Raw genomic sequence first — 57,671 nt, forward strand, 5'->3', positions numbered from 1 at the left:
TCCAGCCGGTCTTTGCCGAAGCCCAGGTCTTCTATAGCGATAGATTTGCCTAAAACTTTGGCGATGTTCACCACTACCTGGGCCAGAACGCCGATGAGGTAAGTACGTCTAAAACTGCGGCTGTAAGCCAGTTCCGGTATCTTGAGGTAAAGGAAACCGTTCGGGTGTACTATCGTCTGAAACTCTCCGGCAAATTTGTGCAAGGCTTTGGGATAAGGAACAGTGAAGCCTTCCGGCCAGGGCTCGGGCTGGCCAAAATAATTAACGTTAGCCAGAGCTACCCCATCTGGGTTGGTGTCTATCCCAAGGTAGCCGCGGTTGGGGTCGGTCGCCAATTCAGGCGCCGTCATGGTGAAGGCGATATGGACCCTGTACCGGCCATCCCGGCCTCTAATTAATTCAACGTTATAGGGTGCGCCGGAAAGAAGCAACCCCCATACCTTGAGCCGGTGTTTTTCCGGCAGCCAGAGCTCTCCTTCCACCCGCGGTGCCCTGGTCATTATGGGCCTTCCTTTGCTGTCAGTACCTTTCTGCTCGGATAGATGGGAAATAGTGACTGCCAGGGTAAATCTCCCCTCCTGGTAAGCTACCTTCATGTTGGGGTTGCCGCCTTTAGTTTCGTCGCCCCGGGCGTATAACCGGTTCTGCCGGGTGTGGCGCCATTCTTCCCGGCTGGCCTTGCCCCGGCAGACCTGCCGCCATAAAGAACGTCCCCCAAAAACTACCTTGGGAATAGTGCCGTCAGCTTCATGCTTCTGGAGTTCGACCAGTTTAGCGGCAAGCTTTTGGACCCGGGCCTTACGGCCGTGGAATGCCCGTTTGGCTTTTTCTATTTTTGCAGGATCATTAACCTTAATCGCTTTGTCCAGATCTTTTTCAGCCCAGCGGAGTTTCTTTTTAGCCCGGGCGAGTTTGGCTTCTGTTTCCTCGATTTCTAACGCCAGGAGTTCCTTTTGCGATTCTATGACAGCCCTCGCTTTCAGTATGGCGTCGTCGCAGTAGCGGGAGTTTAAGCCGCATACCCGCTGGCCTTCTTGTTTGAGTTCTTCCCGGGAACGGCCTTCCATAAGCCGGTTGAAGGCCCAGCGCTCGCAGGCGCAGAAAAGCCGCATCTCAGTATCCAGCGGATCTTCATCTCCCCGGCTCCATTTCTTAGACCGAAAAGCAGGGTAAACTTCCGGAAACCACTCGCCGCAGATGGTATACTTGATGTCGCCATTAAGTTCAATCATTCTCTTTTTGTTCTTTCGCTGTTTCTTCATCCAGCTCCACTCCTGCGATTAGTTCCCGAAACCCTTGCCTCACTTTTTTGCCGCCCCTAGCCCCGTACAGCCGGGCTGAAAATGACGTGACTATAGACAGCAAATCCTTCACCAGTTCGCTTTGCGCGTCTTCCGGCTCTTTTTCCGCGATGGTGATTATTTCTACCCCGCAATACCTTAAGTGACGCTCGATATACCCGTAACCGAAACGGGCCAGTCGGTCGGGGTACTCGATAATAAGTTTCTTATACTCACCCTGCTCGGCTAACTTGAGTACGTTGGCCAGGCCACGGCGCTTCTGGTTCAATCCGCTGGCCACGTCCGCAAATTCCGCCTGATGGTAAACCCGTGTTCTCCAGCATAATGGCGCAGCCGCCCCATCTGCCGTTCCAGGTTGCCGGCGTCGGCCTGCTTTTTGGTGGACACCCGGGCGTACAGCACGACTGCCTCGCGTCCGCCAGTCAATTGGCCGGACTGTAGAAGCTTATTGAGTTCATCCATGGAGTACCGGCGCTGGCCTCCAGGCAAACGGACAGGCTTGATTAAGCCCCGCTTTTCCCAGTTGCGCAGGCTGTTGGGATGGACGCCCAGTTTCTTTGCCGCTTTGCTGATGGTAAATATTTCCATAACTTTATGGTAAGCTTTTTGTTATGTTTTGTCATTATTTATTAATCTGTTGGTAACTGCTACTAACCTCCAATTTTCTTTTAATCGGCAGCATAAACCCCTGTCCGTGCAGCTATTACGGCGATGTGTCAAAGAAAGCGTATGTACTCCCCTCCAGGCGAGCCAGTAACCGTCCGAACGGACAGTACCGATTTTAATGTATATATACCGGAGTTCCTTGCGGGATATTATCATAAATCCATTTGGCATTTTCGGTAGCCAGCCTTACACACCCATGGGAGGCGGGCGTTCCCAGGCGGGCCGCTTCCTCAACAATCACCCTCTTTTCCCTGTCCATGGGCACGCTGTGGAAAAGGTAAACGCCCCAATCTTTAAAGGATACCCACCATCGTCCTCCTTGCTGATACTTTTCGCTAAAAAACCACTCACCGCGGTTTTGTATTTTAAAAACGCCGATAGGAGTGGGCTTGTCCTCCGTTCCGGTAGATACATCCCATTCTTTTATTAAATTTCCATCGTAATATATCCTTGTTTTTTGCTCATCTGTACTAACCTCGATCCAGTAGCCGCGCGCTGGCGGTACAAAAACCTTGGAATTGGTATTATTGGTTTTATTACTTGCGTTGTTATTACCTACCGTTGCTACAGGCGGTACATTGTTTGTGGTGTCTTCTTTCCGTTGTTCTTCTTTTTCTTGGGGTGCAGGAGGTATGTTTTCGTCATTTTGGCTCGTTTTCACCCTGGTTCCCGCATCAGTTTTTTCTCCTCCAACACCGGTAATGAAAAACATGCCTAAAATTATCAAGATCGTCAACCATAAACCCGCTTTCAACTTTCCCACCGGTACTCCTCCAATTTTAACATTTTTCAAGCTTTTATTTTCTTTATTCGCCTACTTTCCCTTTTATCCTGCCTATCTGTTAATAATAATTTAAAGCTCCTCGAGTAATAATAAAAACAAGAAGGAGGAATACAATGTTTAAACACGACAAAAAGCTCCTGGAAATGGTACGTGTAGAACGCCCTAATCCGAACTATGCGGCTCTTTTGCAGGAGCAAATCGGAGGTCCCCACGGCGAATTGAAGGCAGGGCTGCAATACCTGGCCCAAAGCTTTCGTATTCACGACCCGGCTATCAGGGATATTTTCCTCGATATAGCCGCCGAAGAGCTCAGTCACCTGGAAATGGTTTGTACTGCGGTCAACCTCTTGAATGGCCATGAACCCCAGGCCATGAACGCCACCATCGGCAATGTTCAGGCCCATGTAACAACCGGTCTCAATCCCTTTTACAGCAACGCCTCCGGCCAAGTGTGGACCGCGTCATACATCGAAGCTACCGGTGACCTGCCCGCCGACCTGCTTTCCAACATCGCCGCCGAACAGCGGGCCAAGGTTGTGTATGAATACCTGCACCGGCAAATCGCCGACCGCTATGTACGTCAGATGATTGATTTCCTGTTAAACAGGGAAGAGGCCCACAACACCATGTTCCGGGATTGTTTCCAAAAAATTAGGGGCACAGGCTCTACCCGGGACTGGGGGGTGGACAAGGATGCCCGCCTCGCCTTCAACCTGTCCACACCCGGCGATTATGTGGGTTCCTCCCTCCACAACCCGCAGCCGCCGTCCTTTGAACAGCCGCAAATTCCCCACCAATAAAAGAGTTTCTATATTTTAATAAATGCTCCCCAGTATTACCGCGGGAGCATTTTACATTAATGCAATAAATCCCAGACCTGCTTACCTACTAAAAGCAAGGTTATGGCGATAAACATCAAACGGACAAAGGCCGTCCCTTTAGTGATTGCCAACCGGGAACCGAGCAACGCTCCAATAACCATGGTAATCCCCATGGTTATACCATAACTATAATTTACAGCGCCCATTAGTATAAAAGTGGCCAGGGAAGCTATGTTGCTGGCAAAATTTAAGACTTTGGCATTACCTGCGGCAACCACAAAATCAAAACCGAACTGAAGAAAAGCAAAGATTAAAAATGACCCCGTTCCGGGGCCAAAAAAACCATCATAAAAACCTAGCCCAGCCGCCACAGCAGCACCCAGCCAAATATTTTTTTTGTTTCTGCCGGCATAGGTGGAAATAGAACCCCAATCTTTCTTGCGTAAGGTATAAATGCTTACACAAATGAGCAGCACAATTATTAGCGGTTTTAAAATCTGGGAGGGAATATATTTAACCATATGGGCGCCCAAGGTCGCTCCCAGCAGAGAAAAGGGGAAAAGATATTTAATCAGCGAGAAGTTTACCTTATCGGAAGCGGCAAAGGAAATGGTACTGGTTAAGGTAGCCATGGTCCCGGCGAGTTTGTTCGTTCCTAAAACCACACTGGGTGACACACCGCAAAGCAAAAGGGCCGGAATAGAAATCAACCCCCCACCGCCAACGACCGAATCGACAAATCCCGCTAGGAATCCGGCTGCCGATAAAAAAAAGAACACTAAAATTTCTACCACCGGCGTAACCATCACCCTTATTTCACATTTCAACAGTATTTTCTACCGCAATACTTTATCCCTTGTCTCACCGTGCCACTATAGGTTCTACAACCATATAACATTTTCCTCCTTCTCCGACCAGCATCCCTAATCTTTTCGTAACTTGTCTTTACGCGCATCTCCCGCTTTAAGGGATTTTCAAGGAATTCAGATAGGGGGCGATTACACTTGAAAATTATTTTTGCATCAAATAAGACCACTTAAAGTGGTCTTGGTAGTTTAGGGTTGCTGATTAAACTTAATTGATTACAGGGCAGGAAAATAAGGCTATATACCGAAGAAAAAATATTGATTTTTTTGTTATAGATAAACCAATAATGCCTTTGTTAATCTTGGAGAGGATGTACCAATGACTAATATTCATTTATTTTTCCCAGTGAAAGTCAAAGACCTTATCTTACCCAACCGTATAGTCATGCCCCCCATGGCCCTCGGCATCGCTGCTTCCGAGGGCGAGATAACCCCGGAAATGCTTGAACACTACACCCTCCGGGCCAGGGCTTATCATGGTGGCAGCACCTATGACGCTGGACAAAAGTTTGCCGGGGCGAACACCCGCGCCGGTGTAGGCCTCATCATTGTAGAACATGCTTATATTAGCGAGGAAGGCCAGGCCCATCCCAAACAACTAGGTATTTACCATGACCGTCTCTTACCCGGCCTTACTAAGCTGGCAGCTAAGATCCGCTCCGAAGGTGCGATTGCCGGTATTCAAATCAACCATGCGGGTGCGAGAGTCCTGGAAAATGCCGTGGCCCCTTCAGGCATACCTCTCCCATTTCTACCACGCCGTTCCCGGCAATTGTCCCAGAATCAAGAAGATGGGCCTGGAAAAGCTGAAGAATTATATAGCCCCTTTGAAGAACGCCCCCATGAACTAACAGTTAAGGAGATTAAAGAGTTAACTGAAAAATTTGCCCTGGCTGCCACCAGGGCCAAGAAAGCCGGCTTTGACCTGGTAGAAATCCACGGCGCCCATGGCTATCTTTTGAACCAGTTTCTTTCACCCCTCACCAACCGCCGCCGTGATGCTTACGGTGGTTCCCTGGAAAATCGCCTGCGCTTCCCCTTGGAGGTTATCCACGCCGTCCGGGAAGCAACGGGTCCCGAATATCCCGTTTTTTACCGCCTGGGAGCCGACGACCGCCTGGCAGGCGGCCTTAATCTTGACGAAAGCCGCCGGGCTGTCCCCATACTGGAAGCAGCCGGCATTGACGCTCTCGATCTTTCGGGGGGCATCGGGGGTTATATCAAACAAGGACCGGAAGGTTTCTTCCTTTACCTGGCCGATGCTATCAAGCCGGTGGCCAGGGTGCCGGTTATGGTGACGGGAGGTATTAGAACGCCTCAATTTGCCGATATGGTTATCCGGCAAAGGCGGGCGGATCTGGTTGGCATCGGCCGTGCCCTGCTGGCCGACCCCGCCTGGGCGCAAAAGGCATGGTTAACCCTGGGTAAATTATAGGAAAAAATCACAAAGCGAAGGGCCGGATTTACTTTACTTCTCCACCAGCTCGTCGTATATCTGCCGGCGCACCTGCAAAAACCGCGGCTCCGAGCGATTTCGAGGTCTAGGTATGTTTACCTCTACTATTCTTTTAATGGTTCCCGGACGCTGCGAAAGTACGATTATCTTATCCCCTAGATAGACGGCTTCCTCAATGTCGTGGGTAACCAGCAATACGGTGGTTTTTTCTTTTTCCCAGATCCTGAGTATCTCCTGCTGCATCCTTAACCTTGTTAGAGCGTCCAGAGCGCCGAAAGGCTCATCCATAAGCAAAAGTTTGGGCTTGTTGATTAAGGCCCGGGCTATGGCCACGCGCTGGGCCATGCCGCCGGAAAGCTGGGACGGGTAGGCGTCTTCAAAACCGCTTAATCCTACCAGCTGCACATAGCTCCGAATTAGCTCCCGTTTACCGCCATTGTTGCTTTTATGCAAAGCTAACTCCAGATTCTCGGTTACGGTCAGCCAGGGTAACAAACGGTGCTCCTGAAATACCACGCCCCGCTCCAGGCCAGGCCCGCTGATCGGTTCTCCCTCCAGGGTAACCGTTCCTTGATAGTCGGGCTCCAGGCCGGCAATTATTCTTAGCAGGGTAGTCTTACCGCACCCGCTGGGCCCCAAAATACATAGGAACTCCCGGGGGAAAACGCTAAAAGAAAGGTCCTGCAGCGCCATCAACTCTTGCCCGCTATTCCCGTACTTTTTGGACACGTTGCGGAGGATCAGGAGTGGAGTTCCCCTGGAGCCTAGGTGCCGTTGTAAAAGCTCCGCCACCTGATGATCTTCCTTTCCAGCCGCTGCAAGACATAATCCATAGTTTTCCCCACCACGCCGATGGCCAGCATGCCTACCAGAACCCGGTCCGTCTGAGCCAGAGCCCGGGAATCCATAAGCATATAGCCGATACCGCTCATTCCCCCGGACAATTCCGCGGCAACTACGCACATCCAGGCGTAGCCCAAACCGATACGCAATCCGGCCACGATAAAAGGCATGGATCCCGGCACTATCACTTTACGGATGAATTTTGACCGGGGAACTTTAAATACCCGCGCTACCTCCACCACTTTTTCGTTAGTCTGCCTTATGCCCTGCAAGACGTTGAGGAAAATAGGGAAAAACGCCCCCAAGGTGATAATGAAAACTTTTGAACCCTCTTCTATGCCGAACCAGAGGATAGCCAAAGGCAGCCATGCGATAGGTGGAATCGGCCGCAGCAACTGAATGATCCCCTCGGTCATCTGGCTCAATAACGGCGACAGGCCCAACGCCATACCCAGGCCAATGCCTAGAAAAGCTGCCAGGGCAAAACCTTCCAGCACACGAACCAGGCTTGCTCCCAAATGGTGTGCCAGTTCACCGCTATTCAACGTCTCGACCAGCGCCCAAAGAACACTTTCCGGAGAAGGCAGCAAAATAGGTTTGACACGCCCGCCGGTAGTTATCCAATGCCACATCAATAACAGCAGGACAGGGGCAAACCATTTTTTCCCTGCGGTGTTCAGCACTGTCGGGAGCCGGTATTCTTTAAAACTCCGCCTCAACACGGTTTCCATAACGCCTCTCCCTTCCACAAGCCCCATGGTCCTTTTAAATTGCTGCCCACGGCAGGCCGCCGGCGCCTGTCCATGCCTGACTGATCCTCGCACCGTGCGGCCGGGCGCTTATTTGCACAGGAACGTCTCCATATCCACCGGATTTTTGATCAGGCCCGTTTTTCGCAAGAATACCTCTGTGTCCTTCAGTTCAGCGACCAGACTATCGGTAATGGTACCGTCGTAATTGAACTTGCGTACGATTTTCTCAAGTTGGGCCGGGGGTATTTTCAAATCTTCGGTAAGAAGTTGGATAGCCTCCTCGGGATTGTCCCGGATAAACTGCGCTCCCCTGGCGAACGCCGCTTTCAGCGCTTCCACGGCCATCGGGTTCTGGTTGGTAAATTTCGTGGCAGCTACGACGACCGCCGTTCCCTGATAAACACCCGTTCCGTCGGCAATAACGCGTATCTCCCCCGCGTCCTCCATCCGGGTCAGCAAGGGGTCCCACATTACTCCGGCGTCCACATCTCCCCGGACGAGGGCTACAGCCAGATCGTCCATCGTTAGGTTGACAAACTGGATATCATTCATAGTCATGCCGTTCTTATCCAAGAGCAAGGAGAGCAGTTTGGTACCATAAGCGCCGCGCGTTGTACCAACTTTCTTGCCCTTCAGGTCGGTGATACTCCTGATACCGGCATCCTTTCCGACCGCTACGGCCAGGGCTTTGGGCGCCGTGGAGGCAATAGATACAATTTGATAATCCGTACCGGCCGCGCGCCCAATAAAGGCCGGAAAATCCCCCATCACGCCCACATCCAAATGTCCGGCGGCAAAAGCCTCGCTTACCACCGGACCCAAATTTAAGGGCTGCCAGTCCAACTTGTAGCCTGCTTTAAGCAGCTCTTCGTCGATATATCCCTTTTTCTTCGCTATCCATATATGGGCGTAATGCGGCAGCGGCACGATGCCCAGCCGCACGGCCTTTAGAGCGGCATCTTCCGCCGGCTTCGGGGATTGGTTTGTGCATCCGGTACCCAGCAGTGAAAGCAAAACCACCACAAGTAGCAGCGACCAAGCAGTTCTCTTCCCCCGCATCATGCCTGATCATACCACCTTTCTTTGCAGCTTACCGGCTCCCGACTTCCAAATCAGTGAAGGGCCGTCCAAAACCTTCCACCCGGCTTCCCAATAAATCCTTCGCACTTCGGCTACCGTGCGCCCGCGCGTTCTTTCGCAATCCTCGTGAGTGTCCCGCGGGCTGGATCCGGTTTCTGCCCACATGATGTTGACACCCGCCAGAGGGCCCGCTACACTTGGTTCATGCCAGCACATGCCTATCATTTCGTGCTGGGTAGATAAACGAATGGCAGCCAAAATATGCGCCTGCCGGGCTTCATTGATCATCCCGCGTTTCCCCACTTCGGTGTCGGGTACGGCAATCCGGCGCATGCAGCCGCTATATACGGCACCGCATTCCCGGGCGATGATAGTTGCTTCCACCAATTCTCCGGTCGTATGCTCGGGCCCTACCGGTTCCACACACGTACCGAGGGCCAGGCCGGCTTCACGGGCCGCGCGCATGGTGGCCAGCCTTTTTTCTACAGGAATAGAGGATTCAATACCTTCTCTCAAACGAACGGCATGATATACCCCGTTGAGGCCGGCATCCCGGAGGGCGTACGCCTCTTTGAGCGTAAAATCATCGATGTTGCCGATCAGTACCGTATCAGGGCTCAGGTTGCGGCGAACTTCTTGAATTATCTCCAGCAACCGTCCAAAAGGGAAGGTCCCCGTGGCGACGAGATAGATGGCGTTGGCTCCATTTTGTTCCATTTTTCGACATCGTCTCACTATCTCCTCTATGGGCATCACACCAGCTTGGGCAAAGACCTTATTGACAGCAGCAAAGGAACACCATTTACAGTTCCGAACGCAAGGCCCCACGTTAATGCCGACGTGAGCGTGCACTTCCGCCGTATTGCTGCTGACCTTCGAGCTGATTTCTCTCGCGGCATGTTGGATATAAGCAGACTCGGCCGTAAACGGAGCTATATCAAAAAGGGCTGCCATCTCTTCCCTGTCGAGAAACTCCCCCGATTTCGCCTTGTCCACAAGGTAAACAATTTCCCTCCGTATCAAACTAACTCAACCTCCTCTCGTTACACCGCCCGGTCGGTCGGACGGAATAAGTTGTTACCCTTAAAAAGCACTTGCAGCCTACTTGCAGTCTCATTGCAACCACGGTCTTTCCGTCCTCAACACCTTTACCGGGCTATAGACTTCTAGACTATAGACTTCCCCCCTTCGGCACCACCCTACTATAGCTTTAAACGACTATCACCGCTACAATCCCATGCTCAGCCCATCATAACCGGCCCGGACCCCGTCCGTCCCGGCCAGCTCTTTATTTAACCGTTCCACCGTCACCGGGGAGCTGTAGTGCATGGAAAGGTGCGTAAGAATAGTTTGCCCGGCACCCACGCTTTTCCCCAATTCTATAGCCCCGTCTACCGTCATATGCGTATCGGGATACCAGTTATCTCCATAAAAGGTAGCATCGCACACGAGATAATCTACCCCTTTCACCTTGGCCAGCGTCTCATCCGGCAGCCAGGAGGTATCGGGAAAATAAGCCAGCTTCTTACCCGCCACAATAAGAAAACCCGCTGTTTCAATACCATGGTTGGCCCGCAAAGGAGTCAGGCTCGCCCCGTCTAAATCATAAGAGTGTTCATAGTTCCACTCCCTTAGATCCACAAGTTCGGTCAGGCGATGGAAACGGGAGGTGAACTCCCCCAGGTAGCCGGGCGGCAGGTAGATGGGCAAGCGGCGGTCTTTCTCTTTTAATCTCAGGTAGTACTCCAGCTCCCCCAATCCGGCAAAATGGTCGTAGTGCCAATGGGTCAGGAATACACTGTCAATGTCCAGCACACCCTCCCGGCATAGTTGTACCCTGAGATCGGGCGAGGCGTCTATCAAAACCCGCTTGTTCCCTATGGTGAGCAAAGCCGTGCTCCGCGTCCGGGCTGCCGCAACGTCGGCCCTGGCTTCCTGGCAAGCGGCACACTCGCAAAAGAAAGCCGGGACACCCGGTCCGGCGCTCGTACCCAGCAGCTTCATTTCCACTCTTGCCATACCCCCGTAAAACCTCCGGAAACTCGTAATCGGAATAATAACTTTTTCTATACCACAGCGCAAAACTCCTGTCCTATCTTGTAACTTTTGATGTGTTGAAAGGGGCCGTTCCTACGGCACCTGCTGTAAAACCTGGATAACCCCTGCAGGACACTGGCCTACACAGGTGTAGCAGGCAGTACATTGCTCGGGGTTTTTCACAACTGGTACCGGGCGGCCGTCCTGTTCTTCCATGACGAGCACGCCATAGGGGCAAAAGTCGGCACAGAGACCGTCTCCCGAACAATTGGCAGTATCGATGTTGATTTGAACCGCCGGCAAATCCCTGGTATTCTTCTTTGGGACGCCTGCTTTATCCAATATAGGCGGCATATAGATTTTATGCCGCGCTTCAGGTATGCTTTTCTGTGCCAGTTTTTGCAATGAACGGGCCACAATCTCAAGCTGTGCAGCCGGGAGGGACAGATAAAGCTCAAAGTCATCAATGTCACTGGCAGCACGGCTGCCATAACAGCCGAAGGAAATATTCATTTTTCCTGTCTGCATGGGCTGGACGGTAAGATCGGCACAGGTAGAGTTATAACCCGAGGTTTTAAAAATATGACGTTCCCCGCTGTTATACGATTGGGCCATACAAAGCCACATGGCCTGCTCCGGCCACAGTGTAAAGATTACCACGTCGGCTTCAAAGCTGGCTTTACTTAGCGGCGCTACCAGGGTGGCCTCGTAGCTGCCAGCCGGGAAGCAAGGCCGGGCGGCAATCATCTTGCGAGCACATTCCAGGGTAGGTAGCTTTTTAAACAAAAGGTAAAGTTCCCCCGATTGCAGCTTGGGCGGCATAGGTATAAGGCCCATAATGGCCGCCCCGTCGGGGCAGGCGTGCCGGCGCGGCGGCATATACAGGCTATAACCCCGCCGGGCAGCAATAATCGACTGGCAATGCCGCAACGTTGCCGTAGGTTCTGCCACCTCTGCGGGTACAGTCTCACCGGGACGCAGTAGCCGCACTGCTACCGGCTCCCAGCGCAGGGCTAATATGTCTTTATAAATGCGTACCAGTTGCTGGTTATCCACAGGTTTCTCTCCCTTGACTACGACAGTTATTCTGCCATTAACCGCCGCCAGTTTTCTTCGCCTTCGGGCCCGCTAAAAAGGGCCTTTGCCCTTTTTTTAATTTCACTATAATCCTCTTCCTGGCCGAGCAATATATCGAGGACATGGCGCACCCTGAACCCGCTGGCAGCCCGCGCGAAATTAAGAACGCAGCTTAAGCAGTAGCCCGCCAGGATCCCGGCTCCGGTATCGCTTGCTTCTTCCAGGCGGCGGTCGGTCAGGGCCATTGCCAGGTCGGGACGAAAGTGGCTGATCTGACCGCCGCTGCCGCAACAGAAGGTGTTCGGCCCGTGGTGTTCCATCTCTACTAGCTGGTAGCCGCTATTCCTCAAGGCCTTACGTACCTGTCGGGCGAAGATGCCTTCATGGCGGTCAGGACAGGAATCATGAATGGTAATTAATCCTTTACCGGCCGCCCCGGGTCCCCAGTTCTCGTAGATAGTCCTGACCTCAATGCCTTCCGGCGCCAGCCGGTTACGCAGTTCGTAAAAACAGTTGGGGCAGGCGGTTACTAACAGCCTTACCCCCAGTTTTTTCAGTTTATCTTTAAGAAAGGCGGTAAAGTTTTCCCCGCGCTCCTTTAAACCCATCTGGTAAAGGGGTTTGCCACAGCAGTCGGTTAAAAACGTCACGCGGGGCCAGAGCTCCGCCAGGTGGTGAAAGGCAGCCCTGGTTAAGTCCGGACCATAAGTAATCATGGTGCATCCCGGGAAAAAGGCTACCTCGCCTTCTTGATCGACGGGCAACTCCTGGTAATGAATGTTGCACTTTTCGCGGTATAGTTTGCAGATATTTAGCTCCCGATCCGGGTAAAGGTAGCGATAGTCGTCAATAGGGAACTCACCGCCGGCTATTGCTTCAACGCGTTTAGCAGCAAACATGCCCGCCGGGGAAAGACCAATGGGGCAAACAGCGGTACATAATTCGCAAAGACTGCAAGAAAAAGCCTCCTCTACCGTTGCTCCCCGGCAAGCTATATCAAGGGGGGCTTCGCCAATCTCCTCCAGTAGCAGGCATGAAGCGGCACATTGACCGCAGGCGGTACATTTTTCTGCTAGTTCCCGGCGAGGCCCAGCGCCGCTGTCGGCGACCCCTCTGGCAACGTTCAAGTCATTCACCCTTTCCGGGTTGGGTTAATTAACCATAATTTACCTTTTTAGTTAAATGCGCCCAATCACCAAGTAATCAGCTATCGCTCCGGCGGCAGGGCGGTGGCTTCAAGACCCAGCTCCCTCAGGACTGCCAGGGTACGGCGGGGCACCATCACGTCAGCATCAGTTGCAGCGGCAAGTTCCAGGGAACGCAGTACGGGAATGATGCTTGCTAAATCGATGGGGATATCTACATCGGGAACCATTTCCAGGACGGTAAAAGGTATCTTTTTTGCCACCGCTTTATTAACCAGCATATCCAGGGCCGTAATGCCGTCGCTGTTGTAAAATACGCCGTAAAAATCAAAGGGTGTAGCCCAGGTATAGCCTACCAGGGAAAATCCCCCCTCCTGGCAGGGTGCCTCGACAAGGGCCGCCCCAATGGCCGGGGTTGAAGGGTTACCGGCCTGCAGCACTACTTCCCGTCCGGCCTCACTTTGACTGAACCTGGCTAAAGCGGTAAAAGCTTTTTTCAGGGTAGCCGGTTGCAGCGTCGGCAAATCCCCGCCGATGATAATAACGCTATCGGCTTTTCTTGTTCCCTCTCGCGGTTTGAGTATATAATCGGCGGCAAACTGCATGCAGTCATCGAAGGAGCCACCCCTGTCGGCAAAGACACCCTTTACCTTTTCCGGATGGGGCAGACCTTTAAGGAGGGATTGGAGGTAGGCGCCGTCGCCGATGGCATCATGACAGATCCAGAGTTCTGCCCCCTCATCCTCGCAGGCCGCCATGGCAACTTCGATAACATCAAGGAGACAGGCCTCATAGAGAATTTTCGCTTCTTCGGTTGTTAAAATCCCTCCTTTTTCCTTTGTCAGGCGGGTCTTAATATCACCTATCCTGGGAACTTTGGTGAAGACAATTACTGCCTGGCGCAATCAACTAACCTCCTGTATATAAATCATGGGCACCGGCCGGCAAGCTTCTCTCTCCGGGCAACCGTTGCACTGCTCCTGGTATGCTTTTGCCAGGTCGGAAAAAAGACAATGGCGAAAGCCGTACTGGCGGTAAAACCCTGCCGCTTCCCCCCTGGCAATACTCGTCACGCGATAAGTACTAAACTTCCCATTCAGCACACTGCGACAGTAGGCCCAGGGCTTTTTTATTAACTCCAAGAGCAACATTCCTCCTAATCCCTGGCCCCTGGCTTCTCTCCTCACGGCCAGCATTTCAAGGTGAAAGGAATCTTCACCCAACCAGGTTATTTTCCCGCCCGCAAAAATTTTTCCATCCACCTTTATCACAGCGTGTTGTTCCGGTTCCCCGGCCAAGTCCATCCCCCAGTCCTGCAATAATGCCTGTAGCTCCGGGCCGTCTTCGGGCCTGGCCAGGGTCACTTCCGCCCGGGCCCGCAAATTATTTGCCATTGAGCCAGGCCGCCCTTTCCTGCCATGTCTGCTCCAGGCGTGCGGCCAGGATGGCTATTTCCTCTTCCTGATACCACTCGTTATCTTCACCCGGAAGGCTTACCCGGACGCCGGCCTGGAGAAATGCAACTCGCAGGCAGACTTCCCCTGCCAGAACAAACAATGATTTTACCGCCAGGATACCAGCGCCGCTGCCACCGAAGTAAAGGAGGCAAGGGATGAGGTGACCACAAATAACAATCCCCCACCAGAAAATATTTTTCAACTTGCCGGTGAGGAGCATTGCCGTCGACCGGCGGGCTTCCTCCGGCGCCGACTGGCGCATCCCCAGGATATAAGTCGCGATTAAGATTATCTGGGTGATGATCAAGGCCAGAAGGATTTTATCCAGTACAGCAATAGTTGGTGCCGGTGACACTCCGTTCACCGCCGCCACCAGGATTACGCCAGCCAAACCGGAAGTAAGGGCTGCCGCCAGCCACAGGGGTACCAGGGCGCTGCCGTTCCAGAAGGAGCGGCCCCGGGCTTCGCCCAGCTCTAGACCCGGGTAAATTACCAGGGCCACGGCAAAAATAATGCCCAGGAACCCGATAAGCCGCCGCCCAACATTTTCTCCGGCCCAGGGAAAGATATCAAACCAAAAGCTGGTATATATCGCTGCCACAACTATGAAGCAGGCTAAAAATATGGCCCCTTTGGTCATGATTGACTGCATACGGCTGAATACTAATAGAAAGCGCTTTTTGTTACCCAATTCCGCAAGTAACAACAGGCCGCCCAAGCCGACAGCAGCCAGGCCCAGGAAACTGCCGGGGCCACTTACCTCACCAGCAAGGGGCGAGGTTATAATATCCAGGAAAGCGATGACGGCAAAAACCATGGCCCCGAAGGCGGCGCAAAAGAAGTAACCGGCAGCCAGCCCACCCCAAATTGCCTGTTTGTCCTCCATAATCGCTACCTCCTAGGGAAATATATAATACACTGCTGGTTTAGTCCCCAGATGGGGGTACAGGGGGCGGGCATTGGCCCGGTGGATAAGCTCCGCCACTTCGCTCCTGGGGTCGTCTAGATCACCGACATGGCGGGCTTTCAGCTGGCACGTTTCCACACAGCGGGGCATTTCTCCCTGTTCCAGCCGTTCATAGCACAGGTGGCACTTTTGGACGATGCCCTTTCCCGCCTCGAACTGTCGCACACCATAGGGGCATACCAGCATGCAAAACTTGCAGCCAATGCAACGCTCGCCGTCTACAACGATAATCCCGTCGGGCCGTCTCTGGCTGGCCCCGGTAGGACAGCCGTCGACACAGGGTGCATCCTGGCAGTGCATACACGGCCGCGGCAGATGGTATGAGGTCACGTTGGGAAATTCCCCTTCCGGCCCTACGGTGAACACTTTATTCCAGCGTTCGTTTAGCGGTAGGTTATTTTCAATCTGGCAAGCAACGGTGCAGGCATGGCAACCGATGCACCTGCGTAAGTCAATAACCATTCCCCAGTGCATAATTCTCACCCTTTCACTTTAGCAATCCTACATAAAACCGACCTGGTGCACCAGCTACCGCAGGCTGGATCGCAGGTATCCGGGTCGTCATCCAGGCAGGCATTAATATTGGATTCCCAGACGCCAAACAGGTCTTTTGCCCCTTTTTCCGGATACCACCATCCCCTTTCCGCCTGGACTACCCCGGGTGGTACGGCGGTGGTGAGTTTAGCCCGCTGCTTTACTTTACCTTTTGGGGTTTCAATCCACACCCAGTCGCCTTCTTTAATAGTAAGCTTTTGGGCCAGTTCAGGGTTAATGGCCACCCTCGGTTCCGGATGCAACAGACGCAGGCGCGTTATCTGGCGGTGCTCGGAATGGTAAAAGGGCATGAAGCCTCCGCCTGCGATGAGTATAAGGGGATAATCCCGGGCCAGCTCCGGCGTAGCTTCCGGGCTGAACGGCGGTTCGACGTAATGGGGCAGCGGGTCATAGCCCAGGGTTTCCAGTATTGAACTTTTCAGCTCTACCTTTCCGGAGGGCGTGGCAAAGCCTTTTTCCAGGTACTTGTAGTACTCACGCGGGGCAAAGTCGAAACGTACCCCCTGGACAAAATCCTCGTAGGTTTCCAGGCCGTAACCCAGGGGTTCCAGGCGGTATTGGAACGCCTCTTCGTTGGTCTGCCACGGCCAGTATTCCTCCTGGCCCATCTTGATACCCAGGGCGCGCCAGAAGTCGTAGTCGGTTTTCCGCTCATATAAAGGCTGCACAGCCCTTTCGGAGGCGATTAGCCAATCAGAAACACCATAGGTTGTAGTCAATACCGGCCGTTCCAGCCAAGAAGCCGCCGGCAAGACATAGTCGGCCAGCGCGGCTGTGGGCGTAAGCCAGTAGTCCATGACCACCAGCAGGTCCAGCTTGTTGAGGGCTTCATATACCAGCCTGGAGTTGGCATAGGAGCTAAGGGGGTTATCGGCCAGGACGATCAGGGCTTTGACCGGATATGGTTTGCCGGTAAGTATTGCTCGCCACAGTACCGGAGGGCTGGCTTCGCACATCCATTCGGCCGGCAGACCCTTTCCCCAGACGCGTTCTAACTGTTCATTTAGAAGCTTGTAACCCGGCCAGGTGCTGAGTCTAAACCTGTCCGAACCCAATTGTTTGGCTCTTTGCTCCTCGGGTAGCAACTCGTTTAGTTCCATCTCAACATCGGTAATGAAAGTGGGATGGGGCCCGGGCATGACATCGCCGCCGGGAACGTCGAGGTTACCGCAAATGGCCCTTAATACGGCGCGTGCCTGGGCAACGGCACTGGTAGCCCGGCCGAGCTGGTCCGTAGCTACGCCCCACTGGATACAAGCCGGCCTCGAGGTGGCATAAATCCTGGCTGCCAGGGCTATCTTTTCGGCCGGAACCCAGGTCTTTGCTTCCGCCCACTCCGGGGTATACTCCTGCACCCTTTCCCGCAGTTCCTCAAAGCCCACCGTCCAATTCTCGACGAAATCGGCGTCGTAGAGCTCTTCATTGATAATGACGTTGAGCCAGGCCAGGGCCAGGGCGCAGTCGCTCCCCGGGCGGATGGGTAACCACAGGTCAGCCCGGGCCGCCGTCTCGCTGCAACGCGGGTCAATGACAATGATTTTGGTACCGTTCTTTTCCCGGGCCTCTAAAAGCCCCCGCATTTCCGGTAAATATGAGGCGCCGGGATTATGGCCCCAGACAACGACACAGCGGCTGCCCATAATCTCCGGATCAAAGGCGCTCCAACCGTAAATGGCCGTTTCTACTAAAAAATTGGGTATCCAGCAAACAGGGGAGGTGTGAACCACATTGGGGCTCCCTAATAGGTTGAAAAAGCGACGTCGGGCCCAGTCATCAGTCCGGTTGGTGCCCCCGGCAGTGGCAATGCTTTCGGCCCCATATTCCGCTTTGTATTTTTTTAGCCGGGCGGCAATATCTTCCAGGGCTTCCTCCCAGCTGACACGCTTAAAATTACCAGATCCCCGTTCCCCGACACGTTTAAGGGGATAGTTTACCCGGTTGATGTGGTTGAGGTGATCCATAGCCGAAGCACCCCGGGGACACTGGGCTCCCTGATTAAAGGGATGCTCAGGATCACCTGTAACTTTTTTAACGACACCGTCTTCAACGTGCACCAGCATGCCACAGTTCATATGGCAGAAATAGCACGCTGCCTTCTTCACTTCAGTAGTACCAGCCATTTTTTTACCTCCGCTCGAACTACTTATCCTTCAGGTAAAATAGGGTATCAAGTGGTACAACCTTCCTGCAGTTCAAACAGGTTGTTTGTGCCAGCCTTCTTCCCTCCCAACCGAACAAAAAAGGTTCTTGATAATCTGATTTGTATATGCGATGATTAATTATAAGCATATAATTCAAAGCAATACTTTTTAATCATTGCTTCTTCGAGTAAGGCTACTTTTAAGCCCCGGCAGTTTGGGACCAACTTATATACCCGTTACGTCTATATTTACTTCCAGAGGACTGCCTTCATAAAATCTAACTAGCAAAAATCGTGCCAGCAACGGGGTTTAAAATAATTCCTAGATTTAATCTCCGGATATCGCTCTGGCACTATATTAATCAAGGTAGCTCAAGTGCTTAACCCAAAAAATAGTGGCGGGTATTTTTCCCTTTTTGACACGGGGCATTCTCAAAAAAGAGACAACAAACTTTTAATCAATATTGCCAACCGCAATATCATCATGATATTAGTATAACTTTACCATTTCTATGGTGTATAATAGTGATAGAAATCACATGGTTATCCAAAAATTGTCTTCTTGAGTAGGTTGCAACAGTCATGCATGTACCAATCAGGTATAGCTCGGGAAAACATTCTCAAAAGGGGTGACTTAATAATATGACCTTTTAGTCAGCCGAAAAGGTCTGAACCTCGAATTACTTAAACAGAACGTTGCATTTTTTTCTCGGCCTAAAATCCTGCCAGGATTAGGTTTTCTGTTTACTAGGAGGGTTGGTATGGAAGTTATCAGGCCTGATGTAGCCTGTAACGATAACCGGACCGAATTTATGGCAAATCCTTTTGACTATACCTTATTCCAGCGGCGCTGGCAAGAAATTCAGCATTGTAAACAACGTTTTCTATACCACAATGAAGATCCACGGACTTTTTCTTGTTTAAGCCCGGAGGTTGCTGCTTCCTGGTTAAGGTCACGCGAAAACAACATTGATCCTTTTGCCACAAAAATCGGGCATAATATGCCTAAGGATAAACTGGAGGCTATACTTGAAGAAAACAGCCTGTTAATTTCAACCACCAAAACCCTTATAAACGCATTTAAGCACCTGCTCAAGACTTCCGGCTACATTTTAAGCCTCCATAGCGCCAACGGTACTATTCTTTACCTTGAAGGAGATGCTAACGAAATCTCCTATTTTAAGTCAATAAATGCGGTGGTAGGGGCGATCTGGAACGAAGAGACCTCAGGAACTTTAGCCCACGGGCTCAGTATGATTTTAAAATGTCCGGTCCAGTTAATGGGTCCCGAAAATTACTGTATTGCCCTTGAAGACAACATCAGTTCAGCCGCTCCTATCATGGATGAAAAAGGCGACCTTATTGGCACCCTGGTACTGGTACAGGCTCTGGGGGAACGGCCGTGGGAAAAAGACCTGAAAAATTTACAGTCGCATACCCTGGGCTGGGTTGCCTCCCTGGCGGTAGCTATTGAAAACCACCTCAAACTCAAAGAAAAAAACCATAGGCTCTTGGTTATGAATAATACATTAGAAACAATTCTCGCATGCATTGATGCTGGAATCATAGCTGTCGATTGTGAAAATAAGATTATTAAGGCTAACCAGGAAGCAGCTCTAATACTTAATCCAAACGGCGGCAAAGTTGAAGGCAGAAACATAAGGGACTTTGTGGACGACAGGGTAATGCAGGTATTAACAAGCCAGAAACCTGTTAATTACCTGGAAGCAACTATTCGCAACTGCAAAAAGGAACGCCACTGCGTATTTAGCATACAATTTATACCAGGCCAGAAAGAAAAACGCATAGAAGGTGCCATCATCCGTGTCAACCTGTCTGAAAAAATCAACAACCTTGTTAATGTGCGAACTGGTGCAGTGGCCAAGTATCACTTTGATGATATTATTGGCAACAGCGCCTGCATAAACCATGCAAAAGACTTGGCCCGTAAGTTCGCCGATGCCGGCGAAAATATTTTATTAATAGGAGAGAGCGGCACCGGAAAGGAGCTATTTGCCCAGGCTATTCACAATCAATACCGGCCCGAAGGTCCTTTCGTTGCTTTGAACTGTTCTGCGATTCCCAGAAACCTTATTGAAAGCGAGCTATTTGGTTATGAAGGCGGAACCTTTACGGGTGCCGAACGCAATGGAAGACCAGGCAAAATTGAGCTGGCTCACAAAGGAACCCTTTTCCTTGACGAAATAGGCGATATGCCCATTGAAACCCAGGCCACGTTGCTTAGGGTTTTAGAGGACAAGCGCGTCATGCGGCTGGGAGGTAGGAAGTATATTCCTGTTGACTTTCGCGTTATAGCTGCAACTAACAAAAATCTCTACCAGATGGTGCAAGAAAATCAGTTTCGTCTCGACCTGTACTTCCGGCTGGCGGTTCTCAAGCTAGAAATACCGCCCCTGCGCCAGCGACAGGAAGATATCTTGCTGTTATGCCAGCACTTTATAGAATACTACTGTAAAAAGACAGGACATGTATTGCCAACTATAAGCCCGGCTGCAAAAAAAATAATTTTAGAGTACGAATGGCCCGGTAACGTCAGACAGCTGGAGAATGCTATGATTTATGCCGTCAACATGTCCCAGGACGGCCTTATAGACGTCCAGCACCTGCCTAACGAAGTAGTGAGGGGAACCACCTTGAAAAGTACAGGTATTTGCAGCATAGCCGGGATAACCTCATTGGAGGAAGCTGAAAAGATAGTCATTCAAAACGCCATGGCTTCTACTGGCAACAATATCCCTAAAGCGGCGAAACTACTTGGACTTGGTAAATCCACTCTGTATAGAAAACTTAAGCAATACAAACTAGATTGCTCGACATAGTATTCCAAAAGCGCAGTACAAGTCCTTAGATTAAATTTAGATCAGTGAAATAAGGTGGTAGAGCAGAAGTATGCCGCGCAGCACGCCTCTACTCTACCACTTTCAATTCAAAAAGACTGTGACGGCAGGAATGAATGGGTATTTAAAAAGGGGAGCTTTATCTTGGCTCCCCTAACTAGCAAAGGCACATGAAAACGTCAAACACCTGATATTACATCATTCCCGTTTCAGCGCAATACTACCAATATTGACGCTTTTATCTACTTTCAGGTCTTGAACTTGATAAGGTTGATAACCGTTCTTTTCAATTTTTAGTGTATAACAGCCACTGTTAAGGCGTCTGATCCAAAAATCACCGAAATCGTCAGTTGTCTCTGTCCAGCTTTGGCCGGTCTCGTTGTTAATGAGGGATACCTGCGCCCCTTCCAGGACTTCATCGATATCCGGATCATAAACTTCCCCTGCTACAAAGAATTTAGGAAGGTTTAGGTAATATACCCTGGGTTTTAGACCGAGTTCAGGCTGTAATACCTCAGCCTGGGAGATTAATTCCTTTAATTCTTCTTCCTCGCCAAATTTTATCGCCTCTGTAGCACATGCTTCAACGCAGCGGGGGACTTCGCCTGCGTCAACCAGATGCGCGCATCCGGTACATTTCTGTGGTAAATTTAATTTGTCATTCCAGTAAATAGCGCCATAGGGACAAGAATCGACAAGATCCTTGCGACCTGTAGCCTTTTCGGGGTCTATAATGACCAACCCGTCGTTCCTCTTATATACTGACCCATCCCCGGCAACCTCAATACATTTTGCATTATCGCAATGCATACAAGGTCTTGCCTGATATTCGATTTTTACCTTTGGAACACTGCCATGTTCTATATCAACTAACTTCATCCAGAAGTGACCTGTATCTGGTTGGGGTTTGGCATAGGGTGACCAGTCGTTGTCAACATGTTCGTCTTTGCAGACCAGCTGGCAGTTATAACAGCCATTACATTTAGCAACATCAATAACAAATACTTTCATTAGTTTTTCACCTCCGTAATCCAGGCCTCGAAACGAACTCCATAATAAGGATCGTAAGGCCTGTTAAACGCCTCAGGGTATTGCTTTTTCATTTCCTCAATATCCACTTTTTCTACGCCTACAAGATACCCGCTCGTGACTTCCCCTGCACAATTCTTTGATGTCGTGTTGGTAGGGCAGATAAGATTGTTAGCTCCACCACGGTCGGCTTCACCAGGTATTATCGGATCTAGTCTTGCACCATGATCTTGATAAACTACCCCCCGCATTATACGTTCGGTAACATATGCCCCACCAAGTACCCATCCGCGATCGTTATATATCTTAACTACATCACCGCTTTTGATTCCCAATGCCTTTGCATCTACTGGATTAATCCAGACCGGTTCGTATAAATATCCATCCGGCCCTTTAACTTTACAAGTAGGAATCTCACGGAACCATGGTATATCATCCAGCTGAGCATGACACCGCCAGCGAGGATGATTGGAAACTATAAGAAATGGATACTTTTGGGAACGTGGATGCAAAAGGCTTTCTTGATGAGTTTCGCCGTAAGGTATCCAATGAGGCACCGGCGGACGTTCTTTATCATCCGGGAAGTTTTCAGCCAGACCTACGGAATAGAATTCAAGCTTTCCGGTCGGTGTATCCAGAGGATTGTTCTCTGGATCCTTATAGAACGGGCTGAAACCGGGTTCGTCATTCTCCCAGTCCTCAGCCGTAGGTATTACAAAGTATTCTTTCTCCCGAAATTCTTCATAGCTTATCCTGTCTTTTATCCCGGATTGTTCGTAACCGTCCTTAATTAAGTCCTCAATACTCTTACCTCTAGTGTATTCTTCGTAGAGGCCAAGTTTCTTTGCTACTTCCGCTACTGCTTCATAGTCGCTCTTTGATTCTCCCAGAGGTTCAATGCACTGCCCTTCGTAAAGGACTACATTGAAGCTGTCACCTAAAACATCAACCCCAAAGTCTTCTTCCTCAAACTTTGTGTTGATAGGCAGGATTATGTCGGCAAACAGGCAGTCATTTTCCATCCACGGATGCTGCATGACAACGCACTCAATTTTAGGACTGCGTAGAGCCTCAATCCACATGTTTCCACCATTCCAACAAGTGGACCAGCATGGGCTGTCGCTCCATATCATGTGAATTTCCGAACATCCCTCAGCAGGATATTTATACTGTACGAACTGATCCTCCTTGGGAATTCCTGCATATGTTATCCCGTACCAGGTAATGGGTTCGTCGCTCAAAATTGCTTTCGGGATGAGAGTTTTAGGGATAAACTGCTTTGGCACTGGAAATGTAAATCCCTGGTAGGCCCCTTCCGGGCTGGGTATTATTTCTCTTCGGGGCATTGGGTTCTGGTCATGCAAGCTGAAAAGCTGCCACTCAAAGAGCTTGAGCTGTCCCTGACCGGGTTTTCCTAAGCCCTGCATGCCCAAAAGGATTACTTCCAGACGTCCCGGCTCGTGGGCATAGCAGGACCTGATGTAAGAGCCGCCGTTATTGTGGGCAATGCTGGTTGCTTCCCGAGCCCATTTCCTGGCTAAAGCCTTAATAACCCGGGCAGGAACACCGCAGATATCTTCGGCCCACTTTGGTGTCTTGGGAACGCCGTCTTCTTCGCCTAGAACATACTTCTTAAATTCCTCAAAACCGTGAGTATGAGTGGCGACATAATCTTTATCATAAGTGTCTTCCGTAATCCATGTATAGGCAATAGCGAGCTGTAATGCCGCGTCCGTGTTGGGTCTTACAGGTATCCATTTATCCGCATGAACTGCTGCACCATAATTAAGGTCGGGACAGATGTATACGGATTTTATGCCTAGTTCGGTAAACCAGAAGCACAAACGGCTAGCCTGCAGCCCGCCCCATGCAAGCGGTGTCGTCTCTGGGTCGCAACCCCAGAACAGGATCATTTGAGTGTTTTCCGAAATATCCTTAATTAGATTGGCCTGCCTACCCTGGCCTACTGGATCCTGTCCCCAGACATGCTTGGCGCCCCAGTACCAGCCTTCCCAGCTGTCGGGCTGGCGTGCCTGGATGGTGTAACCGCCGAGAAGCTCCATCAAGCGAATCTGACAGCCGTGAGGACCATGAATGGTCTTAGTCTCGCCGTGGCCGTCCCCCTGTACCAAAACCGAGGTCGGGCCGTATTTTTCGCACACTCGCTTCAATTCCTTAGCAATTAATTCAGCAGCTTCATCCCAGGTGATACGTACAAATTTACTCTTACCCCTGTTTTGCGGGTTGCGCTCTCCTTCCGGATCCCAGTCCACCCTTTTCATGGGGTATAGTATCCGGTTCGGCGAATACGTCCGCTTCTTGTACACATAGTTAAAGGGGCTCAGAAGCGACTTCATCGGTGCTTCAAAGGTTTTCCCTCTGGCCTTAATCTTCCAGGGTCGCAATTGTTCTGTCTTATACTTACGGTTATATCTCAACGGTCGAATACGAAGAATTTTACCGTCCTTAACGTCAATTTCTGCCGAGTTTGATCCAAAGGCAAAGGAACACAAACCCAAATTCTTGTAATAGGTACGTACACCATTTTGGAGTTTCGTGTCCTTTTCCGTCATGGCATAGTATCCCTCCGTTAGTTTTTCTGAATTTTGTCATTAAGCATTGAAATTCGATCCTCGAGGCATTACAGGTTTCCCTTTAATTTTTGGCAAAAAACCTCCTTTCTAAAAAACAGTTCACCTCCTTTTACTCTGTTTTAGTGCGTATTAATAGAGTTGCCACCAGAGAAACAAGAAGCCCTGCAACTAAAGGATATACTCCCGCATCCCAACCTCCACTTGCTATAGCCTGACCTACAACAGGAGGTCCGATGAACATGCCACTGTTCTGACCAAGGATCACCACTCCCAAGGCTACGCCAGCAAATTGGGGATTAATAGCTGTTTCCGGAGCAATGGTAAAAACGCAGGTCGGAACAAAGCTTGCCGCCAGACCTAAAATAACATAATAAGAAACAAGAATTCCAACATTGCCCCCTACTTTAAAAGCCCATAACACTAAAATCGTACAAATAATGAAGGAGGCTGCCAGGATACCCTTACGATTTCCGAAGCGGTCAAGAACCCATCCAGCGAATATGCCGCCAGGTATAAAAACCAGGGTTACCAGGCTAGCGTAAAAACTGGCAGCTCCCGGATCCATCTTATGAACTTCGGCTAAGAAGGTGGGTGCCCAGGTGGCATAGGCTATAAAACTGAAGTTAAATGCGGCAAAGGCTATGGAAATAAGCCAGGTATTTATACTTTTCAACCCATGGCTAATAGAGATAGCGCCACCCTCTTCACTCCCACTCGCCGTTTTTTGGGGCGGGGCAACAATAGCGCTATACACCATAAATGCAACTAAAGCAAAAACAGCTCCAAACCACCAGATACTGGTCCAGCCACCGAGTTTTGCAATTGGGTTGGCCAAATTATAAATAAGAAAACTGCCAACTGGTACCCATGTAGCCCAAATACCCATAGGCAATCCTCGTTCATGTGGTTCAAACCACATACTAATAACCGCCGGAGCCACGACTGCAATTAAAGCCAACCCAACGCCTTCGATAGTCCTGGCAATAAGCATAATCGCTGCACTTTTAGCCACAGCTCCAATTACTGCACCAATAATTATACAACCTAGACCTATTAATCCACTGTTTTTCGGCCCCAGACCTGCCAGGAGGAACGCTGCCGGAAGTGCCAGTATGACCCCGGCGATGCAAAAAACAGACATTAGCCATCCCGCCGTTGCCATATCAGCCTGAAGACTTTCCATAAGAACCTGCATTACCGGCGGTACTTTAAACTGGTTCAACGCTACAGCTACGCCCGCAAGATAGACCGCCCACATAACCGCCCACGCTTTTCTTTTCACAGTACACCCCCCTTTGTTATTCGGAGACTTCTAAACGTTCGTACACAAGCCCCAATGACATACTCTCTCCTGGTAAAAACTCGTAGCGCTGTCCCTTTTACTGCTCCCCTCCTCCGGCTGTATATAAAGGTTTATTGCCCTCACTGCAAAAGAGTTATTTCTCCCATCATGTCCAAAAGCACTGGAATACACATATCTCATCTAGCAGCCTATGTGAAAAATATCCCAAACCCAAAAGCATCCTCTACTTCCATGATAAAAAGTGATGCTAAGTCCCCTATCTACCCCCACTTCGGTGGGGAAAAGTAGCTAACGTAGCTTATGAAAAGACATGGCCCCTAACCCGAAGTTGTCAGCAACTATTATTCACACGAGCTGCTAGCAGTTTTAATAACAATTTGCTTTTTATTTCTTATCAGCAGAATCTAGGTTCGCCTTACAATGAGGACATATTTTGGGGTTATTTCCTTGCCTAATTACTTCCTTTCCACAATTGGGACATTTAATCTTCTTGGCTACAGCAGGTGGTCTAAAGCACATTTAAGTTTCCTCCTCGCTAAAGTTATCAACTCTCATTTTTAGTCCTTGACATGTTACCGTGAGTTTTAATTTCAGGGTTGATTGCATGTTTTTAGATGCCTAACAATAATCATGGCCGTCTCGTTTACTTACTCTCTAGCGCACCAATATAAATCACCTCACTGATTAAAACATATAGCAATATCCGTGCCAATATTCACAGCTATTGGGCGCTGTCTTTCATCTTGATAAATCTCATAAATTAAGCCCCTGAGAGAAATATCTTTAAGAATTTATAAATACACGCGTTCTCATTTTGGAAATATTTGTCCCATAATGGGAAATTCCTGGGTGCTGCAGGCGTTCAGTATTCAAGGGCATGAAGCAACCGGCCTCACCTCCCCTTATAAGGTTAATCTTCCTTGTGCTTATCGTTACGTTCTTCATGGCTGGTACCTGGTAGGAGCCTTTCTGGTTCATGTACTGCTATACTTTATAAGCCTGCTCAGCGCAGTTGATTGCCCCCTGCTGAACAATCGTGCAACCCGGCCAACAGGACCTCTTGACCGGGCTGCACCTTCCAAAACTGGTAATCCCACGGCCCCAACAACAGTTGCCTCAAGTAATTCTTGTTTCCACTCGTGATCTCAAAACTTAACCCCAGTTTTTCCGCTACTTCACGAGCCGCTTCCTTAGCCACCTCTTCCCCTAGCCGACCAGTATTTATGAACATCAGGCGCCGGTAGTGGCAAAATAAGTGGCGCATGATGCGTCTACCCCGCTCTTTACCGTACCGTGCAAGGCAGCGTTCGTACTCCCGTATCAGGTTATCCTCCCCGGCCAGCCAACCGGCAGATAAAAAGTAAGTATCTAGCCCCCACTGACGTCTAGCTTCCCAGGACCCCAGCAACAGAGGAATACAATCATCCACCTTGGGTATCACGAGGGGTGTGGTTCTGGCCCGCAGCCCCTCCAGGGCTCCGCCGCAAAGACCGTAGCCTAACAGTATAAAGTCACTGCCGGAGGCGCAATCAATGGCCTCCTGTAAAGCCTGCCGTAATCGCTCCGGGGAGCGGTGCAATTCCGAGTTCAGGAAGTGTAACTCATACCCTTGCGGAGCCAGAGACAAAATTTCTTCTTCCATAACTTTGCAGGCAATAACTGTATATCGCCCCATTCTCCTACATCCCATTCTAAAAATGACTTATTCAAACTTTAGCACCCGCCCCAAGTGGGAACAAGGTAATTGCGCCACCCGTCAAGCTGCACAACCTGCCCAAGGTAAATAACATATATTATTCTTCATAATATTCACTTTTTCCTCCGGGGACTCTTTTTGGTTAACCAATGAATTGAGGGAAGGGGCAATATATGATGCCCCTATCCCTCTTTTTACCGGCTTAGATCTTAGCCTCCAAACACCTCAGTAGCCGCTTTGAGCCCATCGCTGGCCGTAGTAGCAAAATAATCTGCGCCCACATGCTTTCTAACTGTTTCATTAATATAATTACCGCCAATTATCACTTTGGTATTTAGACCCTCAGCTCGCAAGGCTTCAATGGTCTCCTTTAATGCCCCCTGACAACTGGTTAAGAGCACGCTCATGCCTACCAGGGGCGCGCCCGTGTCCTTAACAGCCTCGACAAATTTTTCTTTGGGTACATCCACTCCCAAGTCAACCACGTTGTATCCCGAACCTTTGAGAAGCATTATGACGATATTCTTACCCAGGTCGTGGATATCTCCTTTAACCGTACCGATAACAATAGTTCCCTTATGTTCTGCGCTCTCGCCGCTCAAATGAGGCTCTAAGATGTCCATAGCACCTTTCATGATCTCGCCGGCCATAACCAATTCGCTCAAGAAATAATCCCCGCTCTCAAAGCGGTTGCCTACTTCCACCATTCCTTCCTGTAGAGCTTTGACAATTTCCAAAGGAGCAACTCCGTTTCCTAATAATTCTTTGACCAAAGTGAGAACTTGTTCTTCTTCTAATTCAGCCATGGCTTTCGGCAGGGCCTCTTTGGGCATAACTACCCCACTCCTCTCCATATATTTAACAGCGCTCCATTACCTGGAATTAATTTTCCTTTATCACTCGATATTTAGCGCTGTACCCAGAACCAGATAAAAGCATAGGCAAAGGCGTCAAGCTTTTCCCATTCCTTTTTGACAATTTCCTCGTTGCCGGCTAATTGCCCGAATTCTTCTTTTTTAATCTTCCACGGTACACACGAACCCGCTTCTGCCACAAAATCTTTTGCCTTAATTTCGGCCATTCTGTCCACCTCCTCTTACCCCTGTCAAAGTTTAATAAACACCGTACTCCCTGGCTGCCTCGAGCATGGCAACAATGTTTTCCCTTTTGGCATCGCCCATGACCACTCCGCCAGCGGCAAGGACAAACCCTCCATCGCCACCTAATTCCTCTATGGCTTGCTTGACACAATCCTTCACTTCTTGCGGCGTGCCATAGGTGAGCAGGGTAGTTGGCACACCTCCGTAAAGGCAGAATCTGCCTCCCAGCACCTCTTTGGCTTTCTTGGCATCAGTTAAGTCAATGCAAAAAACGATGCTCTTATCCGGCAATTCGGCTATCTTGTCCAAATACGGCGTCCAATCGCCTTCGGCAAAGAAGAAAGTCCTTTTCCCCATGGCCCAAAGTCCTTCGATAACCGCCTTCCAGGTAGGCCAGTAGAATTTCTCCCAATGTTCAAGTCGTAAGAAGGGATAGGCTCCTTTATGGAGAGGAGCGAAACAGGGTAGAGAAGTATCTCCCCCCGCTGTGATCATGGCATAGGCTATATTATGGGGTACAATGGCTTCACACGCGGCCTGAACTTTCTCGGGCCGTCGGCGAAGGTCCAGGAGGATCCCTTTCGTGCCCCGCAAGGCATCGCCCAGGGTATCAAAAGGTGCCTTGGTAAGACCTGTCCCCGAGGGTACTATCCCGTATTCCTTCGCCCATTTTTCCCCTACCGCCGCCGACTTGGCGTTATGCATGGCAAAGGCGGCGGCGCTCTTTATTAAAGCTACAGTAGCCCGGTACGACCCTGGTTCGACAAACTCTTCACTTATACGTGGTAAATACTTGTTTGCCAGCCATTGGGTGGGATTGTCGATAAATTCGTCGTAGTCTTCTGGCTTCATATATTCTTCTTCTATATATTGGAATCCTGAATTATCTTCAAAATAAATCCCCGGAAACTTATATAGCTTACAACCCATGGCATCAAACATGGGGGGCCACCATAGATTGATGGAGCCGAACATAGCATCGAAATCCAGATCCCGGATCAACCCGGCAACAACTTCTGTCGCCTTGTCAACGTCGTAATACGCTTCCTGAAGGGTGGTATCCGTGTACTTGACCACCCACTCGCCTAGAGGAAAAACTACTGGCACTTTGTCAGGCTTACCGCCCTCCAGAGCTGTAGTGTAACGCTTAAACCGCTCTTCATAAAGCCTTTCCTTCTCGTTCATGATCTAATTCCCTCCCTTTGGCTTACTAAATAAACTCTTCTTCCCCATACAACATACTACCTTGAGTTGACCACCTTCTCACCTTTCTTGGGTGCTTCACCCCCTTTTTTGTAACTCACAACCCCCTTAATCCTCTAATGTTCCTTTTCTATACGCCTTTAAGAAGTTTTTACCAAAAGGATCGTTGCCCAATAATAATTTGACCGTACTCACCGCTGTCATGATCTTATTGTCCAGGGGGTCTAGTATAGCCGCGTCCATCCCATGCGCCATGCATATGGCCAGGAAATAGCGGTTGATGAGCTTTCTTTTGGGCATGTTGAAAGAAATGTTGCTTAAACCGGACACTGTTTTTACTTTAAACAAGCGTTTAATTTCGCTCAGGCATTGAAAAAAGATTACCGCATTTGCATGATTTACCGCTAGAGGAAGCACCAGAGGATCGATATAAAGGTTGTCCAAATTATAGTTGTGTTTGGACAGGAGCTCCACCATGCGCTCAGCAATATTGATACGGTCTTCTACGGTTTTAGGAATACCGTTGTCATCAACGGTCAGCCCAATTACGGGACACTGGTACTCCAGAATAAGGGGCAACACCTGTTCCAGGCGATTTTTTTCCAGTGAAATAGAGTTAATCAAGACACGGCTCTTATCCCCCTTAACAGTTTCCAATGCTTTCTCAATTACCGGACCCACCGTACTGTCAATGCATAAAGGCGCATCGGTTACCTCTTGAACAGTACGTACAATCCATTCCATATACGCTATTTCATCACTGCAGTGAGCAGTGTTCACATCTAGATAATGGGCTCCTGCTGCTGCTTGCCTGAGTGCCAGATCCTGAACAGCCGCCACATCTTTCTCCTCCATAATTTGACGCACGCTGGGAATTGCACTGTTGAGCTTCTCGCCAATTATAAGCATTTCTGCCAACCCTCCAAAAATACATGTGTTGTTTGAAATATTCGTGCTCCAACTACTTGTATATACTTATATTCTACTTCTGATCAAAAATTCCTTCTTTAAAAATAAAATTGGCTCGGCATTTAGTCCCCGAGTCTCATTCCAGCCATGCACCGATAGCAATGTTCGCGCCGAATAATCCTCATAAGTGTACCGTTCCCGTCCTGCCGCCAGTTCCACCGGGGCAATACTCATTTCCCTGCACCTCCATTCCTCTGGTATCGATTTTATTTCTGGTAGCTTTTTCTTTATTTTTAACCTGAGGGTTGCCGGTTGAGCAAGGGGAGTAATACCCGGAGCCGCCCGAATGAAGTTACTGAGCCTTACTTAGTCGCCGCTACTGCGTCGCATTTATTAACTGGCTTCATTGGCAAGCTCAACTATTCGCCGGCGCAGTTCGGCGATCATAGACGGAACATCGATGCTTACCGGACAGCGCTCCACGCACCGGCCGCAGCGGAGACAGGTGTAAATTAGCGGCGCGGCATTATCCATGCCACCGGCCACGAAAGCCGTCCAGATGGCTCCTATGCCTCCCAGATAACGATAACCGAAATACCCGGCGGTCAGTTGAAAGACGGGGCATTCGTACATGCAGCCCCCGCATCTTAAGCAATACAAACCCTGCCTGAAGAGAGGATCGGCAGCCATTTCGCTGCGGCCGTTATCCACAAAGATAACGTGAAGTTCCCTAGGGCCGTGAGCGCCATAGGCGGTTACCTTTTCGATGTCTCCCGTCTTGCTGGGCCCGCTGATAATATTCACATAACCGGGGACGGTATAGTTGGCATAGCGCCAGGTAACTTCGGCCACTTTCATGGCCTCCTGGAAAGTGGGCACCACTTTTTCGATCCCCACCAGAGCGATATGCACCGGCGGGACGGCGGTGCATATGCGGGCGTTGCCTTCATTTTCAATAATAACCATTGCTCCGCAGTCCGCCGCCACTACGTTGGCACCGCTCATGCCGAAATGGGCTCTGAAATACTTTTCCCTCATGAATTCCCTAACGGCCCCGACTTCGGCGGCAATATCCGGAGGAATTTCCCGGCCGAAAAACTCGGAAAATAATTCCGCCACCTGCTCCCGGGGTACATGAATGGAAGGCGAAACGATGTGCATGGGCCTTTCATGCCGCAGTTGTAACAAAAACTCCCCCAGGTCTGTTTCCCAGACTTCGTTGCCTTTTTCGATAAGGTAGTCCCTTATTTCCAGCTCTTCGCCCAAAATGCTCTTGCCTTTAACCACTATCTTTCCTGTGCCAATGATGTCCGCCGCCAATTTCAAGGCGTCTTCACGCGATTTTGCCAAGTAGGTCTTGCCGTGGTTAGCTTCGATGGCTTGCCTGGCTTGAGTCACCAATTCATCCATGCGTTCGATGGCAGATTCCTTTATAGCGCGCACTTCCTCGGCCAACTTGGTCGTATGGGGGAAGCGTTTGAGGGCAGCTTCGGTATTATCTCGATAAGATTTAACACCCCGGGAAAGAGCTAGCTGAATATTGGGGTCATCGGAGGCTTTATTAAGCTCCGCCGTATACTTTTGCAACAAGCGTTCCAGCACCGAACTCATTTGGCAATCCCCCTGTAAAGAAACTCAATAAAGTCCTCAAGCTGGATATTCTTGTGCCCCTCACGTCGACCCTTATCGAGAGCCGCTAGGCAATAAGGGCAGAAGGTGATAACCAGATCGGCATTGGTGGCCGCGAGTTCGCCAACCCGGCGGGCAGCGATCTTCCCGGACAATTCAGGGAAAAGGACCTTGCCGGGCCCGCCGCAGCAGGTCGTCCAACGCCGGTTGAGCTCCGGTTCTATTAAATTAACTCCCTCCATCTTGCCCAGGATATCCCTGATCTCTTCCGTAATACCCAGTTCCCTGGCCATGCGACAGGAATCGTGGACCGTTACGTTTCCCGAAAAACCGGTAGGCAGACGCCCGGGGGCATCCTTAACCAGATCGTAGACCGCTTCCAGGAAGGTTTTAACTTCGTAATTAAAATTTTCCAATAGCTCGGGATAAATCAGCTTAAAAATTTCCGCCGAATGGGGCGATAGGCAAATGATGGCTCTGGCGCCGGTTGAATTAATTAACTCGGCAACCTTGCGGGCGTGCTGACGCAGGTCGCCTACGAAACCGTATTCATAAAGAAGAGCCCCGCTGTAGATCTCTTCTTCGCCCAGATAACAGATTTTTTTCAGGCCCATCTCCTGAAGGATCAGGGCGGCCTTGCGGCTGACATCCCGGTAGCGCTCCCGATCCCTGGAGCGCACGCCGGCAACAATCTTTTCGGGATTGATCCCCACCCTGTCGATCAGGTTGCGGACGCCCATCATCAAGGAAAATCCTACGCTGCCCTGGTTCATTCTGGTGAGCATATCTACCAGGCTATCAATGTAGGGGACCAGTTGATACTCGCCGCCGGTATATAAAAGCACATCCCCCTGCCGCGGCAGGTTGAGATCTCTGGCCCACCCAGCAACCTCATTTCCCTTAAGGCCCAGGGGATTGCCGTATTTGACAATATTCCCCCGGATCACTTCGAGAGTTTGCGGCAAACGATAATCCCTTGATTCCGCTTTCAGCTCCCGAGCCATTTCCGTCACCTCAACAGAATATCATATAAATGCCGTTTACCGTTCATACTAGATTAAATTAATCATAAATAAAGCGTATCTTCAAGGTTTTTTAAGCATGTATTCAGAATACCTGTTAAAGAAACCTCCCTTCGTCCCTGGATAGTAAACCCTCTTTCACATAGGCGCGGTTAACTTCACCTATAACCGCCGCATGTTTCCCCCCTTGAAAGCCCATTCGGCTTCATCCCAGGCTTCCCACGCCTTTTCCATCTTGGTCCGGGTAAACAATTAAATCAAACATGCTTTAACAGGGTACATACCATGAAGCCCAGTATGGGATAATAGACTAAGAAAGGGGGAATAACATGTTCAAGCACGATAAGAACCTGCTAGAAATGGTGCGTGTGGAACGGCCGAACCCAAACTACGCGGCGCTTTTGCAGGAGCAAATCGGGGGCCCCCACGGTGAGCTGAAAGCCGGGTTACAGTACCTGGCCCAAAGTTTTCGCATTCAAGACCCGGCCATCAAGGATATTTTCCTTGACATCGCCGCGGAGGAACTCAGTCACCTGGAAATGGTATGTACGGCAGTCAACCTCTTGAACGGCCATGAACCCCAGGCCATGAACGCCACCATCGGCAATGTTCAGGCGCATGTAACGACCGGACTCAATCCCTTTTACAGCAACGCCTCCGGCCAGGTGTGGACAGCGTCTTACATTGAAGCCACCGGTGACCTGCCCGCGGACCTGCTTTCCAACATCGCCGCCGAACAACGTGCCAAGGTTGTTTATGAATATCTGCACCGGCAAATCGCCGACCGGTATATTCGGCAGATGATCGATTTCCTGCTAAACAGGGAAGAGGCGCACAACACCATGTTCCGGGAATGCTTCCAGAAGGTCCGGGGCACCGGCTCCACCCAAAACTGGGGTGTGGACAAGGACGCCCGGCTCTTTTTCAACCTGTCCACACCCGGCAACTATGTGGGGTCCTCCCTGCATAACCCGCAACCACCGTCCTTTGACCAGCCGCAAATCCCGCCCCAGTAAGATAGTTGGGGACGGCTTTTGCCAAAAAGTACTATAGGGCAAGATCGTAAACAGGGAAGGGCATCGCCTCCCTGTTTTATTTCATATCTATAGGACACCTGTCCGCCGTCCGCCTCCGGGCTCTTTTACCAGCCGTACGATCAGCACCACTATCCCTACCACAATCATAACTCTATCTCAACCCTCAGTAACCAATTTATAACAATAAGAATAAGAATAAGATAATCCAAAGTTTTAACTGGGGGTTGGGACAATATGGATATTAGTACAAAGGAGCCAGTAATATCCAGGAAAAGTCCCACTAAAAAAATGGGCATTTTTCAACTCACAGTAACTGTCTCGCAAGTCGGTACAGGTATACCCATAACGAATTTCCAATTTATCGTCAACCAGGACAACGTGGGAGATCCTTTCGACCCCGATCCGGCCAACTGGCCTTCGTTGAAGCCCGGCGCCAGTCACAGTGCGGTCGTGGCCACCGGGGACTCCAGGCAACCCACCGTCTCCCTGCCGGCCGGCAAATACCTCGTCTCCGTCCTGGCTCCCGGCTACAAGCTCGGGGGTAACTGGATCAACCTGACGCGTGACAGTACGCTGACCGTTGAGTTGCAGCCCCACCCCTTGCCGCTTGCCAAAATCCGCGTTCACGTCTTTGAAGATATCCACCCTGTCAACGGCGAGGATGACTTCCCCCTCGAACACGGCCTGCCGGGGTTCCGCATCGTGCTCGCAGATGCCGCCGGCGAGGTTACGGTCGACTATTTCGGCAACCCCCTCGGAACGGTTTACAAGCGTGACGCCAGCGGCAACCTGATTATCGGTCCGGACGGGAAACCGGTACCAGTGCCGAACACCGGCGGCATAATCTGGACGGATGAAAACGGCGACGCCGTCATTGAAAACCTCCCGCCGGGCAAGTACGGGGTGCAGGCGATCCCGCCCGACGGCAGCGACTGGATCCAGACCACAACCATCGAGGGTACCCACGTCATTGACGCCTGGATTGAAGAAGGCAACGACGGGTATAGCCCACGCGAGGGTTTCAGGGCACCCCTGGTCTGGTTCGGTTTTGTCAGGCCGAAGGAGTTCGCCCCCGGAGCGGGAACGGGCACGATCACCGGCCGCGTCCGTACGATCATCGAGTTCACACCGCCAGTCAGGCCCCTGACCCTCGGCGGACCCGTCGACCGGCCCTGGATCGCTCTTACCGATATCGGCCGCACCGACGAACAGGTCTATACCGGCCGGGGCAACCCTGACGGAACCTTTACCATCACCAACGTTCCTGCAGGTCTCTATCAGATGGCCATCTGGGATGAACCCCTCGACTACATCATCTCCTTCCGTACTGTCCAGATCGCCGCGGGTGAAACGATTGATATGGGCGATATCGGGATCCCGCGCTGGTTCGGCTGGATCAGCGGCATGGTCTTCAGGGACGAGAACGGCAACGGCGTACGCGATACGGATGCTGCCGGGAACTATATCGAGGAAGGTATCCCCTATATCCCCGTGGGCACGCGCTTCAAAGACGGCAGTGTGCAGTATGCCACCGTAACCGATCTCGACGGCCGCTACTCGCTCAACGAAGTTTTCGAACTCGAGCGGTTCGCCGTGGCGGAACTGGGCTTTGACCGGTTCGGGCGGACGGCTGCGACCGCTACCCCCGATTACGGGATCACCCCGCCGCGACCCACTACGACCCATCCCCGCGCCCTTACCCTGGCGGTCCTGACGTGGGCGGCGAAAACGAACCGCATCGATTGGGGGATGCGGGAATACCCGCTACCGGGACCGGACGGACTTTTGGGAACACCCGACGACGAACTCCATGGGGGCATCTCGGGAATCGTTTATTACGCGACGATGCGCAACGAACTCAACCCCCGCTACGCGGTGGCTGAGGACTACGAACCGGGCATCCCCAACGTAACCGTCAACCTCTACCGGCTGAATGACGACGGCAGCACCACGCTGATTAACTCCGTGCAGACCGACGCCTGGCAACATCCAACCGGCTGTGTGCGGCCCGACGGGAGCGTTGACCCGGGCTGCATCGAAGTACCCAACGCCTCCAACCAGATCAAGGACGGCGTCTTTGACGGCGGTTACTCCTTCGCGACTTACTTCGAACCATACTTCGGGGCCCCCGGCGCCGTGGAAAAGCCGCTCCCACCAGGAACCTACCTTGTGCAGGTGGTCCCGCCGGCCGACCCGTATAACCTTTGGCCCGATGGTTCCCCGAAACCGCTGTACAAGGTGCTCGACCCCGGCGCGGTGAACACCGGCCAGGGCGACCGGTTTGTCGCCCTTTCGATGACCACTCGGGACCAACCCGCCAGCGCTACTGATGCGGCTCTGTTCCGCCTGCCCCCGCCCCCTTACTATGGCGACAAATACGATACTAAAATAGTAACCGTCAGTCCAGGGCAAAACGCGGTGGCGGACTTCTTTCTGTATACCGATGTTCCCGTGCCGGGGCGCATAGTCGGCTTCCTCCTCGACGACGTGAATATCGAAACCGACCCGAATTTTATCTACTACGGCGAAAAGCGCGGCATTCCTTATACACCGGTCGGCATCCGGGACTATACGGGGCGGTTGATCACCACCGTTCATTCGGACGCCAACGGCATCTTTGAGGTGCTCTTACCGTCCACTTATACCCGCAACGTACCTACTCCATCCGGCGTGGCACCGGGAATGTACCTGGTTGTCGGCAACGACCCCGGCGATCCCGGCCGGCCCAATATAAGATATAATCCCAACTACCAGACCTTGACCATGGTCTTCGATGTCTGGCCGGGGAAAACCACCTATGCCGACGTCGCCCTTTTCCCCATCACCGCCTTCGTGGGAAGACCTGGGGCGCAATTCTCGCGGCCGCCGCTCTGCCAGACAACCGGCGCCCCGGAGATCGGAAGCGTGAATCCTGTCTACGTGACTTTGACCGGCAACCGCCTGATCTTCATCAGGGGGCGTAACTTCGGTGCCCATCCAGGAACAGTGACGCTTAACGGCAGAGCCATTCCCGTTTTGGCCTGGCGTGATACCTTTATCCTCACGTACGTACCGCGAAGCTTCGCTGCCGGCCCGGCCCAGATGGTGATAACCTCGAGTGCCGGTATCCCCAGTACATTGGGAATCACCATCCACGTCCTGGTCCCCGGGATTTACGATCCCCCGATCGTAAACGCCACCACCCGTACGACCATCCAGGCGGCCATCGACCGCGCCGCGCCGGGGTCATTGATCATTATCAATCCCGGCGTTTACTACGAGAGCCCGATTCTCTACAAGAATGTGAAACTCCAGGGTATGGGGGCCTGGGTTACCAGGCTGGAGGGGCGCTTCTTCGCCAGCTACCGGCAGCAATGGGAAACAAGGCTTGCCGCCATTACCTTTGATGGGCCCCAGGAGATACCGCGGGGTCAAGTCATCACGGTAGTAGCCGAGGATGGCGCCTTCGGTCCTGCGTTTACGACGCAAATTGACGGGCTGACGATCACCGGTGCCCGGGGCGAAGAAGGCGGGGGCATTGTGGCCAACGCTTACTGTCGCTACCTCGAGATCAGCAACAACGTCATCCTGAGCAACGGCGGCGGCTTCGGAGGCGCGATCATGATCGGTAGGCCCTACGCCGGTGACAACCAAAATGACGGCGTGCACATCCACCACAACCGCATCCTGAATAACGGCGGCATCAGCCTGGCCGGCGGCGTTGGGATCTTTACCGGCGCCGACGGGTATGAATTCGACCACAACGAGGTCTGCGGCAACTACTCCGCCGAATACGGCGGCGGCCTCTCGCATTTCGGGCTGAGCGACGGCGGGCGCATCCACCACAACAAGTTCCTTTTCAACGCTTCCTTTGACGAGGGTGCGGGCATTTTTGTAGGCGGCGAACAGCCAATCCCGCCAGCAACCCTTTCGCCCGGCTCCGGGGCGGTGGACATTTACAACAACCTCGTCCAGGGCAACCTGGCCAACGACGACGGCGGCGGGATCCGCCTGCTCCGGGCAGGTACGCACCGCATCAACATCTATAACAACATCATCACTAACAACGTCTCCACCGACCTCGGCGGGGGAATTGCCCTCGACGATGCGTCCAACGTGGTAATCGTCAACAACACCGTCGCCAAGAACATCACCACCGCCACCGCCGAAGACAGCGACGGCCGGCCGCACGGAGCGGGCCTTGTCAGCGAGGCGAACAGCGCCGCCTTCCAGGCCAGCCTGCCGCCGGGCGCCCCCACCTTCAGCAACCCGGTCCTCTTCAACAACATCTTCTGGGATAACCGGGCCGGCTGGTACGATCAGACCCTAAACAACGGCCGCGGCGGTATTGCCGGCATCGGCGCACCGGCCGACCCGAACCCGGTCAACGTGATTGATCTCGAGGTCTTTGGTACCCCGACCCCCGAGGTGCTGAGCCCGCGCTACTGCAGCCTGTCGCAACCGTACGGCGTGCCCGTTCCTACCAACATTGTTGGTGTAAACCCGTCGTTCGTGATGCCTTATGATACCACCGTCACGGCCGTAGCCTTCAATATGGAGCCGGACTTCAAGACCGTTAAAATTATAACAGTCGAACCGCAATTGCAAGGCGATTACCACCTGAAACCCAATTCACCAGTCATTGACCGGGGTACCACTACCCTCGTCGTGAACGGCGATATCTATAACGCGCCAACAACCGATTTCGACGACCAGCCGCGACCCCGGGGGGCCGGGGTGGATATCGGCGCCGACGAGGCCCGCTAAATGTTTTTACCAAGGAGGAGTTCACGTGACGTTCGTCCAGGTGCGTTACGGGGCAACCGACAGTTTCATCACCATGCCCGACGGCTCGGTCCACTATATCTTCGGTTTCGTTGACCTGACCGGGGTTCCCGAAAACGAGATCTTCGCGCGCCGGGGGAAGGCAACGTTACCCGCGCCGCTCCTGGATGTCAGAGTCGGCGACCGGGTTGAACTGACCCTTACCAACCTGGGGATGCCGCAACGGCCCGACCTCGACGACTCCCACACGATCCACTGGCACGGCTTCCCCAACCAGATATCTTTGTGGGACGGCGTTCCCGAGACGTCAATTGCGGTACCGGTAGGGCGCGATTTCATATATTATTACGAACCCAAGGATCCCGGCACCTATATGTACCACTGCCACTTTGAACCGGTAGAACACATTCAGATGGGCATGGTCGGGCCGTTGATCGCCCGTCCCGCCGACTACAACCCTGCGAATCCGCTATTTAAAACTGCATATGGCGCGGGTACGGGAACCGAATTCGACCGGGAGTACTTTTTATTGATATCAGAACTCGACCCGGTAGCCCACGAGCAGGTGCAGAGGGTCCAGGAGTTCGACTGGAGCGAATACCGCCCGGCCTACTGGTTAATCAACGGCCGCGCCTACCCCGACACGCTGCATACGGCGCCGGATGGCGACCTCAGCCAACAGCCCTATCATTCCCTGATTCAGGCCAACGCCGGGGAAAAGGTGCTCCTGCGCTTCATAAACCTCGGTTTTGAAGAGCATGCCATCACCATTCTCGGGCTGCCGCTGCGGATTGTTGCCCGGGATGCCCGACTGTTACGCGGGCTGCACGGGGAGGACCTTTCCCACTGGCGGGACGTTCTCTATTTCGGCGCCGGGCAGACGGTCGACGTCATTATCGAACCTCAACAACCGGCGCTTTACCCGCTCTTCAACAGGGGCTACCACAAAAACACCAATGCGGGAGCTACCCCCGGCGGGATGATGACGCACATTACTGTATACCCTGCCGGAACTCTGCCGCCCCAGCCGGGGCCCGGCTTTTAAGCGAGGGGCCGGCCGGGGCTCCCCCAACCAACTTCCAGGAGGGAGGATTCATGCCAACACAAGCTACAGCCAACGGATCGCCGACCATCCACCTGCGCGCTGTTGACGGATATATCATCACCCCCGACGGAGCGAGTATCTACATCTGGGGCTACCGGGATGAGATGGGCAGGCCTGCCCAGTTACCAGGTCCGACCATTATTGTTAACCAGGGCGATACAGTCACCATTAAACTGACCAACGAACTGCGCGAGAACGTTTCCATAATGTTCCCCGGCCAGAACGGAGTGTTCAGGCTAACCAACAGTGGCGCGGTACCGGTCGGGCCCATATACGAAAACGGGCGCCTCGTTTCCCTTACTGATTACGTGCCCCCGCGGGGGACGGTCATTTACCAGTTCGTGGCCAGCCAGCCGGGCACCTATGTCTACCACAGCGGTACGGAGATTAACAAACAGGTGCCGATGGGGCTCTACGGGGCCATTATCGTTCGCCCGGCCGGCTTCGACCCCCTCGACCCGGCCACCTGGTCCGCATACGGCCCGGAAACCGACACCGAATTCGACCGCGAATACCTGCTGGTGGTCGCGGAGATAGACCCGGTGCTCCACGAAGCCGTCCGCTTAGGCAAACCTTACCGGCCCAGCACTTACAGACCTCGTTACTGGACGATTAACGGGCGCTGCGCCCCCGATACGATGTTGCCCGATAGAGCGACCTATCTTCCCCAGCAGCCATACGGCTCAATGATTATGGCAGAACCGGGCGAGCGGGTCCTTATACGCTATATAGGCGCCGGCTGCGATGCCCACCCGCTACACCCCCACGGGAATCATACCCGGGTGGTCGCGCTGGACGGGCGGCTGCTAAGAAACGGCACCCAGGACCTATCGCACAAACACTTCACGGTGTTAGTGGGTCCCGGCCAGACCTACGACCAGATCTTCCAGTGGGACGGCCTGGGATATGACCCGGTGACCAACCCGATTCCCACCCCGATCCCCAACCTCCGGAACCAGGCGATTGGTGACGTCGGGTGGACCATGTGGAGTGGCAGCCCGTATTTAGGGCAAAAGGGTGACATACCCATAGGAGTAACTTCTCTCAACGTGACCGGCGAGTACTACTTTATGCTCCACTCCCACTCCGAACCGCAGATCACCAACTGGGGCGAATTCCCCGGGGGGATGATGACGATGATCGGCATCTTTCCTGTCGGTACTCTCGGGCCAGAGGTCGGCAGGCTGCAAAGAAACAGCCGTGCAAATAGTACTCGCGAAAGGAGATGAAGGTATGCTGGTAAGCATAGAACTTTGGGCACGTCCGGGCATTGTTTCGCTACCCGGTGGTTTCCCCGCCGTTATCTGGGGTCTAGCTACCAGTCCGACCGCCGCGCCTCAAGTGCCGGGACCTGTACTTGCAGCCACGGTCGGCGATATGGTAGAAATAACGCTTCATAACATGCTAAATGAACCTGTCTCTCTTACTTTTCCGGGGCAGGAGATTGCCCCGGAACCGGTCCTCGACGCCGGCGGCCGGCTGGTTTCGCTCACTCGCTTCGCCGCGCCAGGAAGGAGTGTGGTCTATAGTTTTCCCGCCTACCGCCCGGGTACCTTTCGCTATGAAAGCGGCACCAGTCCCGAGCGCCAGGTCCAGATGGGCCTGTACGGCGCGCTCATCGTAAGGCCGGCCGGCTGGGACGACCCTGGCAGCCCGAACTATTATACCGCCTACGGGGCAGATACCGGGAGCGGTTACGACGTTGAGGCTGTTATTCTGCTCAGCGAATTCGACCGCGCGGCGCACGAAGTTATCGCCACCGGCGCTATATACAACCCGTTGAACTACGCCCCGCAGTACTGGCTGGTAAACGGGCGCCCCTTTCCGGACTGTGTGGCCCCACCCGATACATCCACGCAACCCCTCTCCTCCCGCGTCCCCGTCCTTGCCGGCCAGCGGGTACTACTCCGCTTAATTAATGCCGGCTTCCTCGCCCACACCCTGGCCTTCCAGGAAGGGCCGGCGCGCGTTGTGGCCGAGGACGGCCGGCCCCGCCGCAGTCCCTTGCTTGACGCTACTTACGATAAGAACGCGATCACCTTAGGTGCCGGGCAAAGCGCCGACCTGGTCTTCACGCCCCCGGAGGGGGAGCATTATCTATACGACCGGGATCTTTTGCACCTGGTCAATACCGACGATTACCCCGGCGGGATGATGGCCCTTGTTGATGTTCGCCCGGCCTTTCCCGTAACTCCTCCGCAGGCCCCGTCAAGTTTGACGGCCACGGCGGCTTTACCAGGGCAGGTTGAACTTACCTGGATAAACAACGCTGCGGATGAAGACGGGTTCGTTTTGGAGCGCCGGGCGGGAGGCGGGCCGTTTTTGCGGGTCACCACCCTGATGGTGGGAGCAACGGCCTATACCGATACCCATGTCGAGGCCAACACCACCTACACCTACCGGGTACTGGCCTTCAATCTAGCGGGAACATCAGCATATTCAAACGAGGCTGTCGTCACCACCTTGCCTTAGTCAAGATGAAACGGCCGCGGCAACCAGGAATAAACCAGGGTATTCGGAAATCAGAATACAACCGTATTTTGTACCTGATATCCAAAATCAGGGGGGCTAACCCCCCTGGTTGTTTAGATACCAAAAAGTTCCTCAGCGTTGTACCTCGCGATCCTAGCAATGATTTCCGGGGAAGCTCCGTTCAGTTCCAGGTACCGCACGGCCCTGGGGACGCTCAGGGGATCATTGGGTTTGAGATTGCTGTAATCGCTGTTCAGAACACCTCGTGGGAAGCGTTCCAGGTGATTTAGCAATAAATGGGGAGTGAGCCCCTCCTGGCGGATGGTGAGCCCGGGAACGGCCCCAAACTCTTCAATTATGTTAATGATGTCCAAATTAGCGTGATCGATGATCATTTTTCCGGGTTCTATCCCAACGGCGGCGGCAATTTCAATCGTTTTTTCGGTAATTTCCACCCTGCGCTGGGGCGGAGTATGAATAATCACCGGAACCCCGTATTCCTTGGCTATCTTCAATTGCTCCCGGAGGACGTCCTGTTCCCGCTTATTCCCCTCATGCAGGCCGATTTCGCCCAAACCGACAACATCGCTCATATTAAGATAGGATGGAAGGGCGTCGATTACCCTGGGCCAGTCTTCCGGCGTTCCCATGGGGTGAATACCAACTGTAACGAAAAGCTTGATACCATTTTGGGCGGCATTGCTCGTGGAAAGGGTTAACATCTGGTGGAAATGATCAAAGAGTGTTTCCGCATGTTTGGCCCCGAAAAATATGGAGCAGCCGATAATCTTCTTCACCCCGGCCAGGGCCATGTTTTCTAGCCCTTCGTACGGAAGCAACGAAACATGGGTATGAGAGTCTACAATTCCTTCCATACGATTTTACTACCCCCTTATTGTGCTGGATCGGGCCCTTTTTTATTGCCGCATGTTCAAATTACATTAAAGGGGAAGTTTCTCACTTCCCCTCCATGCGGACACATAATCAGGGCTTGATGTAGGCATACCCTTCAGCCTGTTTCGTGGCGATTTCTGTTATGCCGGCCGGTACAACTGTCAGAAAGTTGGGGAGGCTGTCCTCGTCGATAGACTGACCTTTAAGAGCGTTCCGACACGCTACAAAGTTTACTCCCATCTCCGATAACTTCTTCATCTGCTCTACCAGCGATCCATTAGCTGTCCCGCAGCTTGCCCCCTGACCCTCACCTCCGGCCAGGAGGCACCTGTTCCCGAAAATAGAAACCGCCTCACCGTTGGCCACTACTTCGATGTCAGCATTTCCTTGCCCAACATCATTTAAAAAATTAATGATGTTCACGAGAACCCTTTGCCATCTGCCAGATTCGTTAACATGGAAAAGGACTTTCAACTTATTCACCCCAACACCCCTTCTCTGTTAAACTCAAATTGGAGTTATTTTAAAATACCCTTCCGTTTAAGATACTCAGGTAACTGGTCAGTATCAACAACATCCATATCGCCATTTTTGTATACCCATAACCTGTCTTTCAAAATAACAACATTACAATCCGCTTCCTTGTCCATAGCACATGCATTGCCACAGCCACTGATAGTGATATTTCCTTGTAAATTGCCGGAGGACACTAGGCGCTCCGCCATAGTATGGACATCACCAACACCGTTTTTACAATACCGCGCGCCTATGCACGTCTTGATTCCTTCACTACTCCATGCCAGCGCTACCTTTAGGAATGGCAGAAGGCCCATCCGGTTAATAACTTCAGCCAGTCGCTCGTTCTGGGCAACCTGAAGATAGCCCTTAACTATCCGTTCGACAGTTTCGACTAGATGCTCTTCCTTGATAACCATGTCCAGCCGAGTACCCAATTGGGGTTGACGTCCTCCTTTGCCTCCAAGGTAAAGCCAGTACCCGTCCTGGACAGCAATGATACCCAGGTCGTTTAGTTGTGCCTCCACGCATGAATTGGGGCAGCCATTCAGGGCCATCTTAAATTTTTTCGGCGTCGCCATCCCTGCGAGGCGCTGATTGATTTCCGCTGCCAGAGGAGTAACATCGCGGATAACGTGCTTGCAATACTGGCTGGAACATACTTTGACATTTCGCACCACCGGACCGATATCAGCCAAAGGTAGGCGCGCCTTTTCTAACTCTGCGGCCACCTGGTCAAGGTCCTCGGGTTTTATCCCGTAAATCATAATAGCCTCGGTAACCGTGAGCTTCGCCTTTCCGTATTGTTGGGTCAGCTTACGTATGGCCTCTAGCTGTTCGGGTTCCAGATATCCGTTGAGAGGATGAATTAAGACAGCGTAAGAACCATCCAGCTGTTGTATAAAACCCTTGTTGGCGTACTTTTTAATCATAATTGCTCTTCTCCTTACTTTACTTCATTAAGGGTGTAACCTACAAAAAGAATGTAACATAGAAAAGATTGTACGTCCAATCAGTTTATCTTATACACGATATAAAGTTTTGCTGTGGCGAAAACTGGTTCAGGACACCACCTATTAGTGTTTTAGGCGAGCTTTAACAGTAGGGAAAAGGTCAAGGTCGGTGTGGGGGAAAAACAGGCCTGCGGTAAAATGGGCCATAAATTGCGGGCTATTGTTCATCTCCAGATACGTAACGCGCCGGGCTATTTCTTCTAACTCCTGTGCCTTATTAATGTCAGTAAGGACCAGGCTGGCGCCTGTACCAGAACTGTTTCCTAAGCGTACGATATTTTCCCGCGGCAGGTCGGGATATAGCCCAAGGGTAATAGCTGATTCAATATCTAGATGCTCGCCAAATGCACCAGCAGCATAAAAGTACTTAAGATCGGCAAAAGTACAGCCAACACTCTCTAGCAGCGTAGCCATGATGGCATTGGCTGCAGCTTTGGTGCGCAACAGCCGCTGGATGTCTACGGCAGTGAGCTCGATGGGCTGGCCAGTAGCGCTTTCCTCTGCCGGCACAACCACTAGAGAAGTAAGCGGTTCACGTAATTCTCCTCGCTGATTAATGATCCCTGCTAGCAGCGCTTGAGCTATTGCATCCACAATGCCTGAACCACAAATACCGCGCGCGGGTACATCTCCAATAGTGCGGTAAGTCACCTTACCTGTATCCGGATCTATACGAACCTGACAAACTGCACTAGGTTCAGCCCGCATGCCACAAGCTACTACCCCACCTTCCAAGGCCGGGCCGGCTGCTCCAGCAGCTACCACCAACCATTCTCGATTGCCTAAGACCATTTCTCCGTTGGTACCAATGTCCGCCAAAAGGCTGACCTCTTTTTGCCGGTGCATACCACTCGCTAAAATACCCGCCAGGATGTCTCCTCCCACATAACTACCTACGCTGGGTAAAAGGTAAACGAGAGCTCGCGGGTGGAGATCCAGACCTATCATTGCTGCCGGGAAAAACCCCGGAGCGTTAACTACAGGTACATAAGGATTCCGGCAGATATTTGCTGTTGGTAGACCCAGTAATAGATGCACCATAGTTGTATTACCACTGATTACCCCTGCGGTAATATCCTGCGGTACTATGTTAGCCTGCTTGGTCACCAAATCAATTATCCTGTTTATACTCATGCTTGCTAACTGCTGCAGTTCTGCTAGTCCCTGAGGAGTAGCTGCGTAATGAATACGAGTCAGGATATCTTCTCCAAGCCTCGTCTGTGCATTAGCCACACCATCAGCAGCGAGAAGTTTACCTGAACCTAGATCCCACAAATATCCTCCCACAGTGGTACTGCCCAAGTCCACCGCCAGGCCAAAGGGACCTAACCGGTCAGAACCCGGCCCTAGTTCCACTAACTCGGCGGCCAGTCGTTCTAACCCCCACCCCGGAGGCCAGTAGTAGCCTACAGTTACTGTTACCTTCCAATCATTCTGGCGTAACTTTGCCGGAATTTCCCTTAGTAACTCAAGAGGAATAATCACGGGACAGCCAATTTGGGTTTCCAGTGCTTGGCGTAAACGATCTGCATCAGCAATATTGTCGCCGTTTCCCGGAAACTTAAGCTCTAGTAAGTATTTTTCACTCAAGGGACTAGCTTTTAACTTGTAGCTCTGCTGCATTGTACTGGCCTCCAATAATTTAGACTTAAACGACCAAAATACCTTGGTTCGCATTATTTCGCCGAAATTCTTCGTAAAACCTTCTGGAAATCATCAGGCTAACACCCTAATTTTGGACGGCACCCCAAAATCCTGGAAATTATAACTAGAGGTGCGGAATATAGGATATATGGAAAAATTATGAAGAACTATTATGGCGGGTAACCGGAATGGTAAAGGTAAACCTGGTACCCTGGCCAGGCTGGCTTTCGACCCAGATTCTCCCCTCATGGGCTTCAACGAAACCTTTGGCAATGGCCAGGCCCAGCCCCGCTCCCCCCTGGGCCCTGCTCCGGGACTTATCGGGCCGGTAAAACCTTTCAAAGACATAGGGGAGATCGGCAGCTGCGATCCCCGGGCCGGTATCAGCCACTGAAACGCTAACTTCGCCGGACTTCTCCTTGATGGTTACCCCCACCTGGCCCTGCGGGGGCGTATAACGCAGGGCATTGCCCAGGAGGTTAATTAAGACCTGGGTAAGGCGGTCCCTGTCCCCTTTTACCTGTATTTCCTGTCCCTCAGTATTGAGGGTTAGAGCAATATTTTTACCTTCAGCTTCAACCTGGAAGAAATTCAACACCTTCTGCACTGCCTCGACCAGGTTGAAAGTTTCCTGGTGCAGGGGGAGTTTTTTCGCTTCGGCCAGGCTCAGTTCCTGCAAATCATGAACCAGCCGGGAGAGGCGCAGGATCTCATCATGCAAGGACATTATTACTTCCGGCTTTGCCTCCAGGGCTCCTGCCTGGAGGGATTCCAGTTGACCCCGCAGGACGGTCAGGGGTGTGCGCAGTTCATGGGCCACATCAGCAACCAGGTTGCGGCGCATGGCCTCATATTTTTCCAGCCGGGCAGCCATGTCGTTAAAGGCTGTCACCAGCTGGACAATCTCTTCATCGCCGGTTAGGACTAGGCGCTGTTCCCAGCCGCCGGCAGCCAGCCTATGTACTGCCTTTGTAAGTTTGCTCAAGGGCCCGGCTATCCGCCGGGCCAGGAAAAAGCCTGCCAGGCCGGCCAGGATTAATACCGCTATACCTGCCAGGATGATCGCCACAGTAACGGAGCGGGTAAAAAGGTCTTCCTGGGACAGGACACCCGGTGGGGTTGTAGTAGTCAACCACAAGGTACCCACCCTCTGGCCATCAACGATAATCGCTGTACCCTGCGCCAATTCCTGTTCGGACAGTCTTTCACCTAACCTGAGCCCATAAGTATCAGCAACAACAAGGCTACTGCTATCGGCCAGGATCACCCTTTCTAAACCGGTCCGACCCCAGCCCAACCCCTGGCCCCGCCCCATACCCTGCCCCCGGACCATGCCCTGGCCCCGGCCGCCATGCCATGGTGTATTAAAAAGCTCCTGGACCCCGGTCCAGTCCCCTCTGTCGCGGTAATAAGCAGTAAAAAAATCGGCCCACACCTGCTGGCGTTTCCCGGCTACCTCATCCAGGTACCCATGAAAGAAAGTCCTGGTGGCCCAGCCTACGGCAACCGCCAGGGTCGCTACCGCCAGGAGAACTACCATGATAAAGGCCAGGGATAACCTGGTCCTGAGTTTCAACCCGCTCACCCTTTTCTGCCCGGAATCTATCCTTCGCCAAATTTATATCCCACACCGTAAACGGTGAGAATGTAGCGAGGATTGGCCGGGTCGTCTTCGATTTTACGGCGCAGGTTGCTGATATGGGTGTCAATGGACCTTTCATATCCCTGGTATGCTTCGCCCAGGGCCGCATCCAGGAGCTGCAACCGGCTGTACACCCGGCCCGGATGCCGGAACAAAACAGATAAAAGATTGAATTCCGTCGGAGTAAGGTTCAGGGGCTGTCCCTTTTTGTATACCTGGAGGCCACTAAAATCTATGGTCAAATCGCCCCTGGTCTGCACCGTATTTTTGGGCTGTTCCTGGCCACCGGTACGGCGCAAGACGGCCCGGATACGCGCCGCCAGCTCGGCTAAACTGAAGGGCTTGGTGATGTAATCGTCGGCTCCCAGCTCCAGTCCTAAAAGTTTGTCTATTTCCTCAGCTTTAGCCGTGAGCATGATGATAGGGACCTGGCTTTCCTTCCTGATTTCCCGGCAGACATCGAGACCGCTCAAGCCCGGCAGCATTAAATCTAAAATAATCAGGTCGGGCTTTTCCTGGCGCGCTTTTTTTAGCCCCATGACTCCATCAGCAGCTATTAAAACTGCAAACTGTTCTTTGAGTAAATACTGCTGGATAACAGTGGCTATTTTTTCTTCATCTTCGATGATTAAGATCTTCTTTTTATCCATCCTTTTCCTCCCCGGGGAGGCTATGTTATTAACTGTTTCGCTACCAGCAGTGTTTTTCCTTTATTACTCCTGATTTAAGAATACCCAGGGGGTAATCCCCCTGGGTAGATACAACTACGGGAACCTTCCTGAAAACCTTTAATTGTACGGTTAAAACTACCCGTACAGGTTACTGTTGACTGCTAGCCGGGCCGCGGCCAAAGCCTGCACCCTGGCCGGCCCGCCCCCTTGGCCCGGCCTGCATCTCCTGGCGTGCTCCGGTATTGCCCGGGGCACCGGCCTTCCAGCCGCCCCGGCCCTGGCCATTGGGACCAACTGTCGTCCGTTCAAGGTTCTGCCCAATCCTCTCCTTCATGTTTTCCAGGCAGTAACTGGCCTGCTCCGGGGTTATCTGGCCGGCGGCCACCTTTTCATCCAGGAGCTTTTGCCTTTCAGCCATTATCGTGTCTACCAGCTGGTCTTTACTAATCCCGTGTTCAGCGGCAATCCCGGCTATGGATTTACCCGCCTGGCGCTCGGCCCTTAAGTCTGCCAGGTCCAGGCCCAGGATTTTGCTGAGTATACCGAGCATCCCTCCCTGGACTCGCCCCAACCCCAAGCCTAAACCTGGACCATAAGTAGTCTGGGTGGATTGCACCGGGGTACCTTCGGCTGCCAGGGAAGACCCGGGCTGGGTTGCCACCAGGAATCCTACCAGCACCAGGGGGGCCGCCACAGCAGCCAGTATCTTTTTGCCCTTCCTCACCTTACATCATCCCTTTCTTTTTTCTCGAAACAACCAGGCCTGTTGTTTCTTGGTTTAGGAATAGCATACCCCAAGAGTCTCAGGATGTTATCAAGAAAATGTTAAGAAGTTCTTAAGATAATAAAGACTTTCCGCGACGATAAAGGCCTCAGAGGCCTGCAAGACATCTGGCTGGGGCGGAAGATGCCCCGCCTCTAATTATGATCTGACTGGATTAGATGAACTGGTTACAGTTTACACCGGGCGGGAAAAGCTTGCAAGGGTTTATAAGCTCCATGGAGAAGTTAACATTGACTTAGAAATCTACTGGAATAAAAAAGCCCTGCCTACTAATAGCAGGCGGGGCGTTTTTGCATGTCTAAGGGGACAGCGGTTGCGCCCAGAATAGCGCGGTTTATTACTGATACTGCCTTATCTGTCCTGTACTAGCTGGGCTGTAAGCATTAATCATGGTACTTGTCGTTACATCCTTCATGGTCGGTACCTGGTAATAGCCTTTTTGATTCATGTACTGCCATACTTCATAAGCCTGCTCGGCGCAGTTAATGGCCCCCTGCTGGATCATGCGCCGCAGCTCCAAGTCGGCACATTCCAAGGAAGCCATCATTCTAAAGGCTGCTGAAGCCTTATGGCATCCCAGCATGCCGCTGGCTACATCCCGGTCATCCATATCTTGAATAGAGGTATTCGGCTTTTGGGTTTCCGGGTTATTTAAGCCGTAAACCGGGGCAGCCGTTCGGGGTATGCGGTAAGGTATCGCCTGGGTGATACCGCGCTGGTTGATGGCTTGAACCATGTTATTATACTCCTGGGTCATAAATTGCAGCTGCTTGTCCAGGATAGAATGAAGCTGGGGATCTTTGACATGGGGGCGGTATAACTGGAATTGATTGATCCCATCGATAGTGTCGCTCAAAACTTCATGGATTTCCATTACTTCATGGGCGCCGTAATGGGCTGCCATAAAAATCTCCTCCTGAAAAAGATAGTTTGGCTCGAAAGTTATTATCTCCCCCTCCCGGTTAAATTATTTAACCAGTCTGGCCGAAAATCCCTTTTCCTCCAGGGAGTACGCTCTGTCAACGTGCCTCCCCTTTCCGTTATACATTCTGTCACCCTAAGGCTTCCTTTTTATAACCTAAAGGATTAAAATACAGGTAGTGTGTCAACAATGCCAAATAAAAAGGAAGCGCAAAAGTGGTAAAACAAGGGACAATGGGGCTGGCCCGCTCGGTAGCTATCATGAGCCTGGCTGCCGGCGTGTCACGGATTCTGGGGTTTTTACGCAATACAGCTATTTCCGCTCTGTTTGGCCAGAACCAGTTAACCGACATGCTCAATACCTCCTTTGTTATCCCGGACACCATCTATTTAATCCTGGTGGGAGGCGGGGTTAGCTCGGCCTTTATCCCGGTTCTGGCCAGTTACCTGGCGGAAGAGAATGAAGATGCCGTCTGGCAGACTGTAAGCATTGCCTTTAATCTGGTCCTGACCCTGGTAGGGGTTGCCGTAACCCTGGGAATGATCTGGACTCCCTGGCTGATACACTTGATAGCCCCGGGCTTTGATGCCGATCAAGTGGCGTATACCGCCTACCTGACCCGGATTGTCCTGGTAGCCATCCTCTTTCACTGCCTGAATGGGGTCTTAATGGGGACAGAGTACGCCTACCAATCCTTTATAGGCACGGCCATCGGCCCCCTGGTATACAACGCCGCCATTATAGTTTTCGGCCTCGCCCTGGCTGAGAAATACAGCATCGCCGCTTTTGCCATTTCCACCTTGATTGGCGCGGCCCTGAATTTCCTGGTGCAGGTCTGGGGAGTATGGCACCTTAAGCCCCGCTACCGGCTGGTCCTGGACCTTAAGCATCCAGGCATTCGCAGGATTTTTAAACTAATGCTACCGGTAACCATTGGCCTTTCCATTGCCCAGTTAAACCTTTTCTTTAACCAGACTTTCATTGCCTCCTACCTGCCCCGGGGTTCCATTAATGCCCTGACTATCTCCAGCCGGGTGGTGCTGGTGCCCATCCTCTTTGCTTCATCCATGGGGATTGCCCTTCTACCGGCCCTGACCCGTATTGCCATGGAGGGGGATTTTCGTTCCTTTACCCGTTACCTGTCGGGCTCTTTAAGGGCCGTGGTTTTCATCTCCATCCCGGCCACGGTGGGTCTAATTGCCCTGGGGCAACCGGTGGTGAGGGTCCTATTCCAGCATGGCCGCTTTACCAGTGCCGACACCCTGGCCACTACCGAAGCTCTGGTCTTTTACTCCCTGGGGATAACAGCCTATGGTGCCTATGAGATTTTGAGCCGGGCCTTCTATGCCACCCAGGATACGGTAACTCCCTTAAAGATCGGCCTGGTTACCCTGGCAGCGGGTACCGCCTTGAATTTTACCCTGGGACCGGCCTTCGGCATCCGCGGCCTGGCCCTGGCCTACTCCCTGGCCGGCTGCGTCAACGTCGCCCTGCTGCTCTATTACCTGCGGCGCAAGGTTGAAGCTCCCCTGGAAGGTCGCCGGTTGCTGCAAACTGCTTTAAAAAGTCTCCTGGCAGCTCTGGTCATGGGCCTTCTCCTGACCCTGGCGGCCGCTCATATTCTGCTCCCGGTAACCTGGCCCCGTCTGGTACGGGAGGGACTGGAACTGGCCCTGCTGATTACCCTGGGAGTTTTGAGTTACGCCGGCCTGGCCTGGTTGTTACGCATGGAGGAACTGGCTATGTTCTTAAGCCTTCTCGGCAGGCGCCTGCGCCGCAGCCAGGCCGCTATGGGTTAAAGGAGGTTCCTAGAAATTGTTGCGTACCTTCCTGGCCATCTGGACTGGTCGCCTGGTAGCATTTATATCCCGCCTTTTGCAACGGGGTGGTACCTCCCTGCCGGGCTATCTGGCCCTGAAAATTGACCCGGATTTAATGGGCCGTTTAGCCTCCAGGTATGAGAAAGTTATTATCGTTACCGGGACCAACGGCAAGACGACGACCACCAACCTCCTGGCCTCAATTTTACGGGCCGCCGGGTTAAAGGTGGTTCATAACAGTGAAGGGGCCAACATGCCCGCCGGCGTAACCACGGCCCTCCTGGCCCGGCGGGGGGAAATTGCTGTCCTGGAAGTAGATGAAGGCACCCTGGGCCTGGTTACCCGACAGGTCAAGGCCGATATGATGATCATTACGAATTTATTGCGGGATCAATTAGACCGCTACCATGAGCTGGAACAACTGGCAGCGGCCATCAGCCGCGCCCTGGCAGCCATCCCGACGGCCACCCTGGTCCTTAACGCCGATGATTCCCTGGTCACTTCCCTGGGCGGGGGAAGGAAGAGGGTCCGCTACTTTGGCCTGGCGCGGACGCCCTGGAGTCAGGCGACAACCAGCGAAGTCCTGGAAGGCCATATCTGTCCCCGCTGCCGCCGGCCCCTGGAGTTTAATTACTATCATTACAGCCACCTGGGGGATTATTTCTGCCCGCAGTGTTCCTACAGCCGGCCACCAGCGGAATATGAGGTCAGGAATTTAGAGCTAAATTCCGGAGGAGCACGTTTTGACCTTGTTTGCCCAGCCGGCAAACTGCCCCTCCGGACCCCCATGCCGGGGATTTATAATGTCTATAATGTCCTGGCCGCTGCCAGTGCCGCCCTGCTATTAAAGATTGACCCGGCAACCGTTGCCCGGGTGGTGGCGACCTTCCTCCCGGGCCAAGGTCGGGCCGAAGCCTTTATCCTGGGCAACAAACATTTGACCTTGATGTTAGTAAAAAACCCCACGGGCTTAAGTGTGGCCCTGAAGACCCTGACTGCCGGCCGCGGAAAAGCGACCTATCTCCTGGCCATCAATGACCTGGCTGCCGACGGCCGCGACGTCTCCTGGCTGTGGGATGCCGACGTCAGTCCCTTGTTACAGGCTCCTTACAACCGGATTATCTGTGCCGGCCTGCGGGCCGGTGATATGGCCCTTTGTCTCAAATACCAGGGGGTAAAAGAGGCGGACCTGAAGGTTATCCCCGACCAGGAAGAAAGCGTCAACTTTTTACTGGGAGAACCAGTCGACGAAGGCCTGATTCTCTGTACCTATACCAACCTGGCCCTGTACCGCCGCATCCTTAAAGCAAGGGGGGCTGTCAGTGAAGTTACGCCTCTGCCATCTCTATCCGGAACTCCTTAACCTCTACGGTGACCGGGGTAATGTCTTAATCCTTCGCCGCCGGGCTGAGTGGCGGGGTATTGAGGTAGAAGTAACCCAGATCTCCCTGAGGGATAAGCTGGACCCTAAGGCCTATGACCTTTTCTTCCTGGGCGGCGGTCCCGACCAGGAGCAGGGGGTGGCCAGTGCCGATTTAGTTGCTAAAGGTCCCTGGCTCAAGGAAGCGGTGGAAGCAGGCGCGGCCCTCTTGGCCATCTGCGGCGGCTACCAGCTCCTCGGCGAGTATTACCGCACCAGCACCGGGGAAACATTACCCGGCTTAGGCCTTTTTGCCGCCTATACCGAGGCCGGGAACAAGCGCTTGAAGGGCAATATTGCCATCCAGGTGGAGGAGTTGGGTACGGACCGGCCGGTGATAGGGTTTGAAAACCACGGCGGCCGCACCTTCCTCCAAGGTGCCCGGCCCCTGGGCCGGGTAATTTACGGCGACGGCAACAACGGCACCGACCAGACGGAAGGTGCCCGCTACCGGAACGCTATCGGCACCTACCTCCACGGCCCTTTATTGAGTAAAAACCCCCACCTGGCCGATTACCTCCTCCGGCTGGCCCTGCAGCGCCGTTATGGCGAAGTCGAACTGCCACCCTTGGATGATTCTTTGGAGCTGGCTGTTAACGAAGAAGTCTACCGGCGCTTTTTGCCCACCAAAGGTAAGTGGTAAAGCGCAACCTGGAGCAAATTATTTCTCGCTAAACACCAGGTTCAGGTTAGCCTGTAAATAACCTTCTTTCATTGCGACAAAGCTATAGCTCCCGGCCACCCCAGCCGTAAACCGGATTCTACCTTGAGCATCCGTCTGGCCCAGGTTCCGGCTGCCTTCCTGGACAGCAACATATTCCCCAAAACAATAGCCTTCCCGGCCGTCCGGCAGGCGCACCTGCAGCCAGCCGTTTTCCAGCCTGGCCAGGACAGCCAGCCGGTAACCTTTCGGTACCAGGGTGATGGCTTTATGCCCTGTTCCCGGGCCTGACCTTACATAAAGGGCTCGTGCCGTTACCCTGCCTAAAGCCGCTGTTGGCTGGACTTGCTGGACCACCGCCCCCGCTACCGGCTCACCTTTATGGCGGACGACCAGGGTTACCTCCTGCCCGGCTACGGGCCGGCCATCTAGAGCCAGCTCCAGGGCGGGATTGATTGCGGCTACAGCTTCCCGGTCACCCAGCCTGACCTTGATCCAGGCATTACTCACCGGCCCGGCCAATGCGAGCTGCCCTTTTTCCGGGTCAAACCGGCCCAGCCCTTCGCTGACCGTCCACTGGTACAAAGAGCTGTCGACATATATTTTATTGCCCTCGGTATCAAAGGCCGTTACTGTAAAGTGCTGGACAGCACCGGGCTGCAGGGTGGCAATAGCCGGGGCAATTTCCAGCCTGTATACCTTATCGACGACAGTAACCCTGGCGGTAGCTTTTACCCGCCCTGTCCGGGCGGTAATCTCACCCTGGCCGGGGTTAGCAGCCTGGAACAGGCCGGGGGAAATAAAGCGACCCACATTCCCCGCCACCTGCCAGGTCACACCGTCAGGTACCGGAGCAGGGTTATAATAATTATCCTGGGCCTTGAGGCTGAATTGCACTTTACTGCCTTTATACACCTTGATTACGTCAGGAACCAGGTATAAATGGCTGAGTTGACCCCGGGGGGCGGTGGAAAAAACAACCAGGCCATTGGTAACCGGCCTTTCCTGACCGTCGGAAGGTTGGTTTAAAATCGATAGCTCATGCTCGCCGACATTTCGGGCCGCCAGCACTGATGAACCGCCACCATCAAGGTTCAGGGCCGCGACTATCCCCCTGGATTGCATAAATGCGGCCAGTTCGTAAAGGGTCATACCGTCACTGTAGCCGGGCTGGCGGCCGTCGGCGACCACTATCTCCAGGCGGCCGTCCTTCGTGAGGCCAACAGCCGTCCGGGGGTGGCGGGACCTCACCAGGGGGTCCGTGCTGTTCGCGGGCAGGACGACCTGCCCGTTTTGCAGGATAATCTCATGGCCGCCCACAGCCTGGACAACATCATGCCAGCGGGTATCGGTAAACCTGATGGTGAAACTAACCCTGTCGCCAGCATGAAGCTGTTTTAAAAACTCCTGGGCCTTCCCGTGGCCGGAGAGGACTACCCCGTCCGGCGGGATGGAGTTATTACCCTTGGCGTCAATCCTGACAGCCACGGTGCCGGTATATGTTCGTCCTGCTTTAACGGGCAGGTCAACGCCTTTCAGAATTATCTCCGTACCGTAGTCATTGGTGCCGGTGCGGGCCGCAAAGGCCGGGGTATAGAGGACCAGCATGTCGGCCCCCCTTTCCCGGTTGACATGGGCGATAGGATAAGTGTAAACCACCCGGGCCACACTTCCGCCTTTTCCCGCTATTTCCCTGGTCACCGTCAGGTAGGCGGCCATAACAGGAGTTCCGATAATGGCTTTTTTGTCCCCGGTCAACCCCAGGGCCGGAAACCCCTGGGGGCTGATTAACAGCTCACCGTTGCTTATCTGCAGGCCGATGGGCAAGTAAGGCACCCGGGTGCTGTAGAAATCACCATTTGTTGCCGCTACTGCAGCCTTACCTTCCTTGGCCAGCCTGGCGGCCATAGCCGTGGGTCTTTCCTGGTCAAGGGCCAGGTTGCCGTGGGATACGGACGTCTCCAGAATTGTAAACTTGTCCCGGGGATCGATAGTTAAAACCTTCACTGCCTCCTTATAGCCGGGAGCAGTAATTTGGTAGGCCGAATACTGCACGCCAGTGGCCAGAGGTATTTTTTCTACCTCAGGTACCACCTGCCAGGAAGCGGCTGCCAGAGACAGCAGGGGATTGGCCAGCAAGCCGACAGCCAGGAAAACAGTCAGAAAGACAGATAAAACCCGTTTCCGTATGTAGTTCATAACTTTTCCTCCAAAAATAGAGACTTCCCTATCTTTAGACGTCCTTAAGGACCTTAAGGTTCCTAAAACTCAGCGACCTGTCCACATAATATGGACAGGTCACCATTTTAACAGGATACCAGAACCGGGGTAAAATTCACATAGTCGGCAGCAACCAGGTGAAAGTTAATGCCCCACTCCTTCCCTGCCAGGGCTTTTTCCTGGTCAGCGCCGTGGAGGTGCCCGTAATAACAGTGACTGACACCATAGCTCTGCATTAGGCTTATAAAATCGGTCGCTTCACCACGACAGGCCGGGGGAAAATGCATCATCACGGCCAGGGGCTCTTCCCGGCGCAGCTTCTGCACACCATTCAGGGCCATCTCCAGGCGCAAAACTTCTCGCCGGTAAACTTTCCCATCCGTCTCTTCATTATATAGAGGGTGCTGGGGGACCAGCCAGCCCCGGGTGCCGCAGACGGCCATTCCGGCAATGATCTCCGGCTTTAAAAGGGCAAGATCCGCATCAAGGATGGCCGCCGCCATTTTACGCTCCGTCTGCCACCAGTAGTCGTGATTCCCCTTCAGGATGCGCTTGGACCCCGGCAGGGACTTGAGGAACTGCAGGTCGGGCAAGGCATCATCGAGGCGCATGCCCCAGCTGATATCTCCCAGGATTAAAACTGTATCCCCGGGGTTGACCACCCTCTGCCAGCGGGCCGCAAGCTTAGCCTGGTGGTTTTCCCATACCGGCCCAAACATAGCCATATCGCGACCCAGGTGCAGATCGGCTATGGCAAATAAGGCCACTCCTACCCCTCCACCAGGCAGCTACGCCT

Annotated in this window: 51 protein-coding genes (1 of these 51 running past the window's edge); 11 read left to right on the forward strand and 40 right to left on the reverse strand. The window is 52.5% G+C overall.

What is annotated here, in order from left to right; translation table 11 throughout:
• The 4 genes from FLZ89_RS00005 to FLZ89_RS00015 all read right to left on the reverse strand — a co-directional run.
• A partial coding sequence (locus FLZ89_RS00005) for a transposase (RefSeq protein WP_141304054.1) occupies window positions 1-1,262 on the reverse strand: 1,262 nt, incomplete at its 3' end.
• The gene (locus tag FLZ89_RS16445; protein ID WP_373995597.1) at window positions 1,225-1,581 is read right to left on the reverse strand and encodes a recombinase family protein; all 357 of its coding nucleotides are present in this window, start codon (window positions 1,579-1,581) and stop codon (window positions 1,225-1,227) included. The genes FLZ89_RS00005 and FLZ89_RS16445, both read right to left, overlap by 38 nt.
• Window positions 1,566-1,889, reverse strand: a complete 324-nt coding sequence (locus tag FLZ89_RS16450; protein WP_373995598.1) for a recombinase family protein — start codon at window positions 1,887-1,889, stop codon at window positions 1,566-1,568. The genes FLZ89_RS16445 and FLZ89_RS16450 overlap by 16 nt, the downstream gene beginning before the upstream one ends.
• A gap of 193 nt (window positions 1,890-2,082) precedes the next feature.
• Window positions 2,083-2,730 (reverse strand): L,D-transpeptidase, encoded by a 648-nt coding sequence (locus FLZ89_RS00015; RefSeq protein ID WP_211292864.1) that lies wholly within the window; start codon window positions 2,728-2,730, stop codon window positions 2,083-2,085.
• Between the two features lie 134 nt (window positions 2,731-2,864).
• Between FLZ89_RS00015 and FLZ89_RS00020 the strand changes: the two genes are divergently transcribed.
• The gene (locus tag FLZ89_RS00020; protein ID WP_141264317.1) at window positions 2,865-3,551 is read left to right on the forward strand and encodes a manganese catalase family protein; all 687 of its coding nucleotides are present in this window, start codon (window positions 2,865-2,867) and stop codon (window positions 3,549-3,551) included.
• Window positions 3,552-3,607: 56 nt separating this feature from the next.
• On the opposite strand, the gene FLZ89_RS00025 is transcribed toward FLZ89_RS00020, so the two are convergent.
• The gene (locus FLZ89_RS00025) at window positions 3,608-4,378 is read right to left on the reverse strand and encodes a TSUP family transporter (protein ID WP_141265213.1); all 771 of its coding nucleotides are present in this window, start codon (window positions 4,376-4,378) and stop codon (window positions 3,608-3,610) included.
• A 379-nt stretch (window positions 4,379-4,757) separates the two neighbouring features.
• Here FLZ89_RS00025 and FLZ89_RS00030 point away from each other — a divergent pair, with 379 nt between their 5' ends.
• A complete protein-coding gene (locus tag FLZ89_RS00030) occupies window positions 4,758-5,873 on the forward strand; it encodes an NADH:flavin oxidoreductase (RefSeq protein ID WP_141304055.1) in 1,116 nt (371 codons plus the stop codon).
• Between the two features lie 33 nt (window positions 5,874-5,906).
• Here FLZ89_RS00030 and FLZ89_RS00035 read toward each other — a convergent pair whose 3' ends face one another.
• The 12 genes from FLZ89_RS00035 to FLZ89_RS00090 all read right to left on the reverse strand — a co-directional run bounded on the left by FLZ89_RS00035 (window position 5,907) and on the right by FLZ89_RS00090 (window position 17,927).
• Window positions 5,907-6,587, reverse strand: coding sequence for an ABC transporter ATP-binding protein (locus FLZ89_RS00035; RefSeq protein WP_141264315.1), 681 nt, complete (start codon window positions 6,585-6,587; stop codon window positions 5,907-5,909).
• 71 nt (window positions 6,588-6,658) lie between these two features.
• Complete coding sequence (locus FLZ89_RS00040) at window positions 6,659-7,468, reverse strand: ABC transporter permease (RefSeq protein WP_141264314.1); 810 nt, start codon at window positions 7,466-7,468, stop codon at window positions 6,659-6,661.
• Between the two features lie 108 nt (window positions 7,469-7,576).
• Complete coding sequence (locus tag FLZ89_RS00045) at window positions 7,577-8,551, reverse strand: aliphatic sulfonate ABC transporter substrate-binding protein (protein ID WP_141264313.1); 975 nt, start codon at window positions 8,549-8,551, stop codon at window positions 7,577-7,579.
• A 6-nt stretch (window positions 8,552-8,557) separates the two neighbouring features.
• A complete protein-coding gene (locus tag FLZ89_RS00050; protein ID WP_141304056.1) occupies window positions 8,558-9,592 on the reverse strand; it encodes a radical SAM protein in 1,035 nt (344 codons plus the stop codon).
• 204 nt (window positions 9,593-9,796) lie between these two features.
• Window positions 9,797-10,588, reverse strand: coding sequence for an MBL fold metallo-hydrolase (locus FLZ89_RS00055; RefSeq protein WP_141264311.1), 792 nt, complete (start codon window positions 10,586-10,588; stop codon window positions 9,797-9,799).
• 111 nt (window positions 10,589-10,699) lie between these two features.
• The gene (locus FLZ89_RS00060; protein ID WP_141264310.1) at window positions 10,700-11,662 is read right to left on the reverse strand and encodes a DUF169 domain-containing protein; all 963 of its coding nucleotides are present in this window, start codon (window positions 11,660-11,662) and stop codon (window positions 10,700-10,702) included.
• A gap of 26 nt (window positions 11,663-11,688) precedes the next feature.
• Entirely contained in the window at window positions 11,689-12,810 is a 1,122-nt protein-coding gene (locus FLZ89_RS00065; protein ID WP_141304057.1) for a (Fe-S)-binding protein, read from the reverse strand.
• A gap of 80 nt (window positions 12,811-12,890) precedes the next feature.
• On the reverse strand, window positions 12,891-13,733 hold the full coding sequence (locus FLZ89_RS00070; protein WP_141304058.1) for a TIGR04282 family arsenosugar biosynthesis glycosyltransferase: 843 nt from the start codon (window positions 13,731-13,733) through the stop codon (window positions 12,891-12,893).
• A complete protein-coding gene (locus FLZ89_RS00075; protein ID WP_141304059.1) occupies window positions 13,734-14,222 on the reverse strand; it encodes a GNAT family N-acetyltransferase in 489 nt (162 codons plus the stop codon). It abuts the gene before it with no gap.
• Window positions 14,212-15,171, reverse strand: a complete 960-nt coding sequence (gene nrfD / locus FLZ89_RS00080; protein WP_141304060.1) for an NrfD/PsrC family molybdoenzyme membrane anchor subunit — start codon at window positions 15,169-15,171, stop codon at window positions 14,212-14,214. Before nrfD ends, FLZ89_RS00075 begins: the two co-directional genes overlap by 11 nt.
• Before the next feature lie 12 nt (window positions 15,172-15,183).
• Window positions 15,184-15,726, reverse strand: coding sequence for a 4Fe-4S dicluster domain-containing protein (locus tag FLZ89_RS00085; protein WP_216363802.1), 543 nt, complete (start codon window positions 15,724-15,726; stop codon window positions 15,184-15,186).
• A gap of 5 nt (window positions 15,727-15,731) precedes the next feature.
• Window positions 15,732-17,927 carry a molybdopterin-containing oxidoreductase family protein gene (locus FLZ89_RS00090; protein ID WP_141304061.1) on the reverse strand — a complete coding sequence of 732 codons (2,196 nt, stop codon included), beginning with the start codon at window positions 17,925-17,927 and terminating at the stop codon, window positions 15,732-15,734.
• A 781-nt stretch (window positions 17,928-18,708) separates the two neighbouring features.
• Here FLZ89_RS00090 and FLZ89_RS00095 point away from each other — a divergent pair.
• Entirely contained in the window at window positions 18,709-20,787 is a 2,079-nt protein-coding gene (locus tag FLZ89_RS00095) for a sigma-54-dependent Fis family transcriptional regulator (RefSeq protein WP_216363803.1), read from the forward strand.
• A 216-nt stretch (window positions 20,788-21,003) separates the two neighbouring features.
• On the opposite strand, the gene FLZ89_RS00100 is transcribed toward FLZ89_RS00095, so the two are convergent.
• From FLZ89_RS00100 to FLZ89_RS00140, 10 genes are all read right to left on the reverse strand, one after another.
• A complete protein-coding gene (locus FLZ89_RS00100; protein WP_141264304.1) occupies window positions 21,004-21,816 on the reverse strand; it encodes a 4Fe-4S dicluster domain-containing protein in 813 nt (270 codons plus the stop codon).
• On the reverse strand, window positions 21,816-24,407 hold the full coding sequence (locus FLZ89_RS00105; RefSeq protein ID WP_141304062.1) for a molybdopterin-dependent oxidoreductase: 2,592 nt from the start codon (window positions 24,405-24,407) through the stop codon (window positions 21,816-21,818). Before FLZ89_RS00105 ends, FLZ89_RS00100 begins: the two co-directional genes overlap by 1 nt.
• Before the next feature lie 130 nt (window positions 24,408-24,537).
• On the reverse strand, window positions 24,538-25,710 hold the full coding sequence (locus FLZ89_RS00110) for a CynX/NimT family MFS transporter (protein ID WP_141304063.1): 1,173 nt from the start codon (window positions 25,708-25,710) through the stop codon (window positions 24,538-24,540).
• Window positions 25,711-26,734: 1,024 nt separating this feature from the next.
• Window positions 26,735-27,406: a DUF1638 domain-containing protein gene (locus tag FLZ89_RS00115; protein ID WP_141304064.1), complete on the reverse strand. Its 672-nt coding sequence runs from the start codon at window positions 27,404-27,406 to the stop codon at window positions 26,735-26,737.
• Between the two features lie 230 nt (window positions 27,407-27,636).
• Complete coding sequence (locus FLZ89_RS00120) at window positions 27,637-28,260, reverse strand: cobalamin B12-binding domain-containing protein (protein WP_141304065.1); 624 nt, start codon at window positions 28,258-28,260, stop codon at window positions 27,637-27,639.
• 74 nt (window positions 28,261-28,334) lie between these two features.
• Window positions 28,335-28,508, reverse strand: a complete 174-nt coding sequence (locus tag FLZ89_RS15480) for a hypothetical protein (protein WP_172613362.1) — start codon at window positions 28,506-28,508, stop codon at window positions 28,335-28,337.
• 31 nt (window positions 28,509-28,539) lie between these two features.
• The gene (locus FLZ89_RS00125; RefSeq protein ID WP_141264299.1) at window positions 28,540-29,712 is read right to left on the reverse strand and encodes a uroporphyrinogen decarboxylase family protein; all 1,173 of its coding nucleotides are present in this window, start codon (window positions 29,710-29,712) and stop codon (window positions 28,540-28,542) included.
• A gap of 126 nt (window positions 29,713-29,838) precedes the next feature.
• Window positions 29,839-30,639 carry a methyltetrahydrofolate cobalamin methyltransferase gene (locus FLZ89_RS00130; RefSeq protein WP_141264298.1) on the reverse strand — a complete coding sequence of 267 codons (801 nt, stop codon included), beginning with the start codon at window positions 30,637-30,639 and terminating at the stop codon, window positions 29,839-29,841.
• A 393-nt stretch (window positions 30,640-31,032) separates the two neighbouring features.
• A complete protein-coding gene (locus FLZ89_RS00135) occupies window positions 31,033-32,250 on the reverse strand; it encodes an LUD domain-containing protein (RefSeq protein ID WP_141304066.1) in 1,218 nt (405 codons plus the stop codon).
• A complete protein-coding gene (locus FLZ89_RS00140; RefSeq protein ID WP_141304067.1) occupies window positions 32,247-33,272 on the reverse strand; it encodes a (Fe-S)-binding protein in 1,026 nt (341 codons plus the stop codon). Before FLZ89_RS00140 ends, FLZ89_RS00135 begins: the two co-directional genes overlap by 4 nt.
• Window positions 33,273-33,619: 347 nt before the next feature.
• Between FLZ89_RS00140 and FLZ89_RS00145 the strand changes: the two genes are divergently transcribed.
• Window positions 33,620-34,306 carry a manganese catalase family protein gene (locus tag FLZ89_RS00145; RefSeq protein WP_141304068.1) on the forward strand — a complete coding sequence of 229 codons (687 nt, stop codon included), beginning with the start codon at window positions 33,620-33,622 and terminating at the stop codon, window positions 34,304-34,306.
• Window positions 34,307-34,540: 234 nt separating this feature from the next.
• Here FLZ89_RS00145 and FLZ89_RS16005 read toward each other — a convergent pair whose 3' ends face one another.
• Both FLZ89_RS16005 and FLZ89_RS16010 read right to left on the reverse strand, forming a co-directional pair.
• Window positions 34,541-36,013 (reverse strand): hypothetical protein, encoded by a 1,473-nt coding sequence (locus tag FLZ89_RS16005; RefSeq protein ID WP_253256356.1) that lies wholly within the window; start codon window positions 36,011-36,013, stop codon window positions 34,541-34,543.
• A gap of 78 nt (window positions 36,014-36,091) precedes the next feature.
• Window positions 36,092-36,640: a hypothetical protein gene (locus FLZ89_RS16010; protein ID WP_253256357.1), complete on the reverse strand. Its 549-nt coding sequence runs from the start codon at window positions 36,638-36,640 to the stop codon at window positions 36,092-36,094.
• On the opposite strand from FLZ89_RS16010, the gene FLZ89_RS16015 reads away from it, so the two are divergent.
• The 4 genes from FLZ89_RS16015 to FLZ89_RS00165 all read left to right on the forward strand — a co-directional run bounded on the left by FLZ89_RS16015 (window position 36,623) and on the right by FLZ89_RS00165 (window position 42,668).
• Window positions 36,623-39,073 (forward strand): choice-of-anchor Q domain-containing protein, encoded by a 2,451-nt coding sequence (locus tag FLZ89_RS16015; RefSeq protein WP_253256358.1) that lies wholly within the window; start codon window positions 36,623-36,625, stop codon window positions 39,071-39,073. The two genes, FLZ89_RS16010 and FLZ89_RS16015, sit on opposite strands and share 18 nt — an antisense overlap.
• A 73-nt stretch (window positions 39,074-39,146) precedes the next feature.
• Window positions 39,147-40,136: a multicopper oxidase domain-containing protein gene (locus tag FLZ89_RS00155; RefSeq protein WP_253256359.1), complete on the forward strand. Its 990-nt coding sequence runs from the start codon at window positions 39,147-39,149 to the stop codon at window positions 40,134-40,136.
• 50 nt (window positions 40,137-40,186) lie between these two features.
• Window positions 40,187-41,425, forward strand: coding sequence for a multicopper oxidase domain-containing protein (locus tag FLZ89_RS00160; protein WP_141304070.1), 1,239 nt, complete (start codon window positions 40,187-40,189; stop codon window positions 41,423-41,425).
• Window positions 41,397-42,668 carry a multicopper oxidase domain-containing protein gene (locus FLZ89_RS00165; RefSeq protein ID WP_216363804.1) on the forward strand — a complete coding sequence of 424 codons (1,272 nt, stop codon included), beginning with the start codon at window positions 41,397-41,399 and terminating at the stop codon, window positions 42,666-42,668. The genes FLZ89_RS00160 and FLZ89_RS00165 overlap by 29 nt, the downstream gene beginning before the upstream one ends.
• Before the next feature lie 113 nt (window positions 42,669-42,781).
• On the opposite strand, the gene FLZ89_RS00170 is transcribed toward FLZ89_RS00165, so the two are convergent.
• The 8 genes from FLZ89_RS00170 to FLZ89_RS00205 all read right to left on the reverse strand — a co-directional run bounded on the left by FLZ89_RS00170 (window position 42,782) and on the right by FLZ89_RS00205 (window position 50,736).
• Entirely contained in the window at window positions 42,782-43,543 is a 762-nt protein-coding gene (locus tag FLZ89_RS00170) for a TatD family hydrolase (RefSeq protein WP_141304071.1), read from the reverse strand.
• 109 nt (window positions 43,544-43,652) lie between these two features.
• Complete coding sequence (locus FLZ89_RS00175) at window positions 43,653-44,045, reverse strand: DsrE family protein (RefSeq protein WP_141264290.1); 393 nt, start codon at window positions 44,043-44,045, stop codon at window positions 43,653-43,655.
• Window positions 44,046-44,080: 35 nt separating this feature from the next.
• A complete protein-coding gene (locus FLZ89_RS00180; protein WP_141264289.1) occupies window positions 44,081-45,010 on the reverse strand; it encodes a nitrite reductase in 930 nt (309 codons plus the stop codon).
• Between the two features lie 144 nt (window positions 45,011-45,154).
• Window positions 45,155-46,714 carry an ASKHA domain-containing protein gene (locus FLZ89_RS00185; protein WP_141304072.1) on the reverse strand — a complete coding sequence of 520 codons (1,560 nt, stop codon included), beginning with the start codon at window positions 46,712-46,714 and terminating at the stop codon, window positions 45,155-45,157.
• A 178-nt stretch (window positions 46,715-46,892) separates the two neighbouring features.
• Window positions 46,893-48,320 (reverse strand): sensor histidine kinase, encoded by a 1,428-nt coding sequence (locus FLZ89_RS00190; protein ID WP_141304073.1) that lies wholly within the window; start codon window positions 48,318-48,320, stop codon window positions 46,893-46,895.
• Window positions 48,321-48,337: 17 nt separating this feature from the next.
• On the reverse strand, window positions 48,338-49,027 hold the full coding sequence (locus FLZ89_RS00195) for a response regulator transcription factor (protein WP_141264286.1): 690 nt from the start codon (window positions 49,025-49,027) through the stop codon (window positions 48,338-48,340).
• 169 nt (window positions 49,028-49,196) lie between these two features.
• Entirely contained in the window at window positions 49,197-49,772 is a 576-nt protein-coding gene (locus FLZ89_RS00200; protein WP_141304074.1) for a hypothetical protein, read from the reverse strand.
• A gap of 397 nt (window positions 49,773-50,169) precedes the next feature.
• Window positions 50,170-50,736, reverse strand: a complete 567-nt coding sequence (locus FLZ89_RS00205; protein ID WP_141264284.1) for a spore coat protein — start codon at window positions 50,734-50,736, stop codon at window positions 50,170-50,172.
• Between the two features lie 233 nt (window positions 50,737-50,969).
• Between FLZ89_RS00205 and murJ the strand changes: the two genes are divergently transcribed.
• From murJ to FLZ89_RS00220, 3 genes are read left to right on the forward strand one after another with little or no spacing between them, the layout of a single operon-like run.
• Window positions 50,970-52,553, forward strand: a complete 1,584-nt coding sequence (gene murJ / locus FLZ89_RS00210) for a murein biosynthesis integral membrane protein MurJ (RefSeq protein WP_141304075.1) — start codon at window positions 50,970-50,972, stop codon at window positions 52,551-52,553.
• A 16-nt stretch (window positions 52,554-52,569) separates the two neighbouring features.
• Window positions 52,570-53,937 (forward strand): Mur ligase family protein, encoded by a 1,368-nt coding sequence (locus tag FLZ89_RS00215; RefSeq protein ID WP_141304076.1) that lies wholly within the window; start codon window positions 52,570-52,572, stop codon window positions 53,935-53,937.
• Complete coding sequence (locus FLZ89_RS00220) at window positions 53,897-54,637, forward strand: type 1 glutamine amidotransferase (RefSeq protein ID WP_141304077.1); 741 nt, start codon at window positions 53,897-53,899, stop codon at window positions 54,635-54,637. Before FLZ89_RS00215 ends, FLZ89_RS00220 begins: the two co-directional genes overlap by 41 nt.
• Window positions 54,638-54,655: 18 nt before the next feature.
• On the opposite strand, the gene FLZ89_RS00225 is transcribed toward FLZ89_RS00220, so the two are convergent.
• The 3 genes from FLZ89_RS00225 to FLZ89_RS00235 form a co-directional block, all read right to left on the reverse strand.
• Window positions 54,656-56,854: a phosphodiester glycosidase family protein gene (locus tag FLZ89_RS00225; RefSeq protein ID WP_141304078.1), complete on the reverse strand. Its 2,199-nt coding sequence runs from the start codon at window positions 56,852-56,854 to the stop codon at window positions 54,656-54,658.
• 107 nt (window positions 56,855-56,961) lie between these two features.
• Window positions 56,962-57,642: a metallophosphoesterase gene (locus FLZ89_RS00230; protein WP_141264279.1), complete on the reverse strand. Its 681-nt coding sequence runs from the start codon at window positions 57,640-57,642 to the stop codon at window positions 56,962-56,964.
• Between the two features lie 21 nt (window positions 57,643-57,663).
• Window positions 57,664-57,671 carry the final stretch of an isocitrate/isopropylmalate dehydrogenase family protein gene (locus tag FLZ89_RS00235; protein WP_141264278.1) on the reverse strand. It continues 1,000 nt past the right edge of the window, so only the last 8 of its 1,008 coding nucleotides appear in the window; its start codon lies beyond the right edge, outside the window — the gene reads right to left on this strand; it ends in the stop codon at window positions 57,664-57,666.

This window comes from Moorella sp. E306M, assembly GCF_006538385.1.
In the GTDB taxonomy this organism is placed as follows: Bacteria; Bacillota; DSM-521; order Neomoorellales; family Neomoorellaceae; genus Neomoorella.

Excerpts from the sequence above, each read along its gene's own strand:
- FLZ89_RS16450 (WP_373995598.1), bottom strand. The coding sequence starts at position 1,889 with ATGGAAATATTTACCATCAGCAAAGCGGCAAAGAAACTGGGCGTCCAT.
- FLZ89_RS00020 (WP_141264317.1), top strand. The coding sequence starts at position 2,865 with ATGTTTAAACACGACAAAAAGCTCCTGGAAATGGTACGTGTAGAACGC.
- FLZ89_RS00025 (WP_141265213.1), bottom strand. The coding sequence starts at position 4,378 with ATGGTTACGCCGGTGGTAGAAATTTTAGTGTTCTTTTTTTTATCGGCA.
- FLZ89_RS00030 (WP_141304055.1), top strand. The coding sequence starts at position 4,758 with ATGACTAATATTCATTTATTTTTCCCAGTGAAAGTCAAAGACCTTATC.
- FLZ89_RS00035 (WP_141264315.1), bottom strand. The coding sequence starts at position 6,587 with ATGGCGCTGCAGGACCTTTCTTTTAGCGTTTTCCCCCGGGAGTTCCTA.
- FLZ89_RS00040 (WP_141264314.1), bottom strand. The coding sequence starts at position 7,468 with ATGGAAACCGTGTTGAGGCGGAGTTTTAAAGAATACCGGCTCCCGACA.
- FLZ89_RS00045 (WP_141264313.1), bottom strand. The coding sequence starts at position 8,551 with ATGATGCGGGGGAAGAGAACTGCTTGGTCGCTGCTACTTGTGGTGGTT.
- FLZ89_RS00055 (WP_141264311.1), bottom strand. The coding sequence starts at position 10,588 with ATGGCAAGAGTGGAAATGAAGCTGCTGGGTACGAGCGCCGGACCGGGT.
- FLZ89_RS00075 (WP_141304059.1), bottom strand. The coding sequence starts at position 14,222 with ATGGCAAATAATTTGCGGGCCCGGGCGGAAGTGACCCTGGCCAGGCCC.
- nrfD (WP_141304060.1), bottom strand. The coding sequence starts at position 15,171 with ATGGAGGACAAACAGGCAATTTGGGGTGGGCTGGCTGCCGGTTACTTC.
- FLZ89_RS00085 (WP_216363802.1), bottom strand. The coding sequence starts at position 15,726 with ATGCACTGGGGAATGGTTATTGACTTACGCAGGTGCATCGGTTGCCAT.
- FLZ89_RS00090 (WP_141304061.1), bottom strand. The coding sequence starts at position 17,927 with ATGGCTGGTACTACTGAAGTGAAGAAGGCAGCGTGCTATTTCTGCCAT.
- FLZ89_RS00095 (WP_216363803.1), top strand. The coding sequence starts at position 18,709 with ATGGAAGTTATCAGGCCTGATGTAGCCTGTAACGATAACCGGACCGAA.
- FLZ89_RS00100 (WP_141264304.1), bottom strand. The coding sequence starts at position 21,816 with ATGAAAGTATTTGTTATTGATGTTGCTAAATGTAATGGCTGTTATAAC.
- FLZ89_RS00105 (WP_141304062.1), bottom strand. The coding sequence starts at position 24,407 with ATGACGGAAAAGGACACGAAACTCCAAAATGGTGTACGTACCTATTAC.
- FLZ89_RS00115 (WP_141304064.1), bottom strand. The coding sequence starts at position 27,406 with ATGGGGCGATATACAGTTATTGCCTGCAAAGTTATGGAAGAAGAAATT.
- FLZ89_RS00120 (WP_141304065.1), bottom strand. The coding sequence starts at position 28,260 with ATGCCCAAAGAGGCCCTGCCGAAAGCCATGGCTGAATTAGAAGAAGAA.
- FLZ89_RS15480 (WP_172613362.1), bottom strand. The coding sequence starts at position 28,508 with ATGGCCGAAATTAAGGCAAAAGATTTTGTGGCAGAAGCGGGTTCGTGT.
- FLZ89_RS00125 (WP_141264299.1), bottom strand. The coding sequence starts at position 29,712 with ATGAACGAGAAGGAAAGGCTTTATGAAGAGCGGTTTAAGCGTTACACT.
- FLZ89_RS00130 (WP_141264298.1), bottom strand. The coding sequence starts at position 30,639 with ATGCTTATAATTGGCGAGAAGCTCAACAGTGCAATTCCCAGCGTGCGT.
- FLZ89_RS00135 (WP_141304066.1), bottom strand. The coding sequence starts at position 32,250 with ATGAGTTCGGTGCTGGAACGCTTGTTGCAAAAGTATACGGCGGAGCTT.
- FLZ89_RS00140 (WP_141304067.1), bottom strand. The coding sequence starts at position 33,272 with ATGGCTCGGGAGCTGAAAGCGGAATCAAGGGATTATCGTTTGCCGCAA.
- FLZ89_RS00145 (WP_141304068.1), top strand. The coding sequence starts at position 33,620 with ATGTTCAAGCACGATAAGAACCTGCTAGAAATGGTGCGTGTGGAACGG.
- FLZ89_RS16005 (WP_253256356.1), bottom strand. The coding sequence starts at position 36,013 with ATGGGTCGTAGTGGGTCGCGGCGGGGTGATCCCGTAATCGGGGGTAGC.
- FLZ89_RS16015 (WP_253256358.1), top strand. The coding sequence starts at position 36,623 with ATGACCACTCGGGACCAACCCGCCAGCGCTACTGATGCGGCTCTGTTC.
- FLZ89_RS00155 (WP_253256359.1), top strand. The coding sequence starts at position 39,147 with ATGCCCGACGGCTCGGTCCACTATATCTTCGGTTTCGTTGACCTGACC.
- FLZ89_RS00160 (WP_141304070.1), top strand. The coding sequence starts at position 40,187 with ATGCCAACACAAGCTACAGCCAACGGATCGCCGACCATCCACCTGCGC.
- FLZ89_RS00170 (WP_141304071.1), bottom strand. The coding sequence starts at position 43,543 with ATGGAAGGAATTGTAGACTCTCATACCCATGTTTCGTTGCTTCCGTAC.
- FLZ89_RS00180 (WP_141264289.1), bottom strand. The coding sequence starts at position 45,010 with ATGATTAAAAAGTACGCCAACAAGGGTTTTATACAACAGCTGGATGGT.
- FLZ89_RS00185 (WP_141304072.1), bottom strand. The coding sequence starts at position 46,714 with ATGCAGCAGAGCTACAAGTTAAAAGCTAGTCCCTTGAGTGAAAAATAC.
- FLZ89_RS00195 (WP_141264286.1), bottom strand. The coding sequence starts at position 49,027 with ATGGATAAAAAGAAGATCTTAATCATCGAAGATGAAGAAAAAATAGCC.
- FLZ89_RS00205 (WP_141264284.1), bottom strand. The coding sequence starts at position 50,736 with ATGGCAGCCCATTACGGCGCCCATGAAGTAATGGAAATCCATGAAGTT.
- FLZ89_RS00225 (WP_141304078.1), bottom strand. The coding sequence starts at position 56,854 with ATGAACTACATACGGAAACGGGTTTTATCTGTCTTTCTGACTGTTTTC.